A 56,513-nucleotide genomic window follows, 5' to 3' on the forward strand; every position below is an offset into this window, starting at 1 on the left:
TTGGCGGAACGGTCAATGGCAAGAAGATCGAGCTCGTGATCGCTGACGACCAGAACAAGCCCGATATCGGCGTCGCCATCGCGCTGCGCTGGGTCGACAACGAAGGTGTCGACGCCATTGTCGGCTGCTCGGCGTCGTCGATCGCGCTGGCTGTGCAGGATATCATGAAGAACCGCAAGAAGCCTTATCTTCTGGCCGGCACCGCGGGCTCGTTCTTCACCAACGACAAATGCTCGCCGATGACCACGCAATGGGTGGTTGATACCTATGCCCAGCCGAAGGCCACCGTGAAAGCCCTGCTCGCGCAGGGGATCGATAGCTGGTTTTTCCTGACGGTGGATTATGCCTTCGGCAAGGCCTGGCAGGCGGATGCGACCAAGTTCATCGAAGCGGGCGGCGGCAAGGTGGTGGGCTCGGTGCTGCATCCGCTCAACTCGTCGGATCTCTCCTCGTTCCTGCTGACGGCACAGGCCAGCGGCGCCAAGGCGATTGCGCTCGCCAATTCGGGCGCGGACTTCGCCAATGCGATCAAGCAGGCGCAGGAGTTCGGGCTGACCAAATCGCAGCTGCTTGTTCCTCTCGGCCTCATGATCAGCCAGACGCATGGAATTGGTCTCAAGGATCTTCAGAACGTGCGGCTGACAACGCCGTTCTACTGGGACATGACGCCGGAGAGCCGGGCCTTTGCCAAGCGCTATGCCGAGGCGACGAATGGTCAGCTTCTCAACGAGGGCAAGGCCGCCACCTACAGCGCCATCACGCATTATCTGAAGGCGGTCGCTGCCGCCAGTTCCGACGACGGCGACGCCGTGATGCGGCAAATGAAGAACACGCCGATCAACGATTTCGAAATGAAGAATGTCAGCATCAGGGCTGACGGCCAGGTCATGCGACCGCTCTATGTCGCGCGCATCAAGGCTCCGGCGGAATCCAAATACACCTACGACTATTACGACATCACGGGCACGATCGCGCCCGAGGATGCGTGGCGGCCGGCATCGGAGAGCGCCTGCGATCTTCTCAAGTCGCAGTGAAGGACTGGCGGCCGGGCAGGACATGTCGGCAGATATGACGAAAGCAGGAAGCGTGCGATGAGCGTGGTTGAAGCGGTATCGATGCAAGCCGTCGCGGTGGAGAACCTGACGGGTGAAGCCTATCGCGGCGCGATGCGTCGCTGGCTGCATGGCAATCTGCCCGCCAGTTTCCGCAGCGACAGCGCTGCATTCGCATCGCCCACACTTCAGCAGTCCATTGCCTGGGAGGCGGCGATGTACCGCGCCGGGCTGACGGGCATCACCTGGCCGCAGGCCTATGGTGGGCACGGCCGCTCCTTGCGAGAGCACCTAATCGCCAATCAGGAGATCGGTGCGCTCGCGATGCCCGAAAGCGTCAACTCGATCGGCAAGGAGCTTGCTGGTCCCATCATTCTCGGGGTTGGGACCGAAGAGCAGAAGCAGCGTTTCCTGCCTGCGATCCTCGACATGCGCAACATCTGGTGTCAGGGTTTTTCCGAGCCCGAAGCCGGCTCCGACCTGGCAGGGCTCCGCACCCGCGCCACCCGGGACGGTGACGCCTGGCGCATCACCGGCCAGAAGATCTGGACCAGCGGCGCATACCGGGCTCAACGCTGTCTCGTGCTCGCCCGCACCGGACCGCTGGAGGACCGCCATCGTGGCCTTGCGATGTTCGCGGTGCCGCTCGATGCGAAGGGCGTGCGGGTGCGGACCATCAAGTCGATCGATGGCCGCGAAAGCTTCTGCGAGGTGTTCTTCGACGAGGTCGAGGTGGCCCAGACCGATGCGATCGGCGCGCCCGACGAGGGCTGGGCCGCGGCGATCCGCGTGCTGGAGATCGAGCGCGCCACCAACCGCATGTATCGCGCCTGGCGCTTCGAGAACGAGCTGCGCCATCTGATTTCGGCCTGCAAGGCGGACGCCGCGCTGTCGCAGTTGGTCGACGATCATCACTACGCCGTCAGGCTCGGCGAGGTCGCGGTCGAGATCGAGGTGCTGAAAGCGCATGTCGAGACCGCCGTCGAGGCGCTCGTCAACGGTGACAAGATCGGCGCGCGGGGCAGCCTTGCGAAGCTCTATTGGAGCGAATCGCATCAGCGCTTTGCCGCGCTCGCCCTGGAGCTGCTCCAGCAGGCCATGTTGCCGCAGCTCGCGGCGATCAAGGTGGCGCGGCGGCGGTTCGAGGCGATCTATCTGCAGGCCCGCGCAGAAACGATCTACGCCGGCACGACCGAGATACAGCTCGGCATCATCGCCGATCGGATCCTCCAGCTCTCGCGAGGCAAGTGATGATCGTGGCCGGTGAAGGACTGCAGCCCGCCGAATTCGCCGCAACCGCGACGCGTGCGGTCGTCGCCTGTGCGGGGCAGGAGATGCGGGCGCAGGCGCGCAATCTCGCCGGTGACGGACTGCTCGGCATCATCGCGGACGAAGAGGTCGGGGGACTTGCCCTGCCGCTCGGCTTCGCGGTGCCAGTGATCGCGGCCGCCCATTCCGGACTGCTCGGCTTTCCGCTGCTCGAGACGCTCTTTGCCGGCCGCCTGCTCCAGCAGTCGCTGCCGCATCTCGCCACCGCGATCGTCTCGGGCGAGACGTTGGTGTCCATCGCGTGGCAGGGCGAGGCTGTCGCCGAGCGGGAAGGTGAAGCTGTCGTGTTGAGCGGCTGGGTTGCGCGAGCCCCCTGCGCGGACAAGATCGACTATCTGTTGGTCCGGATCGGCGAAGGTGCTGCGGCATTGATTGCGATCGATGCCGAAGGCGTTGTGGTGGAAGACGCGGCAGGCCTCGACCTGACTGTGCCGGAACACGCGGTGCGTCTCCAGAGGGTCCGCATCCCCATCGATTCGATCCTGCCGGCGAACACGTGGGATATGCTCAGCTCAGACGCCAACGTACTGCGTGCCGCGGCCATCCTGGGATCTGCCGAGGCCTGCCTGTCGCTGGCGCAGGAGCATGCGTCGACGCGCCGGCAGTTCGGTCACGCTCTGTCCTACAATCAAGCCATTCGTCATGCGCTGGCGCGACAGAAGCTGGGGCTGGAGAGCATTCGTCATGCGATCACGCGAAGCCTGTCCGAGGGGAGTGGTTCCGTTCAGCGCGATGCGGCGTTCCTGGCCGCGGCAACCTATGGCAGCTCGATCAGCGAAGGCGCGCTGCAGATCCATGGCGGTATGGGCTTCACGTGGGACATTCCGGTGCATCGTCATTTGCGCCGGATCCGCACGCTGCAAGCGCAGGGCGATGCCAGCGGCCTGATCAGCGCATTTGGCCGCCGTTACGTATCGGAAGTTGCTCCGTTCACTGAGGCAGGAGCATGAAGGAGATGACCATGACCGAGACCAGGGATCAGACGCTCGCGGGCCGCGTTGCACTCGTCACCGGTGCCGGAAACGGCATCGGCCGTGCGACTGCGCTCAAATTGGCCTCACGCGGCGCGATTGTCGGCGTCAATGATCTGAAGCCGGAATTCGTGAACGGCACGGTCGATGCGATCAAGGCCTCCGGCGGCGAGGCGTTGGCCGTTACGCAGGACGTGTCCAGTCGCGACGGCATGCGGCAGGCGGTGCTTGGAGTGGCGGAGCGGCAGGGACGGTTCGACATCCTCGTCAACAACGCAGCCTGGGTTCGCTACCAGTCGGTCGCCGACATCGCGCCGGAGACCGTCGAGCGCATGCTCAATATCGGCTTCAAGTCGGTGATGTGGGGTATCCAGGCGGCCGCGGAAGTCATGGATGCCGAACGTGGCGGCGCGATCGTCAACGTCGCTTCGGTGGCCGGTCTGCTGTCGGCCAAGAACAGCATCGTCTACAGCGGCATCAAGGCCGGCGTCATGGGCATCACACGCGCAGCCGCGGCGGAGCTCGGAGAGCGCAACATCCGCGTCAACGCGGTGGCGCCCTCGGCGATCCCGACCGAGGGAACCATGCGCAACCGCAACGCCGAGCTCGATGCGCGCCGGATCGCACGAACGCCACTGGGGCGGCTCGGCACGGTCGACGACATCGCCAAGGCGATCTGTTTCCTCGCCGGCGACGACAGCGGATTCATCTCGGCACAGGTGCTCACCGTCGACGGCGGGATCACCCTGACCAACATTGCCTGACGGTGCGATCGCCATGTCCAGTCTGACGCCGGAACAGCAGGTCCTGAAAGAGGCCTATATCAAGGCGCGCGGCTATTGGCGGCCCTGGACGGAAGGCCTGCTGCGCCTCGATCCCGAATTTCTTCAGACCTACGGCAAGTATGCGGGCTACGCCGCGGAGAAGGGGCCGCTGTCGCCCAAGATGCGGGAGCTGATCTACGTCGCGCTCGATGGCTCAGCGACGCATCTGTTCCGCTCAGGGCTCGCACTGCACCTCCGCCTCGCGCTTCAGGAGGGGGCGTCGGCGCGGGAGATCGTCGATGTATTCCGTCTCGCAACGGCCCAGGGGCTCGACGGCTGCAACGTCGGCGTCGGCATTCTCGCGGAAGAACTGGCAAGCGCGGGCCTGGAGGTCGATCAAGGCGAGCTCTCGGACGAGCAGAGGGTGCTGCGGGATGCCTATGTCGCGCGGTTCGGCGATTGGCCTGACTTCTGCGAGCAGTGGCTGCGACGCGATCCCGGCTATTTTGCCCGCTTGTTCGATCTCCTCGCGGGCGGAGCGGCCGGGGAGGGCCTCGACCAACGGTCGCAATGTCTGATCTCGATCGCATTGAACGCCTGCTTCACAGCGCTCAACCCGCAAGGGCTGCGTGTGCAGATCAAACGGGCCCTGCGGCTCGGCATCGGCCAGCGGGAGATGCTTCAGGTTCTCCAGATGACCGCGCATCTAGGCGTTCATGCCTGCGCCATCGGCATGCCGGTTCTGATGGAAGCCCTCGATGAGCGTTCGTCGATGGCCGGCGCAAGCGGGGAAGGGCCGGGCGAGGGAGAGCGAGCATGAAGGGATTGACGATCCGCAATCACAGGGCCTTTGCGTCCGGCACCCTGTTCCTCGCCTTTGCAATCTTCTTCTTCGTGGCGGCGCTCGGCTACCCCGCCGGCACCGCCGCGCGAATGGGGCCGGGCTATTTCCCGCGCCTGCTCGCGATCGTGCTCGCTGCCATCGGCCTCGTCGTGATTCTCAGTGCCATGAAGCCCGCCGCGGAACGGCAGCTGCTGCGCAAATGGGATTTCAAGGGGCTCGCCTGGGTGACCGGGTCCGTGGTCCTGTTCGCAGCCTTGCTGTTTCCGCTCGGTCTGGTCGGCGCCTTGTTCGTGCTGATCATGGTGTCGAGCCGGGCCAGCTCCGAGTTCACCTGGACGGGCGCGCTGGCGAATGCGGCGGTGCTCATTGCGCTGTGTCTTGCCGTCTTCGTCTACGGTCTCGGGTTGCAGCTGCCCGTCTGGCCGTCCCTTCTCACCTGAACGGGCCGATCGATGGATCTCGTCCACAATCTGGCGATCGGCTTTGCGACCGCCGCCCAGCCCGCCAACCTGCTCTACGCCTTCTTCGGATGTCTGCTCGGGACCTTGATCGGCGTGCTTCCCGGCCTCGGCCCGCTCGCAACCATCGCGATGTTGCTGCCGATCACCTATGCACTGCCGCCGGACGCCGCGCTGATCATGCTCGCCGGAATCTATTACGGCGCGCAGTACGGCGGCTCGACCACTGCCATCGTCGTCAATTTGCCCGGCGAGTCCTCCTCTGTCGTGACCACGATCGATGGCTACCAGATGGCGAAGCAGGGCCGCGCCGGCGTCGCGCTCGCCACCGCTGCCATCGGCTCGTTTTTTGCCGGATGCGTGGCCACGCTCGCGCTGGCCGCCCTTGCAGGCCCGCTGACCGCGACGGCGCTGCTGTTTGGCCCAAAGGAATTCTTCGCGCTCATGATCCTGGGGCTGATCCTCGCCTCGGTGCTGTCGAGCGGCCCGTTCATCGAGGGCATCGGCATGGTCGTGCTCGGCATGCTCCTCAGCCTCGTCGGCACCGATCTGAACAGCGGCAGCCAGCGCTTTGCCTTCGGCATTCCCCAGCTGTTCGACGGTCTAGATTTCGTGCCGTTGGCGATGGGCATCTTCGGCTTTGCCGAGATCGTCAAAAATCTCGAGCAGGACGACAAGCTGTCGCTGGTCACCCAGAAGATCACCAATCTGTTTCCGACCCGCGACGACTTCCGCCGCATGGTGCCGGCGATGCTGCGCGGTACGGCGCTGGGCACGTTGCTGGGCGTCCTGCCTGGCGGCGGTGCGGTGCTCTCGTCCTTTGCGTCCTATACGCTCGAGAAGAAGCTGTCGCGCCATCCCGAGCAGTTCGGCAAAGGGGCCATCGAAGGCGTTGCAGGGCCTGAATCGGCGAATAACGCAGGCGCGCAGACCTCGTTCATTCCGCTGCTGACGCTCGGCGTTCCCTCCAACGTCGTGATGGCCCTGATGGTCGGCGCCATGAACATCCACAACATCCACCCGGGCCCGGAGGTGATGACGAAGAACCCGACCCTGTTCTGGGGCCTCATCGTCTCGATGTGGGTCGGCAATCTGATGCTGCTGATCCTCAATCTTCCGCTCGTCGGGCTGTGGGTGAAGCTGCTCACCATTCCTTACCGATATCTGTTTCCGGCGATCATGGTGTTCTGTTCGATCGGCGTCTATTCCATCAACAGCGGAACATTCGAGGTCTACGAGGCCGCGATGTTCTGCGTGTTCGGCTACGTCCTGATCAAGCTGCAATTGCCGGCGGCGCCGCTGCTGCTGGGGCTGGTTCTGGGCCCTGCCATCGAGGAGAACTTCCGCCGTGCCATGTTACTGTCGCGCGGCGACGTCACCGTGCTGCTCACCTCGCCGCTCTCGGCGAGCCTCCTGGCCGCGGCCGCCATCGCGATTCTCCTGATCATGCTGCCCACGATCCGGGCGCGGCGCGAGGAGGCGCTGCAGGAATGAGATGAGGGCATCAGCCGGATCCACCAGCTCAACATCGCCCGTCTCGCAACCAGAATGTCGTAACGCTCGGCAATTTCCGCCGATCTGAGCAGCCCCGTCCGTCCTGTCGCGACCCCCGGACCTATCGGCATTGCGGCCATCATCAGCCGGATCATGATCTCGCTGAGATCGAGCGCACCTCACGCAGCGGCAGATGTCGTCGCAATAAAGGCCACAGCAACGAAGTGATGGCGCCGAAGCATTCCTGACGACCGCACTCCCGGCGAATCTTCCTGCGGCATTTTGACCGCACCGATCTGCAATCATCGAAAGCGCATTTGAATCGTTCCAGACATTCTCCTCCCGGTTGGCGATGATCGAGGCATTCTAAGTCGCGCGCACGCATTTGCGTTGCCGTCACGATGGCGTCTTTTTAAAGAGGCGATGCAGATCGCTGACGTTCGGATGTTGCCGCCAAGACGAAGGCAGCAAACGCGCGTGCGCGTCTGCAGAGCAACTGATTGACGGGCCATGCATGCCGGCCGAGCTCGGATACGAAGAGCTGCTCTTCGATCCATGGTCGTTGCTGGCCAAACGCGGAAGCCGCTTCACGGCGGGCTGCGCGCTATTGATGAAGGACTTTCTGGAATGCGACGTGCGGGTGGGGATAAGACGGTAGCTCGCTTTGGTGCGGCGCTGCTGGGTGGTGTGGCATGGCTGACGTGGTTCGAATCGCCTGCTCAATCCCAAACGTCCCAGGGCGGTAATTCCCTTCCGCCCGTGACTGTCGAAGCCCCGACGCAACAGTCGGTTCGCCGTGCGCCAACCAGGCGAAACGATGCGCGGGTCCGATCGACCTCACGGCGCGCCCCGCAAGCTCCGACGGTCGCAGTGCAATCGCAACCGGCTGTCGTCCCGCCATTTGCCGGCGGGCAGGTCGCTCAAGGCGCGCGACTGGGGATGCTCGGAAATACCAACACCATGAAGTCGCCGTTCAGCGTGACGAGCTACACGGACAAGCTCATTCGGGATCAGCAAGCGGCAACGGGTGCGGATGCCCTGATCCTCGATCCCTCCGTGCGAAGTTCCCATCCGGCCGGCGGTATCGTCGATTCCTTCAACATACGCGGCTTTCCGATCAACGAAGGCAATAACGGTGAGTTCGCCTTCGAGGGCCTTTACGGAATCGCGCCGACATATCGGATCTTCACGGACTACGTCGAGCGCATCGAAGTGCTCAAGGGTCCCTCGGCCGCGCTCTCGGGCATGGCGCCCAATGGCGGCGTTGGCGGCGTCATCAATGTCGTGCCCAAGCGCGCGGAAGAGGATTTGACCCGCTTGACCGCGAGCTACGGCTCGACCGCACGTTTCGGCGGTCACTGGGATGTTGCGAGGCGCTACGGCGATGGCAAGGAATGGGGCGTACGCGCCAGCGGAAGCGTCCGCGGCGGCGACACGCCCATCAATCGCCAATCCGAGACGACAGGTGTCGGATCGCTGGCGCTCGACTATCAAGGCGAACGGTTCAGGTCCTGGCTCTATCTCATCGCCCAGACCGATCGGTTCGACGCGCCGTCACGTCCCTTTCTGATGGCTCCCGGCCTGCAGGTGCCGAAGGCGCCGGACGGCAAGCTGAACGTGACCCAGCCCTGGGAATGGTCGCGCATCAACGACCAGTCCGCCTTGCTGCGGACCGAGTACGATCTCACCGAGCAGGTCACGCTGTTCGCGGATGTCGGCGGCTCCAAGACCAACGTCGAGCGGTTCTTCGGTCTTCCGACCATCGTCAGCACGAGCGGCAATACGACCTCAACGCCCCAGTACTTCGGCCTCAGCATCGATCGAACTACATATGATGGCGGTGTTCGCGCCCGCTTCGATACCGGCTTCGTCCACCATGCCGTCGCCTTCCAGGCCTCGGTCTATCACGACGCGCTGCACCGGCGGCTCACCAATGGCAGTCTGGTCACCTCGAACATCTACAGTCCGACCGTCGCGCCGACGCAGTTCGCGAACGAGATCAGCGACCGTCCCCGGCTCTCGGACAGCGAGCTTACCGGGCTCTCGATTGCCGACACCTTGTCCGTGCTCGATGAGCGCGTCCTGTTGACTTTGGGCGTCCGGCGCCAGGGCATCGAGGCGCACAACTACCTCTCCAACGTCGGGACACTGACGTCGTCCTATGACAAGAGCGCGGTCACCCCTGTGGTCGGCCTCGTCGTCCGGCCCGTGGACAATATTTCCCTGTACGCGAACTACGTCGAAGGTCTCGCCCGGGGCGACGTGGCTCCTCAGAACGCGTCCAATTTCGGCGAAGTGCTGCAGCCTTACGTCGCCAAGCAGTACGAGGCCGGCATCAAGGTGGATTTTGGCCGGATTGCAACCACCTTCAGCGCGTTCGAGATATCGAAGGCGAGCGGCGAGCTCTCCGCCGGGCGCTTCGCGGCGACAGGCGAGCAACGAGTCCGCGGGCTCGAATTCAACGTCTCCGGCGAGCTCACGCCGGATGTTCGTATCCTCGGAGGCGTTTCGCTGCTGGACGGCACCCTGACCAAGACCGCCGTCGCGGCCAATGTGGGCAACACGCCGATCGGCGTTCCGAACATACAGGCCAATATCGGCGCGGAGTGGGACCTCCCGTGGATGAGAGAGCTCACCGTGAATGGAGCCGTGATCTACACGGGCAGGCAGTTCGTCGACGCCGCGAACAAGCAGCCGATTCCCGAGTGGACGCGGCTCGACCTCGGCGCTCGCTACACCACCGCGATCAACGGCAAGAAGACGGTTTTCCGCGCAAACATCCAGAACGTGACCGGTGAGAGTTACTGGTCCAGCGTGGCTTCGTTCGGAACGTTCTTCCTGGCAGCACCGCGCACATATCTCCTGTCGATGACCGTGGACATGTGATCGTTGCGCATTTCGCTTGCGTGAAACGCAGCCCAGCATTCCGCTCCGGCGCCGTGATGCGCCGGACTAAAAAAGTCTCCATTGAATCAACGAGGTGACTTCCGTCTCGGTGGGCCCTTTCGGCCGCCAGGCCGAAAAGTGGCGCAGCTCTTGCTCTTGCCAGTATGAGGGTTCTTGATAAACGTCATACTGCGGGATCAGGTGGATGGAGCAGGCGGTGAGGCGGACTCTGCGGGCGGTCGAGCCCGGAACGGTGGTGCTGTTCGGGGGGCTGATCGCCGCCAACATCGCCGCATGGGCCTGGGCCTTCGCGCTGTTCGGCGACCGGCCGACGGTGCTTGCGACTGCGCTGCTGGCGTGGGTGTTCGGTCTGCGCCACGCCGTCGATGCCGACCACATCGCCGCCATCGACAACGTCGTGCGCAAGCTGATGCAGACGGGTGGCGCGCCGCGTAGCGTCGGCCTCTATTTTGCGCTCGGCCATTCCACCGTCGTGGTGGTCGCGACCATATTGCTCGCGCTCGGCGTGGTGAGCCTGGGCGGCGACAGTCTGCTCAAGGAGATCGGCGGCCTCATCGGCACGTCGGTGTCGGCGCTGTTCCTGCTCGTGATCGCGGCCATCAATCTCGTCATCTTCGCCGGCCTGTGGCGGACGTTTCGTGCGGCGCGGGAGCAGGGCGTTCACGACGCCGAAGGTCTTGAGACGCTGCTCGCCAACCGCGGCTTCCTCGCGCGACTGCTCGGACCGCTGTTCCGCCTGGTCACGAAACCCTGGCACATGTATCCGCTCGGCTTCCTGTTCGGGCTGGGCTTCGACACGGCGACCGAGATCGGCCTGCTCAGCATCTCAGCAACCGAAGCCGCGCGCGGCGCGTCGGTCGCCGACGTGCTGGTTTTCCCTGCACTGTTCGCGTCGGGCATGGCGCTGGTCGACACCGCCGACTCCGCGCTGATGGTGAGCGCCTATCGATGGGCCTTCGTCGATCCCTTGCGAAAGCTCTGGTACAACCTCACGATCACCGGCGCCTCCGTGGCGGTCGCGCTGTTCATCGGTGGTATCGAGGCGCTCGGGCTGATCGCCGACCGGCTCGACTTGTCCGGAGGGATGTGGACGCTGGTCGAGGGCCTCAACGAGTCGCTCGCCAATGTCGGCTTTGCCGTGATCGCGCTGTTTGCAATCGCCTGGCTCGTCTCGGTCGTGCTCTATCGCCGCATCTTTGCGGACGGCCGGCACCGGGCCGCGACGAAAGCTCTGGCATGCGCCGATGCGACCGAAGCGGCATGAGCCCTTTCGTGGCGGCGGCGCGCTGACGGCACTCTCGGCCCTGGTTCTGCTCGCGGATGACGGCCGCGCTTTCGCCCAGGGCGAAAACACCTCACGCGAGCTGCCGGCAATCCAGGTCGGCGGCGGCGAGACGGCGGGGCGCAAGAAGCCGGTCGCATCGCGCCGGGCCGGCAAGCCGTCCCCGGCCGACCACCGCATCCCCGCGTATCCGGCAGCGGCGCAAGCGTCGGATGTGCGCAGCGTCGCCTCGGGTGCAAAGGGTCAGCTTGGCATGGCCAGCGAGATCTCCGTCTCGGGCGAGGAGATCAATGCACGCCCTTTCACGCGGCCGGGCGAAGCGCTCGAAGCCGTGCCGGGTCTCATCGTGACGCAGCATTCCGGCGAGGGCAAAGCCAACCAGTATTTCCTGCGCGGCTATAATCTCGACCACGGCACAGACCTTGCCATCACCGTCGACGGCGTCCCCGTGAACATGCGCACCCACGCGCACGGCCAGGGCTATGCCGATCTCAACTGGCTGATCCCGGAAACCATCGCCGCAGTGGACGCGCGCAAGGGGCCGTACTTCGCCGACGAAGGCGATTTCGCTTCGGCCGGCAGCGTCCATATCGGTCTGATCGACCGCACCAGGGGAATAGCGCAGCTGACCGCCGGCAGCTTCGGCTATCGCCGCCTGCTCGGCATGGACTCCGCGAAGGTCGGTGACGGCTCCTTGCTCGTGGCCGGCGAGATCGGGACCTACAACGGCCCGTGGGACAACCCGGACAATGTGCGAAAGCTCAACGGCCTCGTGCGCTACAGCCAGGGCACCGCGACCGACGGCGTCTCCGTCACCGGCATGGCCTACGCCAACAAATGGAATTCGACGGACCAGGTCCCGCAGCGCGCGATCGCATCCGGCTTTCTCGATCGCTTCGGCTCGGAAGATCCAAGTGACGGCGGCAATACCAACCGTTTCGCGCTCTCGGGCCGCATCGCGCAGAGCGACGATCTCGGCTCCTGGAAAGCCAACGCCTATGTCGTGAAGAGCCAGCTCGACCTCTTCAACAATTTCACCTACTTCCTCAGCGATCCCATGCTCGGCGACCAGTTCCACCAGCACGACGATCGCCTGATGGGGGGCGCCAACATTTCGCGCACGCTGAACGGCTCGCTGGCGGGCTTGCCGATGCAGACCAGCTTTGGCCTGCAGTCGCGCTATGATGCGATCGATCTCGCGCTCACCAACACCTTCCAGCGCGGCTTCCTTGCCAACATTCGCAGCGACAAGGTCGGCGAGGGCAGCGTCGGCATCTATGCCGAAAATACGGTGCGCTGGACCGACTGGCTCAGGACGACGGTGGGATGGCGCGGCGACTATTATGCCGCCGACGTCACCTCGCGGTTCAATGCCAACAACTCCGGCCGCACCGACGCCGTACTCGGCAGCCCGAAATTCAGGATGGTGCTCGGCCCGTTCAACCAGACCGAATTCTTCTTCGGCGCCGGCTACGGCATGCACTCCAACGACGCCCGCGGCGCGACCACGACGGAGGATCCCAGCGATCCCGCGACGAGGCTGACGCCATCGCCGCTCCTGGTGCGCACCAGGGGTGCAGAGGTCGGCGTGCGCAGCAGGATCGTTCCCGGCCTCGACACCTCGCTCAGCGTCTTCATGCTGGATCAGGATTCCGAGATCCTGTTCTCCGGCGATGCCGGGGACACGTCCGCGACCCGCGCCAGCCGACGCTACGGCTTCGAATGGACCAACCACTACCGGCCGACGTCCTGGATCGACATCGATGCCGATCTCGCAATGACTCATGCACGCTTCCGCGGCTATGACAGCGAGCAGGCGGACGTCTATGCCTCGCTCGCCGGCTATCCCGAGGCGCAGATCGGCAACGCGCCCGGCAACTACATTCCGAACTCGCCGGCGATGGTGGCATCGGCAGGCGTCACGCTGGGCGAGAGGACCGGCTGGTTCGGAACCTTGCGCTGGCGCTATCTGGCGTCGAGCCCGCTGACGGAGGACAACGCATTCCGTTCCTCTGCGACCAGCATTTTCAACGGCCGCCTTGGCTATCGCGTCGACAATGGCTGGCGCCTTCAGCTCGACGTGTTGAACCTCCTCAACACGAGGGCGAACCAGATCAGCTATGCCTATGGCTCGCTGCTCAAGACCGATACGCTTTACAACCTCTGCATATCGGGGACTGCGCCAACTTCAGTCTGTCAGAACGGCGTGATGGACTACGTGCTGCACCCCGTGGAGCCGTTGACGTTCCGTCTTACCATCGCCGGGACGTTCTAGGTCGCGGCAGGCCATGGGCCGCGAGAGTCTCCGCGCGAAAAAATGGTCCCGCAACGCGCGATGCGTTGCAGGCGAGGTTTGTTGTGGTAGTGAACGGCGAGGTTGGCGACACATCGCGGCCTGAAAGCCCAGCAGGGGGACCGTCGATGAACCGTGACCTCGATCTCGCCGACTTCGAACTGCACCCGCAGCGTGGTGCGGTGCTGGCCGAGGTGCATGCCCGCCCATTCACCCGGCTGACAGCGCCGGTCACGGTGCTGCGCTTTGCCTTTCTCGGCCAGGGCGAGGTCGCCGAGGCGGACCGGCAGAGCTTCGTGGCATTCTGCATGTCGCACGGCCAGGCGCCGCCGGACGCCGGAACCAAGCATCATCAGGTGATGATCGGTGACACCCAGCTCCGCTGGGAGCAACACTCGGAGTTCAGCACCTTCACCTGGATCCTGAGCAGCCCGCAGACGCCCGCGCGCCGGTTCGGCGAGATCGGTGAAGAGTCTGCCGCGTTGATCCGGTCTCTGCGCCAATCCGGCCAATTGCTGGTCGCCGTCAAGCTCGAGGTCGAGCAGACTTCGGCGGCGCTGGAGCGTGCGCAGCAGCTGTTCGAGAGAGGCAGTCTCGCCATTGCCGCGGTCCGCAGCGGACCTGCCGTCGTGGCATCCGACTTTCGCACGGACGATCAGGGCTTCGTCCGCATTCTCGTTTGCAACGACGGCCTCTCGCCCGGCCGGCTCGGCGCCCTCGTGCAGCGTGTGCTGGAGATCGAGACCTATCGCACGCTGGCGCTGCTTGGTCTGCCCGCCGCGCTCGAGCTTGCGCCCGCTGTCGATCATATCGGTAGGCGGCTCGTCGAAGTGCTCGAGGAGATGCAGGGCGCCGAGGATCTCAAGCTCAACAACCATCTCCTGACGGAACTGACCGCATTGGCGGCTTCGCTGGAAAGGGGAGCTGCCGGCAGCTCGTTTCGGTTCGGCGCCAGCCGCGCCTACAACGACATCGTGCAGGCGCGCCTCGCCGTGATCGAAGGCGGCGAGATCGCGGGCTATCCGACCTGGTCCTCCTTCCTCGCCCGCCGCATGGCACCTGCGATGCGCACCTGCGCGACGATGGAGGACCGGCAGGCCGATCTGTCGATCAAGCTCGCGCGCGCGGCTGATCTGTTGCGCACACGCGTCGATGTCGAGCTCGAGGAGCAGAACCGCGATCTCCTGCGCTCGATGGATGAGCGCACCCGGTTGCAATTGAGGCTACAGAGCACGGTCGAAGGCTTGTCGGTGGCGGCCATCGGCTACTACGTCGTCAGCCTGTTCGGCTACCTCGCCAAGGGTGCCCATGACGGCGGCCTGCATGTCGAGCCTTCGCTGGCAACCGCGATCTTCGTGCCGGTCGCCGTGGCGGTGGTCTGGATCGTCACCCGCAATATCCGCAGGCGGCACTTGAAGCACGACGAAATGTCCGGCGCTCACGACTGAGGGCGCAAACGAGGGCCCTTGCGCTCCCGCGCCGATCCGGGATGCAGCTACGCTCATCCGGGCTCCGGGGCCGAGCCTGTGTCGCCCTCTGTCAATCCGCTTCGCTAAAAATATTCCACTTTACCGAAATTCGGTTTCGGCGTATGTGTCGTCCATCCCGGCACCCAAGAGGGTCGATCATGTGTCGTCACGCATCGCGAGCCGGGCTTGCGGTGGACGCGGCAGCGTCGGCACGAGCGGCGCGGGCAGGGCGGGTAGTCCCTGTGAGCCCGGGGCTTCGTGCGGATGAGCGGCGCTGTTCAGTTCGTCTCGCCACATTCTTTCGGCAACGTCGACAAGGCCGGGAGATAATGTGGTGACCAGCGAACGCGCGTACGGCAAAACCGTGTGGTCCTGGCCGTCGTTGCTACGGTCAAGCCTTTCGCGGAGATGCGAGCGAGCCCAACCGGGCAGACTGCATCATCCAAATTCGCGGGGCGAGGGAGGCCAGAAGGAATGGTCGGCTCCCGGGAGATCACGGCATAAGCCGTCCAACCACCGCGCAGGGAAGGCCGAGTGATCGGCACCACCTGTATGCTGCTGTGCGGTTCTTCTGCGTGTGCATTTCGCGCAGCGGACCGCGGGTGCGAGCCAGCACCCGGCCTTCCCTGCGCCCTCTTGGATGAGAGGGTCGCGAGACCAAGCAAAGCTCGGGCGAAATCAGCCGCGAGAATGCGAAGGTGTGTCTGCCGTCATGCTTGAAAGGGCAACCGGACTGCAGGAGGATACGAGGCCGGCAGTTCGACGGCGATCCGCGTTTTTCGAGTCAGGTCGAGACCCCGAACAGTCTGCGAACGGCCGGCAGCCACTCGCCGGTCATCGTGAACTCGAGCCCGAGGCGCGCGCCGCAGGCGATGGCCAACATCGTGACGGGTGCCGAAACCGCGAGCGTCGACAGCGCGCTGAGGCCCTGACCGATGGTGCAGCCCATCGACATGATGCCGCCGATGCCCATCAGCAGCGCGCCGATCATGTGACGCTTCAGCTCGCGTGCGTCGTCGCACGCTTCCCAGCGGAAGCCGCGCGCGAGCATCGCGGCGGCAAACGAGCCTGCGACGACGCCGGCAACCGAGCCGATGCCGAAATTGAGCCGCGCGCCGGAGAAGGTGGCGACGTAGAGAATGGCGTCACCAAGCGGTGCCACGAAGCTGAGCGAGGAGACCCGCACGGGGTCGAACTCGTCGTCGGCAAGCCATCCGGTGGCAAACCAGCCGAACGCAATCGCGGCGCCGACGGCAATGCCGGAGGCCAGCAGCCGCGGCGACCGGATCAGCCTGCCATCTGCAAGGGCCCAGAAGGCGAGCGCGGCGGACATCGCCACGACGAGGATCGCGCGCATCGCGCTGCCTGCGCCGAGCAGCGACGTCAAGGTCTGGGTGCTTCCCTCGGGTAGCCGCAACGACAACGGCTCGATCAGCATCAGGCGCAGCATGCCGGTGATGCCGCGCATGGTCGCGAGCGCCGACAGGCCGAGCACGAGAAAGACCACGATGGCGCGCAGATCGCCGCCGCCAACGCGCACCAGCGTACCGAAGCCGCAGGTGCCGACCAGCGCCATGCCGACGCCGAACATCAGCCCGCCGATGATCGCACCGCCAAGTCCGATCGACGCCGTGAGGTAGATCGACCGCGACAGATCGACAATGCCGAACGCGGCGAGCGCCTGGGTCGCGAGCAGGGCGACTGCCGCGGCCAGCGCGAAGGATTTCAGCCGACGAAAATCCGATCCGAAGAATGCGTCCTCGAGCATCGCCAGCGTACAGAAACGACCCGCGCGGCCGGCAACGCCGAGCACGGCACCGGCGGCAAGCCCGCATGCGAACGCTATGGTCGAAGGGCTCAGCATTCCTCCCGCTTCGTTTTTGGTTCTGCCTTGCGGGTAGTCTGCGCCGGTGGGGCGCGAAAATCCAGCGTGGAGAACTACCGGCGGCGCCGGCGAACCGGCTCGCAGAACACGTCGTAAACGGCGGTGAGAATCTTGCGGACGTCCTCGCTGGCGAGACTGTAGTAGATCGTCTTGCCGTCGCGGCGGGTCGTCACCAGCCGATCGAGCCGCAACCGCGCGAGCTGCTGGGAGACGGTCGATTGGCGCTCGCCAAGGAACTGCTCGAGCTCGGTCACGGACTTCTCGCCCTCGGCGAGGATGCAGAGCAGCAGCAATCGGGACTCGTGCGACAGCGCCTTGAGCATGTCGCTGGCCTCGCGCGCCTTCTCGATCATCTGCTCGAGTTCGGCGGAGCCCTCGATATCCTTCAGCTTTGGCAACGGCATCGCGTCAAGTTCCTCTCAGAAAATCCGCAAGATGGTCACGACCTCCCGGGTTCCGATCCCGTGTTTGACAGGATTCGGTCCAACAGGCCGAAGAAGAAGGCATCGCCGGGATAGCCGCGAATGCGCCCGATCTCACGGCCCTCTTGTACCACGACGAAGGTCGGCGTGAAGGGACCCGGATCGATTCCGGCGAGATCGGCGGGAAGGGGGCTGTTCAGGTCGACCCGGCGCAGCGGTGCGGCCCGGCCTTCGTCGGACTTGCCGTAGATCGGGGCGATCTCGGCGTTGAAGCGCGCGCACCAGGCGCAGCCGGCGCGCTCGAACATGAGGAGCTCGGCGGCGCGCGATGCCGTCGCGGGCAGCGTGAGCCCGACGGCGAGCGCGAGCAAAACGATGATTCTATTCATGCTGCGTAACCGGCCTTTGCAGACTTCCTCGTGAAGGACTTGCTTTCCAAACGTCGATCGGCGCTTTATATCATTAAATTCGTATATGTGCTAGGGATGGGGCGGAAATGACCTTGGACGTTACGCTGGGTGCGGCCTTCGTCGCGGGCCTGTTGTCGTTCCTGTCGCCCTGCATCCTGCCCCTGGTGCCGCCCTTCCTGTGCTACATGGCCGGCGTCTCGGTCACGGATCTGTCCGGCGACAGGCCGGATCTGCGGCCGCGGATCCTGATCTCCGCGCTGGCCTTCGTGGCGGGCTTTTCCCTGGTGTTCGTCGCGCTCGGCTCGACCGCCTCGATCGCGGGACGTTTCATTTCCGCGCACCTGTCGACGCTCGGCATCGTCGCCGGCGGGCTGATTATCGTCATGGGCCTGCATTTCCTGGGGCTCCTCCGGATTCCGCTGCTCTATCGCAGCGCGACCGTGCAGGTCGACAACCGCCCGGCCGGCGTGGCGGGGGCTTTCGTCATGGGCCTGGCCTTTGCGTTTGGCTGGACGCCCTGTGCCGGCCCCATCCTCGCCGCCGTCCTGCTGATGGCGGGATCGGAGGACACGACCGGACGGGGCGCACTGCTGCTCCTCGCCTATTCGGTCGGGACCGGCATTCCCTTCCTGGTCGCGGCGGCCTTCACCGGTCGCTTCATTGCCGCGCTCGGCCGTGTGCGCCGGCATCTCGGTCTGATCGAGAAGACGATGGGCGTATTCCTGGTCGCGACGGGTCTGATGTTCCTGACCGGATTGATGCCCGTGGTCTCCGAATGGCTGCTCGAGCATTTTCCTGCATTGACCAGCATCGGCTGAGGCTAGCCGTAACGGAAGTCGAGCAACTGGGCAAAGGATTGCAGTTCGATGAGGTAACGATGCACGAGGGGGCCGTCGCCCGCCATCGCGGCATGAGCGATCTCGCCGCTGCTGGCGATTGCGCCGTCGATCAGGCGGCGGAATTCACCTTGGGCGGCGATCTCGCTGTTTGCCCATTCGTTACAGCGTTGAAGCCGATCGCGGAACGCGCTCGCGGCGGCGACGGTGTCCTCGGCATTCGCCGATGCCGGCTTTTCGCCGTACCTGGTGGCGGCGATACGCAACGCCTCCATGGCGGGCGCAATCTCGAAGATGCAATCGCCGAGGTCGTACAGGCCCGCGTGACGCCTGAGCGCGTGAAAAGCCTGCCGAACCGCAAGCAACTCGCGGCCGGCGGCGACATTGTCTCCGCGGTCCAGCGCGCCCGTGATCACCGTGAGTCTCTCGCGACCTCCGTCGAGAAATCGCGTCAATTCGGCCGGCGCATAAGCGGGCGGGGGACCGGATGTGCTCGGCACAAGCCGCTTCCACCCGGCGACCGCTTCGTCCGTCTCGATCTGCGCCAGTGCGAAATTTCCAGTGCGCGCATAGCTCGCGGCGGTGCGCAGATTGGCCATGATCGGCGCCATCGCCGATGCGAAATCCGCAGGTCTATCGGCTTCCGCGCCGAGCGCGAGCGCGTTCGAGGCCAGCCATGCCAGCAGCACGATGGTGCAGCGCAAGATCGGATCTCCTTGTCACATTCGTGTATTCGAATATCATAATGAAAATGAGCAACGCGCAAGACCTTCCGAGGCACGAAACCCCGACGTCGCTTCGCACGCCAACGCGACGCGGCGTCCTCGCATTCGCTGCAGGCGCGGCGTTGGCCGGCCGCGGCGCGGCGGCGGCCGAGCCCGCCGTCGGAGAAGACGGGCTCTATCACGAGCCCTGGTTTCTGCAGAGCTTCCTCGATCTGCGCGACGATCTGGAGGGCGCTGCGGCCGGCGGCAAGCGGCTTGCCATCATGTGGGAGCTGCGCGGCTGCCCCTATTGCCGCGAGACGCATCTTGTGAACTTCGCCGATGCCGGCATCGCCAGCTATATCCGCGACAATTTCGAGGTGTTGCAGCTCAACCTGATCGGCTCGCGCAAGGTGACGGACTTCGACCGCCAGGAATTAACAGAGAAAGAGCTCGCCCAGAAATACGGGATCCGGTTCACGCCGACCTTTCAGTTCTTTCCACCATCCGCCGATGGCCTCGAAACAAAGGATGCAATGGCGCGCGAGGTGGCGCGGGCACCCGGCTATCTCAAGCCGCCGCACTTCCTGGCGATGTTTCGTTTCGTGCGGGAGCGCGCTTACGAGCGCGGCTCGTTCCGGGATTTTCTGGCCGCGAACGGCTGATGCGGAACGCCGTCGAATTCCGCTTGACGCCAGCGTTTATATGAACATATCATAATAACTGAATTTGATGGACTGTGAGTCCGTCGTGACCAAGCGGGCGTCACCCCGCGATCCGAGGGTAGGGAACATGCGGCGCTCGCTTGCAGCTGCGTTTGCACTTTGTCTGTCGGCCGGAAGCGCTCTGGCGCAAGATCCGAACAAGGAGCCGATCAGGCTCGATATCGTCAACGACTCCTTGCCGAAATCCCTGACCGGCGCGCCCGGTAATGCCGCCACCGGCAAGAAGGTGTTTCTGACGCGCACACTCGGCAACTGTCTGGCCTGCCACCAGGTCACCAGCCTGAAGTCCGAGGATTTCCACGGCGAGTTCGGTCCGTCGCTGGACGGCGTGGCCGGCCGCTACACCGAGGCGCAATTGCGCCTCATCATCGCCGACCCCAAGCGCATCTTTACCGACACCGTCATGCCGGCGTTCTTCAGGAATGATGGCCTCAGCCGGGTGCGCCCGGAGTTCGTCGGCAAGTCCATTTTGACGGCCGCGCAGGTCGAGGACGTCATCGCTTTTCTCAAGACGCTGAACTGACGGCGAGGAGGATCAGGAATGAGAGCCATCAATCGACGGCAGGCATTTGCGCTCGGGGGCGGCTTCGTCGTGCTGACGCTGATGCCCATCGCAGCCGATGCCGAGGTGACGGGCGATGCGGCGAAGTGGATCGAGGCGTTCACCGGCGGCAAGCAACCTGCCAAGGGCAAGATCGCGCTCGACCTGCCGGAGATCGCGGAGAACGGCAACACCGTGCCGCTCTCGATCAACATCGAGAGCCCGATGACGGCAGACGCCTATGTGAAAGACGTTCTGATCATCGCCGACGGCAACCCCAATGCGGGCGTGGCGACGCTGTCGTTTACGCCGCTGTCGGGCAAGGCGGAAGCTTCGATCCGGATCCGGCTTGCGACCACGCAGAACGTGATTGCGGTCGCGAAGATGAGTGACGGTTCGCTGTTCATGGAGCAGAAGACCGTCAAGGTCACCATCGGCGGCTGCGGCGGCTAGGGCTTCAGGAGAGGAACAATGGCAGACAAACCGCGCATCAAGCTTCCCAAGGAAGCGGCCAAAGGCGAGGTGATCCAGATCAAGACCCTGGTCTCGCATGTCATGGAATCCGGCCAGCGCAAGGACGCGCAGGGCAAGGCCATTCCGCGCAAGATCATCAACAAGTTCGCCTGCGAGTTCAACGGAAAGCCGGTGTTCTCCTGCGCGCTCGAGCCTGCGATCTCGGCCAATCCCTACGTCCAGTTCGACGCGCGGGTCGACGAAGCCGGCACGTTCAAGTTCTCCTGGACGGACGACGATGGCACGGTGATCACGGCTGAAGAGAAGATTGCGCTCAAGGCATGATGCGCATCGCGCATTGAGGGAGGCACGCAATGGCGCGACGATATGTTGGGTTGGCCGCTCTGGTCGCGGCCGCCGCGTCGGTTGCGACGCTCGCGGTCGCTGAGGACGCCGAGCGCAAGGGCATCGCGGCGCCGCCCGGCCACGTCTTCAAGACCATCATCTCCGGCTACGAATTTCGCAGCAAGGAGACCCGCGCGCTGCAGGACGACGATCTCGAGAATCCGGGCTTCCTCGCCGTGGAGCGCGCGGCTGACGTCTGGAAGAAGGTCGAGGGCAGCGAGGGCAAGTCCTGCATGAGCTGTCACGGCGAGGCCGAGACCAGCATGAAGGGCGTCGGCGCCGCCATGCCGAAATGGGACGACAAGCTGAAGAAGCCGGTCAATCTCGAACAGCGCATCAACATCTGCCGCAGCGATCACATGAAGGCGGAGCCCTGGAAATTCAAGTCCCGTGAGCTGACCGACATGACCACGTTCGTGCGCTACCAATCGCACGGCATGAAGGTCGCGGTGAAGACCGATGGGCCGATGTCGCCATGGTTCGAGCGCGGCAAGCAGATCTATTACACGCGCTACGGCCAGCTCGATCTGGCCTGCGAGTCCTGCCACGAGCGCAACAACGGCAAGTTCATGCGCGCGGACTTCCTGAGCCAGGGCCAGACCAACGGTTTTCCGACCTATCGGCTGCGCGACCAGCGCCTGGTGCCACTACATGAGCGGTTCGAAGGCTGCATGTTCGACGTGCGCGCCGAGCCGTTCAAGCCGCTATCGGACGAGTTCCTCGCGCTCGAGCTCTATGTGGCCTGGCGCGGCATCGGCCTTCCGGTCGAGACGCCGTCGGTGCGCAACTGAAACGTTGAGCTTGCAGGAGTGTTGCGCATGATCTCTCGCCGCGAGTTCATCCAGGTTGCCGCGGCAACGGCGGGACTTTCGACCGGTGTGGGCTCCAGCCTGACCCGTGCGTTCGCCCAGCAGCGCTTGACCGAAAGGGAATTGTTGGCCTTCGAGCCGCTCGGCAACGTCACGCTGGTGCATGTGACCGATATCCACGGCCAGCTGATGCCGCTCTATTTCCGCGAGCCCTCGACCAATCTCGGCGTGGGCGAGGCCAAGGGCCTTCCGCCGCACGTCACCGGCAAGGAGTTTCTCGCCCGGTTTGGCATCGCGCCCGGCTCGTCGGCGGCCTACGCGCTGACCTCGGAGGATTTCGAGGCGCTCGCCAAGAGCTATGGCCGGATCGGCGGCCTCGATCGTGCCGCGACCGTGATCAAGGCGATCCGTGCCGAGCGCGGCGACAAGGTCGCATTGCTCGACGGCGGCGACACCTGGCAGGGCTCATGGTCGTCACTGAAGACGCGCGGCCAGGACATGATCGACTGCATGGCACTGCTCAAGCCCGACGCCATGACCGGGCATTGGGAGTTCACCTACGGCAGCGAGCGGGTCAAGCAGGCCATCGAAGGCCTCGGCTTCCCGTTCCTCGGTCTCAACATCCGCGACACCGAATGGAACGAGGCGGCGTTCGAGGGCTCGACCATGATCGAGCGCGGCGGCGTCAAGATCGCGGTGCTCGGCCAGGCCTTCCCCTATACGCCGGTCGCCAATCCGCGCTGGATGATTCCGAACTGGTCGTTCGGCGTGCGCGAGGAGGACGTCCAGGCGCAGGTTGACAAGGCGCGCAAGGGCGGCGCGCAGCTCGTCGTGCTGCTCTCGCATAATGGCTTCGACGTCGACCGCAAGCTGGCGAGCCGCGTCAAGGGCATCGACGTCATCCTGACCGGGCACACCCACGACGCGCTGCCCGAAGCGGTGAAGGTCGGCAAGACCCTGCTGATCGCATCGGGCTCCTCCGGCAAGTTCGTCTCGCGGCTCGATCTCGACGTCCGCGACGGTGAGGTCAAAGCGTTCCGTTACAAGCTCATTCCGCTGTTCTCCGATGTGATCACGGCGGACGCCGAGATGGCCGCGAAGATCGCCGAGGTCCGCAAACCCTTCGCCTCCGATCTGGCCAAGGTGCTCGGCAAGACCGACTCGCTGCTCTACCGGCGCGGCAATTTCAACGGCACGTTCGACGATCTGATCTGCCAGGCGCTGCTGCAGGAGCGCGATGCCGAGATCGCACTCTCGCCCGGTTTCCGCTGGGGCACCAGCGTGCTGCCCGGACAGGACATCACTTTCGAGGACGTCACCAACGCGACCGCGATCACGTATCCGGCGGTTTACCGCATGGGTATGACGGGTTCGCGGTTGAAGGAGATCATCGAGGACGTCGCCGATAACCTCTTCAATGTCGACCCCTATTATCAGCAGGGCGGCGACATGGTGCGGATCGGCGGGCTTTCCTACGCGATCGACGTCACCAAGCCGCAGGGGCAGCGCATCTCCGACATGCAGGTCCTCAAGACCGGCACGCCGATCGAGCCCGCCAGGGAATATCAGGTCGCCGGCTGGGCCAGCGTCAACGAAGGAACCGAAGGGCCGCCGATCTGGGACGTCGTCGCGAATTACCTGACGCGACAGAAAATCGTTCGGCTCGAGCCCAACCGGGCCGTCAAAGTTACCGGAGCGTAAGAAGCGATGTCGAAGATGGACAGTCAATCCCGTCGCAGCTTCCTGGCCGCCGGCGCCGGCGTCGCAGCCTCGATGCTGGCAAGGCCGGCGGCCGCAGGCGGAAATCCCGCCAACCAGCCGCCCAATGTGCCGGAATGGACCACGTCGCTCGGCGAGGGCGTCGCGGTGCGCCCGTATGGTAAGCCGTCGAAATTCGAGAAGGACGTCGTCCGGCGCGACGTCGAATGGCTGACCGCCTCGCGCGAATCCTCGGTGAGTTTCACGCCGCTGCATGAGCTCGAAGGCATCATCACCCCGAACGGCCTCTGTTTCGAGCGGCATCACGGTGGCATCGCCGAGATCGATCCGGCCGATCATCGCCTGATGATCCACGGGCTGGTCGAGCGTCCGCTCATTCTCACCCTGGAGGAGTTGAAGCGCTATCCGCGCGTCAACCGCATCCACTTCATGGAATGCGCGGCGAATTCGGGCATGGAATGGCGCGGCGCCCAGCTCAATGGCTGCCAGTTCACCCACGGCATGATCCACTGCGTGCAGTACACCGGCGTCTCGCTGCGCACCCTGCTGGAGGAAGCCGGCGTCAAGGCGAGCGGCAAGTGGCTGCTGGTCGAAGGCGCCGACGCGGCGGCGATGGACCGCAGCCTGCCGATCGAGAAAGCGCTCGACGACTGCATCATCGCCTACAAGATGAACGGCGAGGCGCTCTATCCCGAGCAGGGCTATCCGATGCGGCTCGTGGTGCCGGGCTGGCAGGGCAATCTCTGGGTCAAGTGGCTGCGCCGCATCAAGGTCGGCGACCAGCCCTGGCACACTCGCGAGGAGACGTCGAAATACACGGACCTCATGCCGAACGGCAAAGCGCGCCGCTTCACCTGGTCGATGGACGCCAAGTCCGTGATCACGAGCCCGAGCCCGCAAGCGCCGATCAAGCACGGCAAAGGCTTTACCATCGTCTCGGGTCTGGCCTGGAGCGGCAACGGCAAGGTCAAGCGCGTGGACGTGTCACTCGACGGCGGCCGAAATTGGTGGCCGGCGCGGCTCGACGGGCCGGTTCTCGACAAGGCGCTGACGCGTTTTTACTACGAGTTCGACTGGAACGGTGAGCCGCTGCTGCTGCAATCGCGCGTGCAGGACGAAACCGGCTATTTGCAGCCGAGCAAGGCGGAGCTGCGCAAGATCCGCGGCGTCAACTCCATCTATCACAACAATGGCATCCAGACCTGGCATGTGCAGGCCAATGGTGAGGTCGAGAATGTCGAAGTCGCTTAAGTTCACTGCAGCCGCGCTGCTCGCATGCGCGCTGAGCGTGCCGGCGCTCGCGCAGCAGAAGGCGGAGGCCAAGAGCGGTCCACGCTATCACATCGGCCGCGCGCCGACCGCGGACGAGATCCGCGGCTGGGATATCGACGTGCGCCCGGACGGCCAGGGCCTGCCGGACGGCAAGGGCACGGCCATGCAGGGCGAAAAGCTGTTCATGGACAATTGCGCGAGCTGCCATGGCGAGTTCGGCGAGGGCAACGGCCGCTGGCCGGTGCTGGCCGGCGGCAAGGGCTCGCTGACATCGGATAATCCGGTCAAGACCGTGGGCTCGTACTGGCCCTACGCGACCACCGTGTTCGACTACGTCCGTCACGCCATGCCTTATGGCAATACGGGATCCCTGTCCGTCGATGAATATTATGCGCTGGTCGCTTACGTCCTCTATCTGAACGACGTCGTCACCGATCAGAACTTCGAGCTGAACAAGAAGACCCTTGCGACGATCAAGATGCCGAACGAGCAGGGGTTCGTGATGGACGACCGCGCCACCAGCGAGAAGTCGTTCTGGCAGAAAGACCCCTGCATGAAGAACTGCATTGCCCCGGTGAAGATCACGGGGCGCGCTGCCGCCATCGACGTGACGCCCGAGGACGGCAAGGAGAAGAAGTCGCGGGGCGTGGAGTGAAACACGGCCGGGCGAGCCGCCGCGCGCTGCTGCACGCGGCTCTCGCTGTTGGCTCGCTCATCGTAATCCATCCGGCCGTGGCCCGGGCGGCCGAACCTCACAGGCTCGCGCTGCAGATCAGCGACGACGACCCGGTCAAGATGCGCGCCGTGCTCGATGTTGCGGCCAATGTCTCGCGGCATTATTCGGGGCAGGGCGAGGACGTCGAAATCGCAGTGGTCGCCTTCAACGGCGGCCTCGACATGCTGCTTCAGGACCGCTCGCCGGTGAAGGAGCGTCTGGCGAACTTCCTGAAATCGATGCCCAATGTGAGCTTCATCGCTTGCGGCAACACGCTGGAGACGCTGGCGGCGAAGGAGGACAAGCGGCCGCCGCTGATTGAGGGCGTCAGCGTCACACAGGTCGGGGTTGCCGCGCTGATGGATTTGGCGGAGAAGAACTGGACGATTGTCCGGCCCTGAGGAGAAAGCCGCTGATGCAATGGTTGATAGGACTGGCCGTCTTGCTCGCGTTCGCAGGGTCCGCATATGCGGCCGAACAGGAGCTCGAACTGTCGGTCGACGGCCGCACCACGCTCGCGACACTGCGCACGCCAGCCGCGATGTCACCGGACACGCCGCTCGTCGTAATGACCCACGGCACGCTCGCGCACAAGGACATGGAGGTCATTCAGGGCGTTGCCAAGGCGCTTGAGCAGCGCGGCATCGCTTCGCTCGCCCATACGCTGTCGCTGGGGCTCGATCGCCGCAAAGGCATGTACGACTGTACCGCACGGCATGATTATGTCGTTGAGGATGCAGTCGCGGAGATCGGCGCCTGGGTCGCGCGGGCGAGGGGCATGTCCCGGCTCGTCTTCGCGTTCGGCCATTCGCGCGGCGGCAACCAGGTGGCGCGGTATCTTGCAGCGAACGAGATTTCGCCGGTGGCGGGTGGGGTGCTGCTGGCGCCGGTGACCGCAAAAGCCGAGGCCGATCTGCGCGCCTCCTACGCCAAGACCTATGGCAAGCCGCTCGAGCCGGTTCTGGAGCTGGCGACGAAAGCGGTTGCGGCGGGCCGGGGCGGGGAGTGGATGGACGTGCCGGGCTTCGTCTATTGCCGCAATGCCGTGGTTTCCGCGCGGGCCTTTGCGTCATTCTACGGTCCCGATGCCGGCCAGGACACGGCCGCGCTGGTGGCGCGCGTGAAGATGCCGGTGCTGGTGCTCGCCGCGACCAAGGACACCGTCGTGCCCGACGTGGCGGCCGCCTTCACGTCGCTTGCCGGTTCGAGCGGGGGCAGGGTGCATCTCGACAAGATCGAGGATGCCGATCATTTCTTCCGCGACCTGTTCGCGGAAGACGTTGCCGATCGAATCGCCGAGTTCATCAAGCAGGCACGATAGGAGGGACCATGCAGCGTCGATCCATGCTTGGCGCGAGCCTTGCCGGGCTGTTTGGTGCGTTCGCGGTGCGCCAGGCGTCCGCGGCGACGGAAACGGCCGCGCGACAGCGCGTCGTCTATCATCTGGCCGATGCCGATCGTGTCGTCTTTGTTCTGGGCATCTGCAGAACCATGTCGACGGCGTCGGTGGACCCGGCAAGGCCGACATCAGGCTGGTCGTGCACGGACCGGCGCTGCGTGCCTTCCACGCGCTCGCGGCGCAGGACCACACCGTTGCGATGATGACGAAGCTCGTCGATGCCGGCGTCGGCTTCGATGCCTGCGCCAATACGATGAAGGCGCAGGGCGTCAAGTTGGACGATCTCACGCCCGGTTTCGTGGTGGCCGAGAAGGGCGGTGTGGTGCGGCTCGTCGAGCTGCAACAGCAGGGATTTGCCTATTTGCGCCCCTGAGGCCGCTGTGTTCCGGCATCCTGCGACGTCGAGCTTTGATCTGGCTCATGGGACGCCACGACGCGATTGCTAGAATGCATGCTCGCAGCAACAGCCGAGGCGGACGTGCTGACGCCGATCATCGATCTCTTGGGGGAAGATCCGCTGTCATGGTTCGGCGGCCTCATGGTCGGAGGTCTGTTCGGGTTCTTCGCGCAGCGCAGCCGCTTCTGTCTGCGTGCCGCGGCGGTCGAATTTTCCCGAGGCGAGGGCGGGCCGCGCCTTGCCGTCTGGCTCCTGACTTTTGCCGCGGCGCTGGTGGGTACGCAAGGCCTGGTCGCGCTCGGCTGGCTCGACATATCCGAGGCGCGCCAGCTCGCGCAGCAGGGCAGCATCTCCGGCGCTCTCCTGGGCGGTGTGATGTTCGGTTGCGGGATGATTTTGGCGCGGGGCTGCGCCAGCCGGCTGCTGGTGCTCTCGGCCAATGGCAATCTCCGGGCGTTGTTGTCGGGGCTGGTGTTTGCGGTGACCGCGCAAGCCTCCTATCGCGGCCTGCTGTCGCCCGCGCGTGAATGGGTGACCAACCTGTGGCTGGTCGACGGCGGTCCGTCGCGGGACATCATGGCCATGTTCGGTGCCGGCACGCCCGAGAAGCTTGCATTCGGAGGTTTGTGGCTGATTGCGGGGCTGGCCTTCGCCTTTCGCAGCCGGTTGCCGCGCCGGCTGATCCTTGCCGCACTTGCGACCGGAACGGCCGTCGTCGCCGGCTGGCTCTTCACCTACCAGCTGTCGCAGGCTTCCTTCGCGCCGGTGACCTTGAAGAGCCTCACCTTCAGCGGGCCGTCGGCCGAGCTCTTGATGCTGGTGCTCAACAGCGCGCAGCTTCGGCTCGGCTTCGACCTCGGCATCGTCCCCGGCGTATTCCTCGGCTCGTTTCTGGCCGCGGCGCGCGCACATGAACTTAAGCTTGAGGGATTTTCGGACGGGCTCGGCATGCGGCGCTACCTGTTAGGGGCGGTGCTGATGGGGTTTGGCGCGATGCTTGCCGGCGGCTGCGCGGTCGGCGCCGGCGTGACTGGTGCCTCCGTATTCGCACTCACCGCCTGGCTCGTGCTCGGCGGCATGTGGCTGGGGGCGGGACTCACGGATCTGCTTGTCGACCGCGCCGGCGTGCCGCAGCAGACGACGGGCTTGCCGGCCGCGAGCGGCTGACATCAACATTGTCGCATTGCTAAGGACAACATCGAGCGCATTGGCGAATGCGCGTGCTTGCTTCTGAGGTACGTAGATCAGAATTTTAGTTGCGTACCTCAAAAATCGGGAGCAGGATCGCGGCAAAGAATAAGATCGGTCGGGAGGAGATGTGATGAGACTGCTCAGGAAGCTGGGACTCGCCGCTGCCGCATGCCTGCTTTTGGCCGACGCCGCAGCAGCCGATACGATCGTAAAGTGGCTGCACATCGAGGCAAATCCGGCCCAGGTGAAAATCTGGGAGGAGGTCGCGCGCGCCTATGAGGCCTCCCATCCTGGCGTCAAGGTCGAGATGCAGTTTCTCGAGAACGAAGCCTACAAGGCCAAGCTGCCGACCATCCTGCAATCCAAGGATCGCCCGAACATCATCTACAGCTGGGCCGGCGGCGTCCTGAAGACCCAGATCGAGGCAGGCGTTCTCGACGACATCACCGAACAGGTGAAGGGTTACAGCGACAGTCTCACACCGGCCGCGCTCGCCGCGTTCACCGCCAACGGCCGCGTTTATGGTCTGCCGACCGCGCTGTCGCAGGTCGGCTTCCTCTGCAACAAGGAGCTGATGGCCAAGGCGAAAGTCGATCCTGCCGGGATCAAGAGCTGGGACGATCTGCTTGCGGCGGTGAAGACGCTGAAGGCCGCCGGCGTGACCCCGATCGTGGTCGGCGGCGCCGACAAATGGCCGTTGCACTTCTACTGGACCCTTCTTGCGGTGCGCATCGGCGGCAAGCCGGCATTCGACGCTGCATTGCGCGGCGAGGACAGCGGCTTCGCCGGCGAGACCTTCCAGAAATCCGGCGAGCTGTTCAAGCAGCTCGTCGATCTCCAGCCGTTCCAGAATGGCTTCCTTGGTTTCAAGAATCCTCAGGCCGTCGGCTATTTCGGCGACGGCAAGGCGGCGATGACGCTCGCGATCAGCACGGTCTATCATTTGCAGCGCGCTCTCGCCGCCGACAAGGTCGGATTGAGCGAAGACAAGATCTGCTGGTTTGACTTCCCGGTGGTGGCCAGCGGCAAGGGCGCGCCGACCGACACGCTCGGCGGCATTACCGGCTGGCTGGTCACGAAAGGCTCGCCGAAGGAGGCGGTCGATTTCCTGAAATACTTCGTCTCGAAGGATGTGCAGACGCGGCTTGCGGCGGGTAACTTCATCATCCCGGTGGTGCAGGGCGCGGACGCTGGTCTCAACAATGCCTTCATGAAGCTGATCGCGGCCAATCTGGCGAAGTCGAACTACCACCAGAACTTCTATGACCAGAGCCTTGGTCCGTCGGTCGGCCGCGTCGTCAACGACGTCACCGCGGAGATCGCCGGTGGCAGCTTGAGCCCGCAGAATGCCGCGAAGGCGATCGAGGCGGCGTGGAAGCAGGGCAACTGAGGGTGGCGCGACGTATCGCGAATTCGCCCGCGATTGGCGTTGCGGGGACACCGTTCTCTTCGCTCGCGGTCCGCGGCCCGGCCTGGGACGGCCGCTTCACGGTCCTGATCCTGTTCCTGCCGCCGGCGCTGCTGCTGTTCACGCTGTTCGTGGTGCTGCCGATCGGCGAGGCCGCCTGGTACTCGGCCTTCAATTGGAACGGGTTCGGCAGGCCGACCAACTGGATCGGCTTCGACAATTACCGCTTCGTGCTGGAGACGCGCGCCTTCTGGCTCGCGCTGCGCAACAATGGGCTGATTATTGCGGTCTCGCTCGCGATCCAGCTTCCGCTCGCGCTGACGCTCGCCTTGATGCTCGCCGAACGCTTTCGCGGGTCGGTTGCGCTACGCATGCTGTTCTTCATGCCCTATATCCTGGCCGAGATCGCGACCGGGCTGATCTTCAGCTTCGTCTATGACGGCGACTACGGCCTCGTCGCCTCGATCTGGCGCAGCTTCGGCGCCGAGCCGCCGCATTTGCTGGCCTCGACCGATACGTCGATGCTGGCCGTGCTGATCGTGATCGTGTGGAAGTATTTTGGCTTCCACATGATGCTGTTCATCGCGGCGCTCCAGAGTCTCGACAAGAGCCTGATCGAGGCGGCGCGCATCGACGGCGCGACAAGGTTGCAAGCCCTGCGCCATGTCGTCATTCCCTTGCTCTATCCGACGATCCGCCTCTCGGTGTTTTTCGCCATTGTCGGCTCGCTGCAGCTGTTCGACCTCGTCATGCCGCTGACACGTGGGGGGCCTGCGGACTCCTCGAACACGATGGTGAGCTTCCTCTACAACAACGGCATCTCGCGCATGCGGGTCGGCTATGGCAGCGCCATCGGCGTCATCCTGTTCGCGATCTGCGTGACCTTTGCCTTTACCTACAAGCGTTGGTTCATGCGCGATGAATAGTGCGAAGATTTCCCGCAACCCGGTAAATCCTGCCGTGCTGTTCAAGGCCGTGTTCCTCGCCATCGTGGCCATCTTCGTGCTGGTGCCGCTGCTCGCGACGTTGCTCGGCGGTTTCAAATCGCTCGGCGAATTGCGCGTCAACCCGTTCGGTTTGCCGCGTCAATGGGAATGGCAGAACTACTCCGACATCCTGTTCTCCGCGCGCTACTGGCAGCTCCTGCGTAACTCGCTGATCATATCCTCGCTCGCGGTGGTGTTGACCCTGATCACCGCATCGATGGCGGCGTTCACCTTTGCCCATGTCAAGTTCTACGGCAGCTCGATGCTGCTGAGCTATCTCACGCTCGGCCTGCTGTTTCCGGCGGCGACCGCGGTGCTTCCGCTGTTCATCAAGGTGCGCGATCTCGGGCTGCTCGATACCTATTTCGGCGTTGCGTTGCCGCAGGTGGCCTTCAGCCTCGCGATGAGCGTGCTGCTGCTGCGGCGGTTCTTCAAGGACATTCCCTACGAACTGCTCGAGGCTGCGCTGGTCGACGGCTGCAGCTACATCAAGTTCTTCCGCTATGTGACGTTGCCGCTGTCGCGGCCGATCCTGGCGACCGTCGGGACCATCACCTTCGTCAACAGCTGGAACGCCTATCTGTTGCCGCTGGTGATGCTCAACACGGATGCGCTCTATCCGTGGCCGCTCGGCATCATGGTCTATCAGGGCGAGTATTCGTCCGAATGGCACCTGATCCTGGCCTTCATCACGTTGACCATCCTGCCGACGATCATTCTCTTCCTTCTGGCGCAGAAGCACATCGTTGCTGGCCTCACTGCGGGTGCGGTCAAGGGATGAATGGACCCTTACGGAGATCACAATGAGAAAAGTCGGAATTGGAATCATCGGCTGCGGTGTCATCAGCACCGCCTACCTCAAGGCGGCGCAACGCTTCCCGGTCATGGAGGTCAGGGCGCTCGCCGATATGCGCAGTGAAGTCGCGGAGCGGCAGGGTGCCGTTTTCGGGCTGCCGGCGATGCGGGTCGATCAATTACTCAAACGCGATGACGTCGAGGTCGTCATCAATCTCACGGTGCCGCTGGCACACACTGATGTCAGTCTCGCGGTGCTGAATGCCGGAAAGCATGTCCATTCCGAGAAGCCGCTCGGCATCAACGCCGCCGAAGCCCGCAAGGTGATCGATCTCGCCGCACAGAAGAACCTGCGCGTCGGCTGCGCGCCCGACACGTTCCTTGGCGGCGGGCATCAGACCGCCCGCAAGCTGATCGACGACGGTGCGATCGGCACGCCGGTGGCGGGCAGTGCCTTCTTCGGCTGCCCCGGCCATGAGCGCTGGCACCCGGCGCCGGGCTTCTATTACTTGCGCGGCGGCGGGCCGATGCTCGACATGGGGCCGTACTACATCACCGATCTCGTGCAATTGCTCGGCCCGGTCGCGAGCGTGATGGGCTCGACGGCGCGGCCGCGATCCGAGCGCCTGGTTACCAGCCAGCCGATGAACGGCACGCTGATCCCGGTCGAGGTTTCGACCCATGTCGCGGGCACGCTTGAATTCGAGAGCGGAGCGGTCATCTCGATCGCGATGAGCTTTGATGTACCGAAGCACCGGCACGCGCCGATCGAGATCTATGGCGACAAGGGCAGCCTGCAGGTGCCGGACCCGAACCGCTTCGGCGGCGAGGTGCACCTCGCCAGGACCGGCGGCGAATGGGAAACAATGCCGTGGACGCACGGCCATGTCGAAGGCGAGTTCCGCTCCATCGGGGTCGCCGACATGGCGTCCGCGATCCTGAACAACCGACCGCACCGCGCCAGCGGCGCGCTTGCGTTCCACGTGCTGGAGGTGATGGAGGCGTTCCAAACCTCCGCCGATGAAGGGCGCCGCGTCAAGATCGAGAGCAGCGTCGAGCGGCCGGCGATGCTGCCGGCGGGACGTGAAACGGGACAGGTCGACTGAGGGAATGACCATGCGCAAAGCAATGATTGTATGGGGCGGCTGGCCGGGACACGATCCGGATCTCTGCGCCTCGATGATTCGCGGCTGGCTGAGGGCGGAAGGTTTCGAGGTGCGGATCGAGACGACGACGGCGGCATTCGCCGATCCTGAGATCCACGACATGTCGCTGATCATCCCGATCTACACGATGTCGAAGATCGAGAAGGCGGAAGCGCTCAATCTCTGCGCGGCGGTGCGGAGCGGCGTCGGGCTCGCCGGCCATCATGGCGGCATGTGCGACGCGTTCCGCGATTCCGTCGACTACCAGTTCATGTGCGGCGGGCAGTGGGTCGCCCATCCCGGCAACATCATCGACTACAAGGTCGACTTGACGAAGCCGGATGACCCCATCATGAAAGGCCTGAACAGTTTCGAACATCGTTCCGAGCAATATTACATGCATGTCGACCCCGCCAACGAGGTGCTGGCGACGACGACCTTCACCGGCGAGCACGCGCCGTGGATCGAGGGCGTGGTGATGCCCGTGGTCTGGAAGAAACGCTACGGCGCGGGCAGGGTGTTCTATTCCTCGCTCGGCCACCGTGCCTACGAGCTCGACGTGCCGGAGATCCGCACACTGATGACCCGCGGCATGCTGTGGGCGGCGCGCGAATGACGGGTGGGGCGACGCAGCCGGCGATTCGCGCCACGCTCGAGGACGTCGCGCGTGCGGCCGGCGTTTCGCTTGCGACCGTCGATCGAGTCGTCAACCGGCGCGAGGGCGTGCGCGCCAAGACCGTCGCGCGTGTCGAGGCCGCGGTGGCAAAACTCGGCTATCGCGCCGACCTCGCGGCGGCGCGGCTCGCCCGTGGGCAAACATTCCGCTTCGCCTTCGTGCTGCCGACCGGCAGCAACAGCTTCATGACCAATCTGAGCGAGCAGGTCCTGCGCACCGCGGACTGGCTCGCCGGCCAGCGCGGCTTCATCGACATTCTCCATGTCGATGTGTTCGATGCGGATGTGCTCGCCGGCGCGCTGGAAACCCTGTCGCCGGCCTACCAGGGCGTTGCCGTCATCGCGCTCGATCATCCCAGGGTTCGGGCCGCGATCGACGAGCTCGTCGGACGCGGGGTCGCCGTGGTGACCCTCGTGTCGGACGCGCCAAGCTCGCGCCGCCTGCACTATGTCGGCATCGACAATCCCGCCGCAGGCCGCACTGCCGCGACGCTGATGGGGCGCTTCCTCGCCGGGCGCGAGGGGACGGTCGCGGTGATCGCGGGATCGCTGTCGCTGCGCGATCACACCGAACGGCAGTTCGGTTTCCATCAGATCCTGTCCAGCGAGTATCCAAACCTGCCCGCGCTGCCGGTCATCGAGGGCCGCGACGACAGCGATCGCACACGGGAGCTCACGGCCGCGCTGCTGGCGCGCCATGCAGATCTTCGCGGCATATACTGCTGCGGTGCCGGAAACCGCGGCATCGCCGATGCGCTCGAGGCTTCGGGCCGCGCTCGCGAAGTGGTCTGGATTACCCATGAGCTGACCCAATACACACGGCGTTTCCTGGTTCGCGGCACCCTCGATGCCGTGATCAATCAGGATCCCGGGCACGAGGCGCGCTCCGCGGCACGCATTCTGCTCGCGCACTGTTCGGGCGAGCCAATCAGCGCCGACCAGGAGCGCATCCGCATCGACATTTTTTTGCGGGACAATCTGCCGTAACGCGAGCTCATACCGCGAGCGCCGCAGCGTTGAGCCAGGCGCGGGCCGGTCAGCGAGCGAGCTTTGGGCGAGCAGAGCGCGGATAGCGGATCACGCGGAAGAGGCTGACGACTAGCCAAAAGCTGTAACTCACATCGGCTCGATGCCGATCTTCTTGATGATCCCGGCCCATTTCTTGGTTTCCGCGGTCATGAAATCCTTAAGACCTCGGGGGTCCATCATCAGGGGCTCGGCGCCCTGCTCCACCAGGAGGGTGCGCACCTTCGGATCGTTCATGGCTTCGATCATGGCGGCATAGAGCTTGTCGATAACGGCGGTGCCCGTGCCCGCGGGCGCGAGCAGGGCAAGCCACGCCGCGCTCTCGTAATCCTTCAGGCCAGCCTCGGCCGCGGTCGGCACGTCCGGCAGCGCCGTCATGCGTTTGTCGCTGGCAACCGCGAGCGGGCGCGCGTCGCCGCTCCTGATCAGACCGATGACGTTCGGCAAGAGCTGGAAGCCCAGTGGGACTTGGCCCGCGATGAAGTCCGGCGTGTAAGCGGCGATGTTGCGGTAAGGAACGTGGGTTATCTCTGTGCCCGTGAGCTGCTCGAAATAGGCGGCCGCGAGGTGCTGCGACGAGCCGACTCCGACCGTCCCGTAGTTCAGCTCCCGCGGGCGCGCCTTGGTGTACTCGATCAGCTCGCGCAGCGATTTTGGCGGCAGCCTCGAATTGATCACAATGACGTTCGGCAGCGTGGCAAACAGCCCGATCGGGGCAAGATCCTTCAGCGGATCGTAGGGCAGCTCCTTGTACAATGATCGGTTCGCGGCTAGTGGGCCGGAGGTGCTCATCAGCAGCGTGTAGCCGTCCGGGGCGGCATGTGCAGCGGCCGCGGTACCGATATTGCCGCCGGCTCCAGGGCGATTGTCGACCACGAAGGCCTGTCCCAATGACGCCGACATGCGGTTAAGCAGGATGCGCGTGATGACGTCGCTGGCGCTGCCGCCTGCGAAGGGCACGAGCACCTGGATCGGACGCGCCGGGTAGTCTTGCGCTTGCGCAGGACGCAGCCCGGTGGCGGAGAGGGCTGCGCCCAGGCCGAGCGAGAGCAAAGACCTGCGGTCAGGGTGAAATCCTTCAACGTGCGGCGCTGTGCCGTCCGTGATCTTGCTGTGACCGAACCTTGCCATCTCGGACTGAATCTCCCGACCGTGTCTTGTTCTGCAAGCCTTGGGAGCGTCCGTGACAAGAATGTCCGGGAGGAGCGCCAGGCCGCGATTTTCTGCGCCTGGACCGTAGTTAGCGGCTTGACGTGACCGTCATGCCGGCTCGTCTCGAAACTTACCAACCCGTCTCATTTTGCAACGGGCGCGACATCTTGTCCGAATGAGCGTTCGGAATTCAGGAAATCATCTTCCCAGCCTTGCGACGCCGCTTGCGGGATGACGAGGCTGCGCCGCCGGAGCCAGGTTCAGCCAACTCCTTTGCCACCGCCGCGGCCTGCGCCAGATCGTGGCTGATGACGTCCAGCACGGCCTTGGCCGCAACCGAGACCGCTCGCCGCGGGTGATGCACCCAGGCGATCGAGCGAACGATCCGTTGCGCGTCGAAACGATGGGCTCGAATGGTTCCGCTTGCCAGTGATTGCCGGAGCGCGATGGTCGGCAGCACGGTCGCGAAGTCGGTGGTCGCGATCACGTCGCAGAGGGCGGGCAGCGTGTCGAGCTCCAGGCGCGGCCGCAGGTCGATGCCGAGGGCTGCGGCGTGCTCATCGAGGATCAGCCGCAGTCCGTGGCGCTTCGATGGTAGCACCAGATCGAAATTCGCGATGTGGTCGAAGCGCAGTTTTGCGGGCGGCTTGATCGGGCCGTCCTTGCGGCAGGCGAACACCATTTCCTCGTCCATGATGTGATGCGCGGCGAGCGGCGTCCTTCGGCGCGGCACGTTGATCAGCGCGAAATCGAGCTGGCCGCTGTTGACCCAGTCGACCAGCGTTTCGGTGTAGCCTTCGCACGCGGAGAGGATGATCTCGGGATAGCGGCGCGCGACGGTCGCCGACGAGCTTGCCATGGTGCTCTGCGCGACCGAGGTGATGAGGCCGACCGAGACGCGGCCCGAAATCCGCCCGCCGATCTGGGCCATCTCCTGGCGCGCATACTCGGCATCGCGCACGATCGGCGCCGTCAGCCGCACCAGCGCCTCGCCGGCGCTGGTCAGCGTCATGCCCTGGACGCTGCGGTCGAACAGCTTTTGGCCGAGCTCGGCCTCGAGCTTGGCGATCTGCATGCTGAGCGCCGGCTGTACGATGTTGAGCCGGCGCGCGGCCCGCGTGACGTTCTTTTCATCGGCCAGGCACAGGAAATATTGCATCTGCCTGAGTTCCACGAGGCCAGTCCTTCGTTCGCCAACTCGCTCGCGATCCATCATCTCTGATGATGAACGATATAATCAATCATTATTTGTCGTGATGATCGAGATTGCCTAGTTTTGCAGCCGGCCACGCCACCTCGAGGGTACGTGCCCACGGGAGCGAAATCAGACATATGCAGCACGCAGCGCCCAAGCGGATGATCATCGGCATTTCCGGCGCCTCGGGCGTCACCTATGGCGTGCGCCTGCTGCAACTCCTGCGCAATGCCGGCGTCGAGACGCATCTGGTGATGTCGAAGACCGCCGAGCAGACCTTCGCCTACGAGACCGACCTGAAGATCGCGGAGGTGAGGGAGCTCGCCAATGTCAGCCATGCGATCGACGACATGGCTTCGGCAATCTCGAGCGGCTCGTTCCGTACCGCCGGCATGATCGTGGCGCCGTGCTCGATGCGCTCGATGTCCGAGATCGCCTCGGGCGTCACCACGACGCTTTTGACCCGCGCCGCCGATGTCGTGCTCAAGGAGCGCCGGTGCCTGGTGCTGATGGTGCGCGAGACCCCGCTGCACACCGGGCATCTCAGGACGATGACGGCGCTATCAGAGATGGGCGCGATCATCGCGCCACCTGTGCCCGCCTTCTACGCAAAACCCGAGAATCTCGACGACATGGTCGAGCACACCGTCGGCCGGGTGCTCGACCTTTTCGATATCGATATCGGCGTGGTGCGCCGCTGGGGCGAGGACGAAGCGCTCAAGCGCCGCTCGCCGTCGCTGCGCAAGATCGCGCCCTGACCCGAACGGCCGAGGAAAGATACGTCATGCGAATGCAAAATTCGGCGAAGAGCACGAACGCACCGGCCGATCTGCGTGCCTGGCTCGCTTACCTCGCCGAGCGCGGTAAGCTCGCGATTGCGCGCGAGGGCATTGCGCTGACCGATGAGCTCGCCGCCATCGCCAAGCGGCTGGAGCGCGACAGCGCGGTGCTGTTCCCGCGCCCCGACGGGCACGAGATCCCCGTCATCGCCAACCTGTTTGCCGGCCGTGATTGGGTCGCCGATTCCATCGGCGTCACCGAGGACCAGTTGCTGCCACGATTCCTTGCTGCCGCAAGCAATCCTCTGCCGACCCGCGAGGTTCCCGACGGTCCGGTGCAAGAGGTCGTTCACGACGACGTCGATCTGCTCCGACAGCTTCCAGTGCCGAAGCACAATGAACGCGATAGCGGTCCCTATATCACGGCCGGCCTGCTGATCGCCCGCAATCCGAGGACCGGCGTTCAGAACGTTTCGATTCATCGTTGTCAGGTCAGCAGTAGGAATCGTATCGGCGTTCTGCTGCTGCCGCGGCACACTTTCTCTTACTATCGTCTCGCGGAGGAGCTGGGCCAGGCGCTGGAGATCGCTATCGTCATCGGCGCGCATCCGGCGCTGCTGCTGGCTTCGCAGGCGATTGCTGCGCTTGACGAGGACGAGATGGCGATTGCGGGCGCGCTGCTCGGCTCGCCCGTGGACGTCGTCAAATGTCGCACCAATTCGGTTCGCGTTCCCGCCCATGCGGAGATCGTGATTGAAGGACGAATCCTGCAAGGCGTACGCGAGCCGGAGGGACCGTTCGGTGAATTCCCGCAATATTACGGCCCGCGCGCCAATCGCGAGGTGATCGAAGTCGATGCCATCACACATCGCGCCAAGCCGATCTTCCATACCATCGTCGGCGGCGGCTTCGAGCACCTGATTCTCGGCGGCGTGCCGCGCGAAGCGACGCTGCTCCAGCATCTGCGCCGCAGCTTCCCGACCGTGCTCGATGTTCGCCTCACGCGCGGCGGTACCTGCCGCTATCATCTCGCGATCAAGATGGACAAGACCAATGAGGGCGAGCCGAAGAACGTCATGATGTGCGCCTTCGGCGCGCATTACGACATCAAGCAGGTGGTTGTGGTCGACAAGGACGTCGATATCTCTTCCTCCGAGGAGATCGAATGGGCGGTGGCGACGCGCTTCCAGGCCGACCGCGATCTCATGGTCGTCGCCGGCGCGCTCGGCTCGAAACTTGATCCGACCACGGATGACGGTATCGGCGCCAAGATGGGCCTCGACGCGACCGCGCCGGTCAGGGCGTCCGAGCTCGCCTTCAAGCGCATCCGCGTCAAGGGCGAGGAGGACGTCGACTTGACGACAGCCCTGCAGGCCGATCCGGGCGCTGCGGTCGCGCGCCTTCTTGCGGAGGCGCGGATGTGAACGGGTTGCCGCCCGGAAGCGGCTTGCGTCCGTTTGCGCCGTTGGAATTTGTAGCTGGGGCGGCCTATAGTGCCGCACCAGCAAGGCAACCATTTTGCGGCGCAACGCCGGGAGGAAGAAACTGATGTCGACGGCCCTGCGCATCGCTCATGGCGCTTTCGGCAGGGTCGCTCTGCTCGACATGGACCGTTCGCTGGTCCGCCACGCTCATCATCACTGCCACGTCCTGCTCAAGGTCGAGGGCGCCGACACCCAGTTTCTGGTCGGCGACCAGGTCACCCCGCTCACGGACACCGCGGCCGTTCTGGTCGACGGCTGGAAGCCGCATGCCTATGTGCATGACGTCAATCGCCCGCGCACGCTCATCATGGCGCTCTATATCGAGCCGGAATGGCTGAAGGAGTTCCGGCCCGGATGGGCCGCGAGTGGCGCGCCGGGCTTTTTCGAGCGGCCCTCGGGCGAAGTCTCGCCACGCATTCGGCAACTCACGCTGCATCTTGCGGCCGAAATGATGGCGAATCCCGATGCGGTGCGAACCCACGAGCAGACCCTTTCGGACCTCATGATCACGGTGATCGAGCGCTTCACGCCCTGGCGCAGCTTTCCGACCTCGATCCGCGGCATGAGCGCCGTGAGCTGCGACTGGCGGATCCGCCGCGCGATGGACGCGATGCGCGTGAACGATTCCTACGCCAACGTCGATCAGTTCGTGAAGGGCGCGGGCCTGTCGCGCGCGCAGTTCTTCCGCCTGTTCGAGACCTCGCTCGGCGTTTCGCCAAAGCTTTACCTCAACGTCGTCCGCATGGAGCGGGCGCTCGACGCGGTGATGCGCGAGGACACGCCGCTCGGCGAGCTCAGCGAGCGCTTTGGTTTTCCGGAGCCTGCGCATTTCACGCGCTTCTTCCGCGATCATGCCGGTGTCAGCCCGCGCGAGTTTCGCAACGTCTCGCGCCTCGCGGGCTGATATTGCGCTGCACGCTCTCGAATGAGACGATTTGGTAAGTCGTGAGAGCGGGCGGTATGGCCCTCGCGCCTCCTGTCCTGACAAACGTCGCCGTCGCGTCAGAGAACGCGTCGGGAGGTATGCCGGGACATGGTGCAGGCCGCGGTTCAATCCGCAAATTCGGTTGATCAGGGTGGCGACAAGCCGTGGGTCGGGCGTTCAATCGAGCGCGTCGAGGATGCCGCGCTGCTCAGCGGTCGCGGCCGCTTCATCGACGATCTCGGCGTCCAGCCCGGCACGCTGCATGCGACGATCCTGCGCTCGCCGCACGCCCACGCCGATATTGTTTCGATCGACGTTGAAGCGGCCAGGCGGCTGCCGGGCGTTGCCGCGGTCCTGACCGGCGAGCAGATCAAGGCGGTCACCACAAGTCTCGTCGTCGGCGTGAAGGCGCCGGTCGAGTGCTGGCCGATCGCGGTCGAGCGTGTGCGCTATGTCGGCGAACCGGTCGCCGTGATCGTGGCGACTGATCGTGCCCGTGCTGAAGATGCAGCCGAACTCATCAATGTCGCGTATCGCCCGCGAACGGCCACAGTCGACCCGCTCGGGGCGATAGCACCGGGTGCACCGGTCCTGCACGACGGTTTTCCCGGCAATCTCGCCAGCGACCGCGCGTTCCGCTACGGCGATCCTGAAAAAGCGTTTGCGGATGCGCCGCATCGCTTCTCCATCGACATCCGCTATCCCCGCAACTCCTGCACGCCGATCGAGACTTATGGCGTCGTCGCCTCGCATGATGCCGGCGAGGATGCCTTTGAGGTTCTCGCGAATTTTCAGGGGCCGTTCAGCATTCACACCGTGATTGCGCGTGCACTGAAGGTGCCGGGCAATCGGCTGCGACTGCGTACGCCGCCGGATTCCGGCGGCAGCTTTGGCGTCAAGCAGGGCGTGTTTCCGTACATCGTTCTGATCGCGGCTGCTGCGCGCGTCACGGGCCGGCCGGTGAAGTGGATCGAGGATCGGCTCGAGCATCTCACCGCGTCGGTGTCAGCGACCAACCGCGCGACGACATTGGCCGCGGCGGTTGCGGCCGACGGCAAGATTCTCGCGCTCGACTGGGACCAGGTCGAGGATTGCGGCGCGCATCTGCGCGCGCCCGAGCCCGCCACGCTCTACCGCATGCACGGCAACATGACGGGGGCCTACGACATCAACCACGTCAGGATTCGCAACCGCGTCGTGGTCACCAACAAGACACCGACCGGCCTCAACCGCGGCTTTGGCGGGCCGCAGGTCTATTTCGCGCTGGAACGCCTGGTGCAGCGCATCGCGATCGGGCTCGGTCTCGATCCGCTCGATGTCATCAAGCGCAATCTGATCGAGGCAGGTGCCTTTCCCTATCGTACCGCAACCGGCGCGTTGCTCGATTCCGGCAACTACCAGGACGCGATCGCGCGCGCGGTCGAGCAGGGCAGGCTTGCGGAACTGAAGGCGCGGCGCGACGCGGCGCGGGCAGAGGGGCGTCTCTACGGGATCGGTTTCACGGCGGTGGTGGAGCCCAGCGTCTCCAATATGGGTTACATCACAACGGTGCTAACTGCCGCCGAGCGTCGCAAGGCCGGGCCGAAGAACGGGGCGCAGGCGACCGCCACTGTCGGCCTCGATCCGGTCGGCAGCGTCACCGTTCACGTCGCCTCCGTGCCGCAGGGGCAGGGCCATCGCACCGTGCTGTCGCAGGTGGTCGCCGACGTCTTCGGCCTTGAGCCGAAAGACATCCGCGTCAACACCGAGATCGACACTGCCAAGGACGCCTGGTCGATCGCGTCGGGCAACTATGCCAGCCGTTTTGCTGCGGCGGTGGCGGGCACCGCCAAGATCGCGGCCGAGCGCGTCGCCGGCCGTCTCGCCCGTATTGCTGCCAGTCAGCTCAACGTCGAGGCCGCGGACATCGAGTTCGCGAAAGGTTTCGTGGCCTCAAAACACAATCCGGAGAACCGGATCTCGTTCTCGCGTGTCGCAGCGCTCAGTCATTGGTCGCCGGGATCGCTGCCTGACGATGCCGGCCAGACCATTCGTGAGACCGTGTTCTGGACACCGCCGGAGCTGACGCCGCCCGGCGAGGACGACCGCATCAACTCCTCGCTGTGCCATGGCTTCATCTTCGACTTCTGCGGCGTCGAGATCGACCGCATTACTCTGCAGACGCGGATCGACCGCTACGTCACCATGCACGATTGCGGCACCATCCTCCATCCCGGCATGGTCAATGGCCAGATCCGTGGCGGCTTCACCCAGGCGCTCGGTGCCGCGCTCTACGAGGAATATGCCTACGCCGAGGACGGCAGTTTCCTCACGGGAACGCTCGCGGACTATTTGCTGCCGACCACCACCGAGGTGCCGGAGCCCGAGATCTTCCACATGGAGACGCCATCGCCGTTCACGCCACTCGGCGCGAAAGGCGTCGGCGAAGGCAATTGCATGTCGACGCCGGTCTGCCTCGCCAACGCGGTCGCGGATGCGCTCGGCGTTGCCGATATCACGTTGCCTCTGGTGCCTGCCCGGCTTGCCGAGCTGGTGCGCGGCGCCGAGCCGCCGCCTCCCGCGGATGGCGTGGCCGCGGCGCCTGCGCGCGAAGCAGATCGGCGGCTCCGCGGCGAAGGGCAGGCCTCGGTGAGGGGGACGCCCGAGCAGGTCTGGGCCATGCTGCTCGATCCCGCCACGCTCCAATCGATCATTCCCGGCTGCCAGCGCGTCGACAAGATCACCGAGACGCATTTCCGCGCGGATGTCACGCTCGGCATCGGACCCGTCACCGGGCGCTATCGCGCCGACGTGGAGCTGTTCGATCTCGATCCGCCGTGCGCGGTCACCTTGCGCGGCGGCGCCACCGGCGCGCTCGGCTTCGGCAGCGCTGAGGGGCGCGTCACACTCGCGCCCGACGGCAGCGGCGGGACGAAGCTGACCTACAGCTATGACGCCGCGATCGGCGGCAAGATCGCAAGCATCGGCGGCCGGCTGCTCGACGGCGCGACGCGGGTGATCATCGGCCAGTTCTTCGCAGCGCTCGCCCGCAGGGCCGGCGGTGGTGGTGCGTCGGGCGGCTTCTCGCTGTTGGCTCTGCCGGCGAAGGTCGCCGGCCTGTTCGGGGGACGCCGATGAAGCCGCCCGCATTTGACTATCTCCGCGCCGAGACCGTCGGCGAAGTCCTCGACGGGCTGGCGCAACAAGGCGGCGATGCCCGTGTGCTCGCCGGCGGACAGTCACTGATGGCGATGCTCAACATGCGCCTCGCCAAGCCGAAGCTTCTGATCGACATCATGCGGATCCGGGAGCTCTGCAAGATCGAGCGGACAGCCGATGCCGTCGTCATCGGTGCCAGCGTGCGCCAGGCCGATCTGCTGGCCTGGCCGGATCTGGCCGAGGCATTGCCGCTGGTGGCGCTGGCGCTGCCCTGCGTCGGTCACATGCAGACCCGCAGCCGCGGCACCATCTGCGGCTCGCTCGCGCATGCCGATCCCAGCGCCGAGATGCCGCTCGCGCTGGTCGCGCTCGGCGGCGAGGTGCTTTTGCGCAGTGCCAGGCGCCGTCGCCGCGTCGCGGCCAAGGATTTCTTCGCCGGCATGATGCTGACGGCGCGCAGCGACGACGAGTTGATCGAAGGCATCTCGCTTCCGGTCATCAATGGATCTCGCTTCGCGTTCTGCGAGGTCGCACGCCGGCACGGCGATTTTGCCATCGTGGCCTGCGCCGCGATGAAGACGCCATCCGGCGTCCGCCTCGCGGTCGGTGGCGTTGCGGACGTCCCGACCGCGCGGGACTGGCCGCGACTCGAGGGCAGCGCGGTCGACGATGCCCTCAACGCCTTTGCCTACGAGCTCGGCGCCCGCGACGACGTCCATGCCACCGCGCGCTATCGCCGCGACCTCGTGCGCATGATCGGCCGCGATCTGATCGGCGAGGTGCTGCAATGACCCGTCTCAAATCCGACGCCCGCCATCCCATCCACGTCTCACTGAATGGCGAGCCCGTTGCGGGGGAAGCCGAACCTCGGACGCTGCTGTCCGACTTCCTGCGGCACCAGTTGGGCGCCACCGGCACCCATGTCGGCTGCGAGCACGGCGTCTGCGGCGCCTGCACGGTCGTCGTCGACGGCATGCTGACCCGTTCCTGCCTCACCCTGGCAGCGCAGGTCGACGGCTGCGAGATCAAGACGGTTGAAGGGCTTGCACCCGCGGCCGATCGCCTCGGCGTGCTGCAACAGGCCTTCCGCCGCAACCACGCGCTCCAGTGCGGCTTCTGCACCGCCGGCATCCTGATGTCGCTCGATCATTATCTCGCCAGGAACCCGGCGCCGACCGAGGCGGAGATTCGCGATCTTCTCAGCGGGCATCTGTGCCGCTGCACCGGATACACGCCGATCATCCAGGCGGCCCTCGAAGCCGCCGCCCAGCTCGCTTCATCGAAAAAAGAGACGTCAGATGCTTGATCTCGCCAGCAGCTTCATGGCCAGCGCCGCGCGCGATCCGCGCGCCATCGCGCTGGTCGACGGCGATCTCCGCCTGACCTACCGGCAATGGTACGACCAGATCTCTGCTTTGGTCGCATCCTTCGGCCGCCTGGGCCTCAAGCCCGGCGACCACGTCGTCACGCTGCTGCAAAACCGCTGGGAGGCCGCGACGCTGCATTGGGCCTGCCAGTTCGCAGGACTCGTAATCACCCCGATCAACTGGCGCGCCAAGGCCGACGAGCTGGACTTCTGCATCGAGAACGCCGAAGCCCGCGCGGTTTTCTACCAGGATGTTTCTGCCGAGGCGGTGCGGGGTTCGGCGCTCGCTGGCCGGCTGCTACGCGTGTCGGTCGATCCGGGCACAGGCGAGGCGGTCGGCTTTGCCGATCTGATCAGGGGCAGCGCGCCCGACGCCGAGCCGTGCGTCGGCCCTGATGCCTGGTCGATCATGCTCTACACGTCGGGCACGACCTCGCGGCCGAAGGGCGTGCCCCGGCGTCATCGCGCCGAGCGTGCCGCGGCGATCGCCCACGTCGCGCAAAATCTCTACGGCCGCGGCGAGCGCACGCTCGGCGTGATGCCGCTCTACCACACCATGGGCGTCCGCTCGTTGCTCGCGATGTCGCTGATCGGCGGCAGCTTCATCTGCCTGCCGCGCTATGACAGCCGCCAGGCGCTGGAGCTGATCGAGCGGGAAGGGATCACCAATCTCTATCTGGTGCCGACGCTCTATCACGATCTCGTCCACCACGAGGCCTTTGCCCGGACCGACGTCTCCAGCGTGCGCAAGCTCGGCTTTGCCGGCGCCTCGATGACGGATGGCCTGCTGAAGAAGCTGAACGAGGCCTTCAGGCCGGAGCTGTTCGTCAATCATTACGGCAGCTCCGAGATCTACACCTTCACAATCGATCAGAACGCTACGGCAAAACCCGGCTCGGCGGGCAAGGCCGGGCTTAACCAGCACGTCAAGGTCGTGCGCATCGGCGCGCGTTCGGTGGCGGAGCTTGCCGCGGTGGGCGAGGAGGGTGAGATCATTGCCACGCTCGCCGGCGACGAGGCCTTTGAGGGCTACTGGCGTCGTCCCGAGGCCGACGCAAAGTCGCTGCGCGAGGGCTGGTATTTCACCGGCGACACCGGCTTTATCGATCCGGACGGCGACCTGTTCGTCACGGGCCGCGTCGACGACATGATCATCACCGGCGGCGAGAACGTCTCGCCGGTCGAGATCGAGAGCTGCCTGTCGCTGCACCCGGCCGTCGACGAGGTCGCGGTGGTTGGCGTCGCCGACGAAAAATGGGGCAAGGTCGTCGCCGCCTTCGTCAAGCGCAATCGCAACGTTTCCGAGATCGAGCTGGAGAAGTTCTGCCGCACCTCGGGCCTCGCCAATTTCAAGCGGCCGCGTCGCTACGTCTTCGTCGACGCGATTCCGAAATCGCCGGTCGGCAAGCTGCTGCGGCGCCTGCTCGTCGCCGGAGAATACGAGACCGAGCGCCGGCCGCCATCGGACGCCGCTTGATCGTCACGCATCAACAGAAGGAAGCGAAAATGCCGTCACCCTATACTTTTGCCGATCCTCGGCTCGCCAAGCTCGATGGGTTCAAGGTCGAGATCGATGAGGCGCATGAGCGCGCGGACATCATCCTGGGACGTCCGCCCTACAACGTCGTGGCGATGCCGCAGCGTGACCAGCTCCGGCTGACCTTCGAGACTCTCGACGAGGATCCGCGCGTGCGCATCATCGTGCTGCGCGGAGAGGGCGAGCATTTCTCGAGCGGCGGCAATATCGGAGGCTTCATGGAAGCGAGCCCCGAGCACGTCTCCAAGCTCGCCTGGAACATCGCCGCGCCGGCGCGTTGCGCGAAGCCTGTCATCGTCGCCAATCGCGGCTATTGTTTCGGCGTTGGCTTCGAGCTGTCGCTGGCCTGCGATTTCCGTATCGCCTCGGAGACCACGCAGTACGCGCTGCCCGAGCAGAAGCTCGGACAGATCCCGGGCTCCGGCGGGTCGGCACGGCTGCAGAAGATGGTCGGCATCACCCGCACCAAGGACATCGTGATGCGCTCCAAGCGCATCTCGGCGAGGCAGGCGCTGGAGTGGGGCATCGCCACCGAATGCGTGCCCGATTCCGAACTGGAGAAGGCGACCGACAAGCTCGTCGACGAGCTCCGCAGCTTCTCGCCGCTGGCGCAGCGCACCGCCAAGAAACTCCTGAACGACACCGAGGATTCGACGCTCGCCATCGCCATCGAGCTCGAAGGCCATTGCTACAGCCGTCTGCGCCAGTCGGAAGATTTCAGGGAAGGCGTCGAGGCCTTCAACGCCAAGCGTCCGCCGAAATTCGCCGGTCGCTGATACGCGACGCAACAAGCTGCCGCGGTTCGCAATGGCGCGGATCGCGGCCCTATTCAAACGGGGAGGGTAAAACAAAATGGCTGAGATGGATATGCCGGTCGCCGGTGCACGGGCATCGACCGATAACAAGCAGATGGTCAATGCGATCATCGCGTCAGTGCTCGGATGGGCGCTCGACCTGTTCGATTTGTTCATTCTGCTCTATGTGGCGCCGGTGGTTGGCGCGCTGTTCTTCCCGTCGAGCAATGCGGCGCTGTCGCTCGCCGCGGTCTACGGTTCATTCGCCGTTACGCTGCTGATGCGACCGCTCGGTTCGGCGGTGTTCGGGCACTACGCCGACGTGCACGGCCGCAAGCAGGCGATGCTGATCGCCATCATCGGCGTCGGCATCAGCACGGCCGCGTTCGGCTTGCTGCCGACCATTGCGCAGGTCGGCGTGATCGCTCCCATCGTGTTCCTGATCCTACGCCTGGTGCAGGGCGTGTTCGTCGGTGGTGTCGTAGCCTCGACCCACACGATCGGTACGGAATCGGTGCCGCCGCATTGGCGCGGAGCGATGTCGGGCCTGGTCGGCGGCGGCGGCGCCGGCATTGGCGCGCTGCTGGCGTCCTTCATCTTCCTGATCACATCCTCGGTATTTCCCGGAGATGCCTTTGCCGTCTGGGGCTGGCGCTTCATGTTCTTCTCGGGGCTGCTGAGCTCGCTGCTCGGCTGGTTCATCTTCCGTAATCTTGAAGAATCTCCCTACTTCAAGGAGCTCAAGCGCCAGCAGGGCAACAAGCAGGCGAAGGTCTCGAAGGCGCCAGTCAAGGACGTATTGTCCCGCGAGTATCGCGGCGTCCTGCTGATCAACCTGCTCATTACCTTCGGCGGCGGCGCCGGCTATTATCTGACCTCGGGGTACCTGCCGAGCTTCCTGAAAGTCATCAACGCGGTTCCGAACCAGACCTCCTCGCTGATCCTGATGGGCGCCAGCGTCTCGGCGTTCTTCGCCGCGGTGCTGGTCGGCGCGCTGAGCGATCTCATCGGCCGCAAGAAGACGTTCCTGCTGATCGGGGTCCTGGCGGCGGTGCTGTTGCCGCTGTGCTATCTGAACCTCGCCGTGACCAAGGACACCACGCAGATCACGCTTCTTGCGCTTGCCATCGCGTTCATCGGCAATGCCGGCTATGCGCCCGTGCTGATCTTTCTGAACGAGCGGTTCCCCACGGCGCTCCGCGCCAGCGGCACCGGCCTGTCCTGGAATATCGGCTTTGCGCTGGGTGGTATGATGCCGACGTTCGTTTCGCTGGTAAGCGGCAGCCCCGCGGAGATTCCGATGTCGCTGGCCTACTTCGCAGTCGGCGTGTTCGTGATCTATTTGATCGGCGCGATCGTGATCCCCGAAACCAAGGGCAACTTCCGCTGAGCTGGATCGGCGCGGCTGCACTTGCGGCCGCGCCAGCCACTACCCCGCAAGAAACCCGCCATCCACCGCGACCACCGTTCCGGTCGCGTATTGCGAGGCCGGCATGCAGAGGAAGGCGACGGCACCGGCGATGTCCTCGGGCTGGCCCCAGCGCTTGAACGCGGTGCGGTCGGCGATGCGCTGATAATGGGCGCGGTCGGTGCGGCCGGCGGCATTGATCGCGGTTTCGACATAGCCGGGCGCAACGGCGTTGACGCGGATGCCGTCTTCGGCCCACGCCAGGGCCAGCGCCTTGGTCAGCATCACGACGCCGCCCTTGCTGGCGCAATAGGCGGGAATCCGCGGCAGAGCCAGGGTTGCATTCATCGAGGCGATGTTGACGATCGATCCTTTCATCTTCGCCAGCTGCGAGCGGAACGCCATGCAGGTCCGGAACGTGCCCGTGAGATTAACGTCGAGCACTTTGATGAAGGTCTCGATTTCGTATTCCTTGTCCCGCGCCAGGATGCCGGCGCAATTGATCAGCGCATCGACGCGTTGGTGCTGCCCGGCGAGTGACCCGACGGCTTCATCGATCGTGACATCGAGCGTCGTGAGAGCAAGTCCGGCGCGCGGCTTGAGCAGGGAGCGTGCGAGATCGGCGTCATTGACGCCTGTGGCGGTCACCGTCGCCCCGAGGTCGCAGAACTGGTTGCTGATCGCGGCGCCGATGTCGCCGGCGCCGCCGATCACGACGGCATGAAAACCGGGGGTGAGAGAAAAGCTGGCACTCATCGGAGGATCTCATTTCGGGATTGCGGGAGGCGGAGCTGTCGATTCCCGGACCACCAGCGAGAAGTCGATCTCGCGATGCATGATGGTCTGCTCACCGGCGAGGCTGCGCACCAGATATTCTCCGGCCCGCTGCCAAGTCTCGTCGGTTGGGACGTGGATCGTCGTCAGGCTCGGTCGCAAATGGCGGCTCCAGTCGAGGTCGTCGAAGCCGACGACCGACAGATCACGCGGCACCGAAAAGCCGCTGCGCTCCGCTTCCAACAGGACGCCATAGGCAATGACGTCGTTGCCGCAGACCACGGCCGTCGGGCGATTCTTGAGGTTGAGGAGATGGCGGGCCGCCTCGCGCGCGTCGTCCAGGGTATAGGGCACCTCGACATGCCATTCCGGAGGCAGCTCCAGGCCGTTCTCCGCGAGCGCGCGGCGAAAGCCGGCGACGCGGGCGCCGGCGCGGTCGTTGTTGCGCTGAAGCGCGGAAACGATTCCGATCCGGCGGTGGCCGAGCTCGATGACATGCCCGGCCGCCCGATGGGCGGCGGCCTCGTTGTTCGTGCCGACGCAAGGGTAGGGCCGGTCGGGCTGATAGATCCCGACATTGATGAAAGGCACCGCATTGTCCGCGAGTAGCTTGCGCAACCCCTCGTGATGGCAGTCGCCCCGCAGCACGAGGCCATCGACGCCGCGGCCGATCAGGTTGCGGGCCTGTTGCAGCTCGACGTCGAGATCGTATCCGCTCGTGGTGAGAAACAACATGTAACCCACCGAGGAGAGGTATTTTTGCAGCGAGGCGATGCCGCGCGCGAACATCGTGTTGTCGATCGTCGGCACGATCGCGCCAAGCGTACGCGATCGCCGCGATGACAGAATGCGGGCCGGCGCATGCGGGATGTAACCGACGGCTTCGATTGCCTGCGCGATGCGCGCGCGCAGGGACGGGCTCACCGCATCGGGATTGTTGAGCGCACGCGAGACCGATGCCGTCGACACGCCGGCTCGTGCCGCGACGGCGCGGATGCCTTGCTTCGTCAATTTGGCGGACGGTGCGTTCATAATGTAACGTTACAATATCGTCCCACGAGCGAGGTAAGCAGAATAATTGCGATAATGCCGCACAAAGGATCGATTGTCTATCGCTTGACAGAGGTGCGTTGGCGCTTAGGATGTAACCGTTTTCAGAAAGTGCCGACAGCATAATGCGGCCAGCGGGAGGAGAGTTCGATGAAAGTCAGCATGCTCGCGACGCGCGTCGCGTTGCCCGTTCTTGCGATTGCCGCCGTCAGCGCGCAGGCGCGCGCAGCCGATTTCGACTGGATGAAGTTCAAGGGCAAGACCGTCACCTTTCTCGCCAACAACAATCCGGTTTCGCAGGCGCTGCTCACCTATAAGGCCGATTTCGAGAAGCTGACCGGCATGACCCTCAAGGTCGACGGCTATCAGGAACAGCAGATGCGCCAGCGTCTGGTCACCGTCATGAACGCGAACAGCGACGAGGTAGATGTGTTCATGACGCTGCCCTCGCGCGAAGGCGAGCAATTCGCCGCTGCCGGCTGGTACGGCGATCTCACCGCGATGGCCAAGAACGAGGTCGCCAAGGACTACGATCCGGCGGGGTTGAGCCAGGCCTTGCTGAAGGCCGCGACGTTCGGCGGCAAGCTGACCAGCATGCCAATGAACATCGAGGGCCCGATTTTCTATTACCGAACCGATATCTTCAAGAAGTGCGGCCTCGAGGCGCCGAAGACCATCAAGGACGTCGAGGCCGCCGCCGAGAAGATCAAGACCTGCGACAGCACGGTGACGCCGTTCGTCTCGCGTGGCCTCAAGCCTGCGATCGCCTACACCTTCAGCAACATGCTGCACAATATCGGCGGCACGTATATCGCGAGCGGCAAGTCGAGCCTGTGCTCGGCCAAGGGCAAGGAGGCGCTTGACACCTATAGCCGGTTGCTGCGCGACTTCGGACCGCCCGGCGTCGTCAATTATAGCTTCCAGCAGATTTCGGCGCTGTATCGCGGCGGCCGCGCGGCGATGGCGTTCGAATCCTCGAATGAATTGCGCACGGTGATGGAAGGCGGCGCGCGCCTGAAGGACACCGGCCTGTTGCCGTTCCCGGCGGGCGAGGCCGGCCAGGTGCCGACCACGATCGGCTGGGGCATGGCGGTGTCCTCGCACAGCAAGCAGCCCGATGCGGCCTGGTACTTCGTGCAGTGGGCGACGAGCCCCGAGGTGCAGAAGAAGATGGCTCTGCAGGGCATTGCCCCGCCGCGTCCGTCCGTCGCCAAGGACCCCGAATATCGCAAATGGATCGACGAGGAGCCGGTGCGCAAGGAATGGCAGGCCGCGCTCGATGTGCTCGCCACCAAGGGCTCGTCCGAAGTCGGCTATCCCATCGTCGCCAATCCGCAATCGCGCGAGTTCATTGGTCAGGCGGTGCAGGATTTGATCCTGAAGCAGAAGACCGTCGATCAGGCTTGTGCGGACGCCGACAAGGCGCTGGACGCGCTGATCGCGCTGAACTGACCGCCTGGTGCCGGCTGGTGTCCGCGCCGGCCGGCACCTAACTCGATCGAGGACAGGAATACATGTCTGATACGGCTGCGACACTCACGCAGGACCGGCAGAAGCTGGAAATGGCGGCGCTCTCGGCACCGGCCGTGATTTTCACGGTCGCGATGATCGCATTTCCGGTCGTCTATACGATCTGGCTCGGCTTCCAGACTTTCTCCTCGACCGGCAAGCAGTCCTTTGCCGGCCTTGCCAATTACACCAAGCTGATTTCCGACGTCGAGTTCTGGCATGGGTTGTGGATCACCATTGCATTGTTCGTGCTCTCGCTGGTGCTGCAGCTCGTCTTCGGCGTCTGGCTTGCGTTGGTGCTATTTCATGCCAAGCGCCTTCCTGGGATCGTGCGCTCGCTGTTCATCTCGCCCTTCATGATGCCGCCGGTGGTCGCCGGAATGATGTGGCTCGTGATCCTCGATCCGTCGCTGGGCGCGGCCAATTACATCCTGCAATCGCTCGGCTTACCGCCATCGGACTGGCTGGCGTCGCCGACATGGGTCATTCCGACGGTCGCGCTGATCGATAGCTGGCAATGGACGCCGTACGTCGCCCTGATCGTGCTTGGCGGCCTGCAATCTCTGCCGCCGAGCGTCTACGAGGCCGCGCAGATCGATGGCGCATCTGCGTTCAAGACCTTCCAGCGCATCACGCTGCCGCTGCTTCTGCCGACCATCGTCACTGCAGCCATCCTGCGCAGCGTCGATCTCCTGCGCTTCTTCGACATCATCTACATCACGACCCAGGGCGGCCCCGGCAACGCCTCGAATACGCTCAATATCTACGGCTTTCGGGTCGGCTTCGAGTTTTTCAACATCGGCTATGCCAGCGCGTTGATGCTGACGCTGACCGCGATCGTGTTCGGCGCCGTGCTCGCCTTCAACCGCCTGCGCGGCGCGGTGGCGTGGTGATTTCATGACCGACGCAGTCAACACCGACCGCTGGATACGCTGGCTCAACCTGGTGCAGCTCGTGCTGGCCGGCGTTATCATCATGACGCCAACGGTCTGGATGGTGCTGTCCTCCTTCAAGCCGTCCTTCGAGGTGACGGCCTATCCGCCGACACTGATCTTCACGCCGACGCTGGACAATTATGTCGAGCTGACCAAGACGACGCCGTTCCTGAGCTACGCCCTCAACAGCCTGATCGTGACCGTCGGCTCGACGGCGCTCGGACTCCTGTTCGGAATCCCGGCCGCGTTCGCCGTCTCCTGGACGCGAATTTCGTGGCCGGCGATCCTGACGCTCGCGGCGCGCATGGCGCCGGGGACGCTGTTCCTGCTGCCGTGGTACGTCATGTTCCGGCAGGTCGGCATGATCGGGTCGTACACGGCGCTGATCCTCAGCCACGCGGTGATCACGCTCCCGATCGTGATCTGGGTGCTGCTGCCGTCGTTCGATGCCATTCCACGCAGCGTGTTCGAGGCGGCACAGGTCGACGGTTGCAGCGTCACGCGCATCCTCTGGCGCATCGCGCTGCCGCTGGTGGCGTCCGGCATCGCCGTCTCGGCCATACTCGCCTTCGTATTCTCGTGGAACTACTTCCTGTTTGCGCTGGTGCTCTCCAATGGCGACACCAAGACGCTGATCGCGGCCGCCTTCAATTTCATCGGCGAAGGCTCGACGCAATGGGGCGCCCTGATGGCCGCGGCGACGCTGATCGCATTGCCGCCGCTGGTGCTGGCGGCTCTGGTTCAGCGTTGGCTGGTGTCCGGGCTGACGCTCGGCGCGGTGAAAGGTTAGGTATCTGATGAACGAAATGCCTCGTCCGAACGCGATCATGCAGGCGGCGGTGTTCCATGGTCACGAACGCATCACCATCGAGCCGGTGCGGATGCCCGACGTCGGGGCAGGCGAGGTGCTGGTGCGGGTCTCGCGCACCGCGCTGTGCGGCTCCGACTTCAAGCTCTGGCACAAGGGCGCCGAGTTCACCGCCGGTCACGAGATTTTTGGCGCGGTCGAGCAGCCCGGCCACCGCCTGCATGGCGGCCGCTGCGCCGTCTATATCCCGCTGCACTGCGACCACTGTGCGGCCTGCAAACGCGGCGACACCCAGATGTGCCTGGAGGTCTCGAGCCTGATCGGCTGGAACAGGCCGGGCGGCTACGCCGAATACGTGCCGGTGCCGGAGAATTGCCTGCTGTTGGTGCCCGACGATATCGAAGACAGCCTCGCGCCGCTCTTGCTCGACACCATCGGCACCTCCGGCCACGCCGTCCGGTTCGTCAGTCGTGTCGTGCCGCCGGACGAGGCAGGTGCGGTCCTCGTGATGGGAGCGGGGCCTGTCGGTCTCGGCGTCGTGCTGGCACTCCGCAGTCTCGGCTATGATGACATCCATGTGGCCGATCCGAACGCCGCACGCTTGAATATCGCCCGATCGTTCGGCGCGAAACCGCATCCGGTTGGCGACACATCGAAACGGTTCGCCCTCATCATGGAATGCTCCGGCGCGCATGCGGCACGCAACCTCGGCATCGAGCTCGTCCTGCCGCGCGGGGCGCTGGTGCTGGTCGGCGAGAACGCCGCGCCCTGGACCATCGAGGAAGGCAAGGTGTTCCGCCGCAAGGACTTCTACATGATCCGCACGTTCTACTTCCCGGTCTCGGATTTCGAGCCGAATGTCGAACTGCTGCGCCGGTACAAGGACGAATACCGCGTCCTCGTCGACGGCGAGTTCGGCCTGTCCGCTTTGCCTGAGAATTTCGCCCGCTTCGCCAAGGGCGAGTTGATCAAGCCTGTACTGGCGCTGGACTAAGCGATCATGGCCTCGATCTCGATCCGCAACCTTACCAAACGCTACGGCAATTTCACTGTGATCCCCGATCTCAATCTGGAGATCGCGGACCACGAATTCGTGGTTTTCGTCGGCCCGTCCGGTTGCGGCAAGTCGACCTTGCTCCGGATCATCGCAGGTCTCGAGCCCATTTCCTCCGGCGACCTCTACATCGGCGACACGCGCGTCAACGGCGTGCAGGCGGCGCAGCGCGACATCGCGATGGTGTTCCAGGATTACGCGCTCTATCCGCACATGCGGGTTTACGACAACATGTCCTTTGCGCTGGAGCTGCGGGGAACGCCGAAGGCGGAGATCGACGCGCGGGTGAAGCGCGCGGCGGCGCTGCTGCATATCGAGCCGTATCTCGACCGCAAGCCGAAGGAGCTCTCCGGCGGCCAGCGCCAGCGTGTCGCCATGGGACGTGCGATCGTGCGCAATCCAAAAGCCTTCCTGTTCGATGAGCCGCTCTCAAATCTCGACGCCAAGCTGCGCGGGCAGGTGCGCGCAGAGATCAAGGCGCTGTCGCAGGAACTCAAGACCACCATGGTCTTCGTGACGCATGACCAGATCGAGGCCATGACCATGGCCGACCGCATCGTGGTGCTTCAGAGCGGCACGATCCAGCAATACGACACGCCCGAGGCGGTCTACGAGCGGCCGGCCAACCAGTTCGTCGCCGGCTTCATCGGTTCGCCAGCCATGAATTTCTTCCCGGTCGAATGGCGACAGGAGCGTGCGATCCTTTCGCAAGGCGGAACGGTGGTGCCGTTGGGCGAGGAGACGGCAAACGGGTTGCGGCATGCCGGCAGCGCTGTGCTTGGCATTCGCCCCGAACATTTTGCCGTTGCCACCGATGCTGCCGACGGCATTACAGTGAATGTCAAGCTCGTTGAGCCGCTCGGCTCGGACACGCTGATCCATTTCGATCTCGCCGGCGCGGCATCCATCGCGCGGGTCGATCCGTCGCTACGACCGAAGGTCGGCGATCGCATCAATCTGCGACCGCAGCCCGGCAAGACGCATCTGTTCGATGCCGCAAATGGACAGGTCGTGCGGTGAGCGCATTGGTCAACATCGGCGATCTCTCGACGCTGGCGGACGTCGCGTCCAAGGCGAGGCCCGTGCACGTGATCTGTCTCGGGTTGTCCGCGCTCGACAAGGTCTGGCGCGTCGACCGGCCGTTCTCGGGTGGAAGCGAGAAGATCAAGGCCGTCGAGTACGGCACGCTCGGCGGCGGCATGGCCGCCAATGCGAGCGTTGCGGTCGCAAAGCTCGGCGCATCCGTCGCGTTCTGGGGGCGGGCAGGGAATGATGCTGCCGGGCACGAGATGAAGTCGGCTTTCACCGCGGAAGGCGTCGACATCGAGAATTTCCGGCTGTTTGCGGACGGCCGCTCGTCCGTCTCCGGTGTCATCGTCGACAATTCCGGCGAACGGCAGATCGTCAATTTCCGCGGTCTCTATCCGGAAGCAGCCGACTGGCTGCCGCTGGAGACCGTTGCCCGCGCATCCTCGGTGCTGGCGGATCCGCGCTGGGTCGAGGGGGCCGCGACGTTGTTCCGCGAAGCCCGCGCGCGCGGAATCCCGACGGTGCTCGACGGCGACATGGCCGATGCCGAGGTGTTCGAGCGGCTGTTGCCCCTGACCGACCACGCAATCTTCTCCGAGCCCGCGATCACGGCTTTTGGCGGCTCGGCCAAGGATGAAACCCTCGCCGCGCTCTCCCGCTTCGGGTGTCGCATCATCGCCGTCACGCGCGGTGAGGAGGGCGTGAGCTGGTACGAGAACGGCCGTCTGCACCGACAGGCGGCCTTCGCGGTCGATGTGGTCGACACCACCGGCGCCGGCGACGTCTTCCATGGCG

Annotated in this window: 53 protein-coding genes and 1 pseudogene (2 of these 54 only partly in view); 46 read left to right on the plus strand and 8 right to left on the minus strand. The window is 64.7% G+C overall.

The features are described 5' to 3' along the window. The 12 genes from A3AS_RS0102495 to A3AS_RS0102545 form a co-directional block, all read left to right on the plus strand. Positions 1-1,034, plus strand: partial view of an ABC transporter substrate-binding protein gene (locus A3AS_RS0102495; protein ID WP_026201584.1) — the 3' portion only. Its footprint begins 184 nt before the window's first position; 1,034 of the gene's 1,218 nt are visible here — the last part of the coding sequence; its start codon lies beyond the left edge, outside the window; it ends in the stop codon at positions 1,032-1,034. 57 nt (positions 1,035-1,091) lie between these two features. Further along, positions 1,092-2,303 carry an acyl-CoA dehydrogenase gene (locus A3AS_RS0102500; protein ID WP_018316032.1) on the plus strand — a complete coding sequence of 404 codons (1,212 nt, stop codon included), beginning with the start codon at positions 1,092-1,094 and terminating at the stop codon, positions 2,301-2,303. 83 nt (positions 2,304-2,386) lie between these two features. Next, entirely contained in the window at positions 2,387-3,331 is a 945-nt protein-coding gene (locus tag A3AS_RS0102505; RefSeq protein ID WP_245283129.1) for an acyl-CoA dehydrogenase family protein, read from the plus strand. Between the two features lie 11 nt (positions 3,332-3,342). Continuing rightward, on the plus strand, positions 3,343-4,116 hold the full coding sequence (locus tag A3AS_RS0102510; RefSeq protein ID WP_026201585.1) for an SDR family NAD(P)-dependent oxidoreductase: 774 nt from the start codon (positions 3,343-3,345) through the stop codon (positions 4,114-4,116). 13 nt (positions 4,117-4,129) lie between these two features. Next, the gene (locus A3AS_RS0102515; RefSeq protein WP_018316035.1) at positions 4,130-4,936 is read left to right on the plus strand and encodes a carboxymuconolactone decarboxylase family protein; all 807 of its coding nucleotides are present in this window, start codon (positions 4,130-4,132) and stop codon (positions 4,934-4,936) included. Further along, positions 4,933-5,400: a tripartite tricarboxylate transporter TctB family protein gene (locus A3AS_RS0102520; RefSeq protein ID WP_018316036.1), complete on the plus strand. Its 468-nt coding sequence runs from the start codon at positions 4,933-4,935 to the stop codon at positions 5,398-5,400. The genes A3AS_RS0102515 and A3AS_RS0102520 overlap by 4 nt, the downstream gene beginning before the upstream one ends. 12 nt (positions 5,401-5,412) lie before the next feature. Beyond that, complete coding sequence (locus A3AS_RS0102525) at positions 5,413-6,912, plus strand: tripartite tricarboxylate transporter permease (RefSeq protein WP_018316037.1); 1,500 nt, start codon at positions 5,413-5,415, stop codon at positions 6,910-6,912. A 514-nt stretch (positions 6,913-7,426) separates the two neighbouring features. Continuing rightward, a complete protein-coding gene (locus tag A3AS_RS48770) occupies positions 7,427-7,570 on the plus strand; it encodes a hypothetical protein (RefSeq protein WP_157644191.1) in 144 nt (47 codons plus the stop codon). 281 nt (positions 7,571-7,851) lie between these two features. Then, positions 7,852-9,798 (plus strand): TonB-dependent siderophore receptor, encoded by a 1,947-nt coding sequence (locus tag A3AS_RS0102530; RefSeq protein WP_084674780.1) that lies wholly within the window; start codon positions 7,852-7,854, stop codon positions 9,796-9,798. Between the two features lie 205 nt (positions 9,799-10,003). After that, positions 10,004-11,083 carry a HoxN/HupN/NixA family nickel/cobalt transporter gene (locus A3AS_RS0102535; protein WP_018316038.1) on the plus strand — a complete coding sequence of 360 codons (1,080 nt, stop codon included), beginning with the start codon at positions 10,004-10,006 and terminating at the stop codon, positions 11,081-11,083. Then, complete coding sequence (locus tag A3AS_RS0102540) at positions 11,064-13,376, plus strand: TonB-dependent receptor (protein WP_020508602.1); 2,313 nt, start codon at positions 11,064-11,066, stop codon at positions 13,374-13,376. Before A3AS_RS0102535 ends, A3AS_RS0102540 begins: the two co-directional genes overlap by 20 nt. A gap of 146 nt (positions 13,377-13,522) precedes the next feature. After that, positions 13,523-14,842, plus strand: coding sequence for a DUF3422 domain-containing protein (locus A3AS_RS0102545; protein ID WP_018316040.1), 1,320 nt, complete (start codon positions 13,523-13,525; stop codon positions 14,840-14,842). An 805-nt stretch (positions 14,843-15,647) separates the two neighbouring features. Here the strand turns inward: A3AS_RS0102545 and A3AS_RS0102550 are convergent. The 3 genes from A3AS_RS0102550 to A3AS_RS0102560 all read right to left on the minus strand — a co-directional run bounded on the left by A3AS_RS0102550 (position 15,648) and on the right by A3AS_RS0102560 (position 17,559). After that, positions 15,648-16,727, minus strand: a complete 1,080-nt coding sequence (locus tag A3AS_RS0102550; RefSeq protein WP_018316041.1) for a YeeE/YedE family protein — start codon at positions 16,725-16,727, stop codon at positions 15,648-15,650. A gap of 74 nt (positions 16,728-16,801) precedes the next feature. Then, complete coding sequence (locus A3AS_RS0102555; RefSeq protein WP_018316042.1) at positions 16,802-17,152, minus strand: metalloregulator ArsR/SmtB family transcription factor; 351 nt, start codon at positions 17,150-17,152, stop codon at positions 16,802-16,804. A gap of 35 nt (positions 17,153-17,187) precedes the next feature. Next, on the minus strand, positions 17,188-17,559 hold the full coding sequence (locus tag A3AS_RS0102560; protein ID WP_018316043.1) for a regulatory protein SoxS: 372 nt from the start codon (positions 17,557-17,559) through the stop codon (positions 17,188-17,190). Positions 17,560-17,666: 107 nt separating this feature from the next. Here A3AS_RS0102560 and A3AS_RS0102565 point away from each other — a divergent pair, with 107 nt between their 5' ends. Then, positions 17,667-18,398, plus strand: coding sequence for a cytochrome c biogenesis CcdA family protein (locus tag A3AS_RS0102565; protein ID WP_018316044.1), 732 nt, complete (start codon positions 17,667-17,669; stop codon positions 18,396-18,398). A 2-nt stretch (positions 18,399-18,400) separates the two neighbouring features. Here the strand turns inward: A3AS_RS0102565 and A3AS_RS0102570 are convergent, their stop codons facing one another. Then, positions 18,401-19,015, minus strand: a complete 615-nt coding sequence (locus tag A3AS_RS0102570) for a hypothetical protein (RefSeq protein ID WP_245283131.1) — start codon at positions 19,013-19,015, stop codon at positions 18,401-18,403. Positions 19,016-19,167: 152 nt separating this feature from the next. On the opposite strand from A3AS_RS0102570, the gene A3AS_RS0102575 reads away from it, so the two are divergent. From A3AS_RS0102575 to A3AS_RS0102660, 18 genes and pseudogenes are all read left to right on the plus strand, one after another. Continuing rightward, positions 19,168-19,785: a thioredoxin family protein gene (locus tag A3AS_RS0102575; protein ID WP_085963934.1), complete on the plus strand. Its 618-nt coding sequence runs from the start codon at positions 19,168-19,170 to the stop codon at positions 19,783-19,785. A 127-nt stretch (positions 19,786-19,912) separates the two neighbouring features. Continuing rightward, a complete protein-coding gene (soxX, locus tag A3AS_RS0102580; RefSeq protein ID WP_026201590.1) occupies positions 19,913-20,368 on the plus strand; it encodes a sulfur oxidation c-type cytochrome SoxX in 456 nt (151 codons plus the stop codon). Positions 20,369-20,386: 18 nt separating this feature from the next. After that, the gene (gene soxY, locus A3AS_RS0102585; RefSeq protein ID WP_018316048.1) at positions 20,387-20,839 is read left to right on the plus strand and encodes a thiosulfate oxidation carrier protein SoxY; all 453 of its coding nucleotides are present in this window, start codon (positions 20,387-20,389) and stop codon (positions 20,837-20,839) included. 18 nt (positions 20,840-20,857) lie between these two features. Continuing rightward, complete coding sequence (gene soxZ, locus A3AS_RS0102590) at positions 20,858-21,184, plus strand: thiosulfate oxidation carrier complex protein SoxZ (protein ID WP_018316049.1); 327 nt, start codon at positions 20,858-20,860, stop codon at positions 21,182-21,184. 29 nt (positions 21,185-21,213) lie between these two features. Beyond that, on the plus strand, positions 21,214-22,035 hold the full coding sequence (gene soxA / locus A3AS_RS0102595; protein ID WP_018316050.1) for a sulfur oxidation c-type cytochrome SoxA: 822 nt from the start codon (positions 21,214-21,216) through the stop codon (positions 22,033-22,035). Positions 22,036-22,062: 27 nt separating this feature from the next. Beyond that, a complete protein-coding gene (gene soxB, locus A3AS_RS0102600) occupies positions 22,063-23,754 on the plus strand; it encodes a thiosulfohydrolase SoxB (RefSeq protein ID WP_018316051.1) in 1,692 nt (563 codons plus the stop codon). Positions 23,755-23,760: 6 nt separating this feature from the next. Beyond that, positions 23,761-25,023 carry a sulfite dehydrogenase gene (soxC, locus tag A3AS_RS0102605; protein WP_018316052.1) on the plus strand — a complete coding sequence of 421 codons (1,263 nt, stop codon included), beginning with the start codon at positions 23,761-23,763 and terminating at the stop codon, positions 25,021-25,023. Continuing rightward, entirely contained in the window at positions 25,007-25,699 is a 693-nt protein-coding gene (locus tag A3AS_RS0102610) for a c-type cytochrome (protein ID WP_026201591.1), read from the plus strand. Before soxC ends, A3AS_RS0102610 begins: the two co-directional genes overlap by 17 nt. Beyond that, positions 25,696-26,160: a DsrE family protein gene (locus A3AS_RS0102615; RefSeq protein WP_018316054.1), complete on the plus strand. Its 465-nt coding sequence runs from the start codon at positions 25,696-25,698 to the stop codon at positions 26,158-26,160. The genes A3AS_RS0102610 and A3AS_RS0102615 overlap by 4 nt, the downstream gene beginning before the upstream one ends. Positions 26,161-26,174: 14 nt before the next feature. Further along, positions 26,175-27,080: an alpha/beta hydrolase gene (locus A3AS_RS0102620; RefSeq protein ID WP_018316055.1), complete on the plus strand. Its 906-nt coding sequence runs from the start codon at positions 26,175-26,177 to the stop codon at positions 27,078-27,080. Positions 27,081-27,088: 8 nt separating this feature from the next. Beyond that, positions 27,089-27,531: pseudogene (locus A3AS_RS0102625) on the plus strand (DsrE family protein). Between the two features lie 105 nt (positions 27,532-27,636). Continuing rightward, positions 27,637-28,722, plus strand: coding sequence for a YeeE/YedE family protein (locus A3AS_RS0102630; RefSeq protein ID WP_049814771.1), 1,086 nt, complete (start codon positions 27,637-27,639; stop codon positions 28,720-28,722). Positions 28,723-28,876: 154 nt separating this feature from the next. Further along, positions 28,877-30,136: an extracellular solute-binding protein gene (locus A3AS_RS0102635; RefSeq protein ID WP_018316057.1), complete on the plus strand. Its 1,260-nt coding sequence runs from the start codon at positions 28,877-28,879 to the stop codon at positions 30,134-30,136. Positions 30,137-30,138: 2 nt separating this feature from the next. After that, entirely contained in the window at positions 30,139-31,080 is a 942-nt protein-coding gene (locus A3AS_RS0102640) for a carbohydrate ABC transporter permease (protein WP_018316058.1), read from the plus strand. After that, entirely contained in the window at positions 31,073-31,921 is an 849-nt protein-coding gene (locus A3AS_RS0102645) for a carbohydrate ABC transporter permease (RefSeq protein ID WP_018316059.1), read from the plus strand. Before A3AS_RS0102640 ends, A3AS_RS0102645 begins: the two co-directional genes overlap by 8 nt. Positions 31,922-31,943: 22 nt before the next feature. Then, positions 31,944-33,041 carry a Gfo/Idh/MocA family protein gene (locus tag A3AS_RS0102650; RefSeq protein WP_018316060.1) on the plus strand — a complete coding sequence of 366 codons (1,098 nt, stop codon included), beginning with the start codon at positions 31,944-31,946 and terminating at the stop codon, positions 33,039-33,041. Positions 33,042-33,051: 10 nt separating this feature from the next. Further along, a complete protein-coding gene (locus A3AS_RS0102655; RefSeq protein WP_026201593.1) occupies positions 33,052-33,696 on the plus strand; it encodes a ThuA domain-containing protein in 645 nt (214 codons plus the stop codon). Then, positions 33,693-34,742 (plus strand): LacI family DNA-binding transcriptional regulator, encoded by a 1,050-nt coding sequence (locus A3AS_RS0102660; protein WP_026201594.1) that lies wholly within the window; start codon positions 33,693-33,695, stop codon positions 34,740-34,742. Before A3AS_RS0102655 ends, A3AS_RS0102660 begins: the two co-directional genes overlap by 4 nt. A 129-nt stretch (positions 34,743-34,871) precedes the next feature. Here A3AS_RS0102660 and A3AS_RS0102665 read toward each other — a convergent pair whose 3' ends face one another. Both A3AS_RS0102665 and A3AS_RS0102670 read right to left on the minus strand, forming a co-directional pair. Beyond that, entirely contained in the window at positions 34,872-35,912 is a 1,041-nt protein-coding gene (locus A3AS_RS0102665) for a tripartite tricarboxylate transporter substrate binding protein (RefSeq protein WP_018316063.1), read from the minus strand. 211 nt (positions 35,913-36,123) lie between these two features. Continuing rightward, positions 36,124-37,092 (minus strand): LysR family transcriptional regulator, encoded by a 969-nt coding sequence (locus A3AS_RS0102670; RefSeq protein WP_049814772.1) that lies wholly within the window; start codon positions 37,090-37,092, stop codon positions 36,124-36,126. 173 nt (positions 37,093-37,265) lie between these two features. Here A3AS_RS0102670 and A3AS_RS0102675 point away from each other — a divergent pair, with 173 nt between their 5' ends. From A3AS_RS0102675 to A3AS_RS0102715, 9 genes are all read left to right on the plus strand, one after another. Then, positions 37,266-37,886 (plus strand): UbiX family flavin prenyltransferase, encoded by a 621-nt coding sequence (locus A3AS_RS0102675; protein WP_018316065.1) that lies wholly within the window; start codon positions 37,266-37,268, stop codon positions 37,884-37,886. Positions 37,887-37,912: 26 nt separating this feature from the next. Continuing rightward, positions 37,913-39,331 carry a UbiD family decarboxylase gene (locus A3AS_RS0102680; protein ID WP_018316066.1) on the plus strand — a complete coding sequence of 473 codons (1,419 nt, stop codon included), beginning with the start codon at positions 37,913-37,915 and terminating at the stop codon, positions 39,329-39,331. A gap of 124 nt (positions 39,332-39,455) precedes the next feature. Beyond that, entirely contained in the window at positions 39,456-40,295 is an 840-nt protein-coding gene (locus A3AS_RS0102685; RefSeq protein WP_018316067.1) for a helix-turn-helix transcriptional regulator, read from the plus strand. A gap of 129 nt (positions 40,296-40,424) precedes the next feature. Next, entirely contained in the window at positions 40,425-43,433 is a 3,009-nt protein-coding gene (locus tag A3AS_RS0102690; protein WP_026201595.1) for a molybdopterin cofactor-binding domain-containing protein, read from the plus strand. Continuing rightward, positions 43,430-44,245 (plus strand): xanthine dehydrogenase family protein subunit M, encoded by an 816-nt coding sequence (locus A3AS_RS0102695; protein WP_026201596.1) that lies wholly within the window; start codon positions 43,430-43,432, stop codon positions 44,243-44,245. The genes A3AS_RS0102690 and A3AS_RS0102695 overlap by 4 nt, the downstream gene beginning before the upstream one ends. Further along, complete coding sequence (locus tag A3AS_RS0102700; protein ID WP_018316145.1) at positions 44,242-44,760, plus strand: (2Fe-2S)-binding protein; 519 nt, start codon at positions 44,242-44,244, stop codon at positions 44,758-44,760. The genes A3AS_RS0102695 and A3AS_RS0102700 overlap by 4 nt, the downstream gene beginning before the upstream one ends. Further along, positions 44,753-46,297 (plus strand): AMP-binding protein, encoded by a 1,545-nt coding sequence (locus A3AS_RS0102705; protein WP_018316068.1) that lies wholly within the window; start codon positions 44,753-44,755, stop codon positions 46,295-46,297. Before A3AS_RS0102700 ends, A3AS_RS0102705 begins: the two co-directional genes overlap by 8 nt. Positions 46,298-46,326: 29 nt before the next feature. Then, on the plus strand, positions 46,327-47,133 hold the full coding sequence (locus A3AS_RS0102710; protein ID WP_026201597.1) for an enoyl-CoA hydratase/isomerase family protein: 807 nt from the start codon (positions 46,327-46,329) through the stop codon (positions 47,131-47,133). Between the two features lie 76 nt (positions 47,134-47,209). Continuing rightward, positions 47,210-48,541, plus strand: a complete 1,332-nt coding sequence (locus tag A3AS_RS0102715; RefSeq protein WP_018316070.1) for an MFS transporter — start codon at positions 47,210-47,212, stop codon at positions 48,539-48,541. A 39-nt stretch (positions 48,542-48,580) separates the two neighbouring features. On the opposite strand, the gene A3AS_RS0102720 is transcribed toward A3AS_RS0102715, so the two are convergent. After that, complete coding sequence (locus A3AS_RS0102720; protein WP_018316071.1) at positions 48,581-49,315, minus strand: SDR family NAD(P)-dependent oxidoreductase; 735 nt, start codon at positions 49,313-49,315, stop codon at positions 48,581-48,583. Between the two features lie 9 nt (positions 49,316-49,324). Then, positions 49,325-50,365: a LacI family DNA-binding transcriptional regulator gene (locus tag A3AS_RS0102725; RefSeq protein WP_018316072.1), complete on the minus strand. Its 1,041-nt coding sequence runs from the start codon at positions 50,363-50,365 to the stop codon at positions 49,325-49,327. A 168-nt stretch (positions 50,366-50,533) separates the two neighbouring features. Between A3AS_RS0102725 and A3AS_RS0102730 the strand changes: the two genes are divergently transcribed. The 6 genes from A3AS_RS0102730 to A3AS_RS0102755 all read left to right on the plus strand — a co-directional run. Next, entirely contained in the window at positions 50,534-51,835 is a 1,302-nt protein-coding gene (locus A3AS_RS0102730) for a sugar ABC transporter substrate-binding protein (protein WP_018316073.1), read from the plus strand. Between the two features lie 62 nt (positions 51,836-51,897). Then, positions 51,898-52,785: a carbohydrate ABC transporter permease gene (locus A3AS_RS0102735; protein ID WP_049814758.1), complete on the plus strand. Its 888-nt coding sequence runs from the start codon at positions 51,898-51,900 to the stop codon at positions 52,783-52,785. A gap of 4 nt (positions 52,786-52,789) precedes the next feature. After that, a complete protein-coding gene (locus A3AS_RS0102740; protein WP_018316074.1) occupies positions 52,790-53,617 on the plus strand; it encodes a carbohydrate ABC transporter permease in 828 nt (275 codons plus the stop codon). A gap of 7 nt (positions 53,618-53,624) precedes the next feature. Further along, positions 53,625-54,629, plus strand: a complete 1,005-nt coding sequence (locus A3AS_RS0102745) for a zinc-binding dehydrogenase (protein ID WP_018316075.1) — start codon at positions 53,625-53,627, stop codon at positions 54,627-54,629. Between the two features lie 6 nt (positions 54,630-54,635). Next, the gene (locus tag A3AS_RS0102750) at positions 54,636-55,709 is read left to right on the plus strand and encodes an ABC transporter ATP-binding protein (RefSeq protein WP_018316076.1); all 1,074 of its coding nucleotides are present in this window, start codon (positions 54,636-54,638) and stop codon (positions 55,707-55,709) included. Further along, positions 55,706-56,513, plus strand: partial view of a sugar kinase gene (locus A3AS_RS0102755; RefSeq protein WP_018316077.1) — the 5' portion only. Its footprint extends 152 nt past the window's final position; only the first 808 of its 960 coding nucleotides appear in the window; its start codon is at positions 55,706-55,708; its stop codon lies off the right edge, out of view. The genes A3AS_RS0102750 and A3AS_RS0102755 overlap by 4 nt, the downstream gene beginning before the upstream one ends.

The organism is Bradyrhizobium sp. WSM2793 (assembly GCF_000379585.1).
GTDB lineage: Bacteria > Pseudomonadota > Alphaproteobacteria > Rhizobiales > Xanthobacteraceae > Bradyrhizobium.

What these genes read in the sequence shown, in the direction of transcription:
- A3AS_RS0102500 (WP_018316032.1), top strand. Translation starts at nt 1,092, where the DNA reads ATGAGCGTGGTTGAAGCGGTATCGATGCAAGCCGTCGCGGTGGAGAAC.
- A3AS_RS0102505 (WP_245283129.1), top strand. Translation starts at nt 2,387, where the DNA reads ATGCGGGCGCAGGCGCGCAATCTCGCCGGTGACGGACTGCTCGGCATC.
- A3AS_RS0102510 (WP_026201585.1), top strand. Translation starts at nt 3,343, where the DNA reads ATGACCGAGACCAGGGATCAGACGCTCGCGGGCCGCGTTGCACTCGTC.
- A3AS_RS0102515 (WP_018316035.1), top strand. Translation starts at nt 4,130, where the DNA reads ATGTCCAGTCTGACGCCGGAACAGCAGGTCCTGAAAGAGGCCTATATC.
- A3AS_RS0102520 (WP_018316036.1), top strand. Translation starts at nt 4,933, where the DNA reads ATGAAGGGATTGACGATCCGCAATCACAGGGCCTTTGCGTCCGGCACC.
- A3AS_RS0102525 (WP_018316037.1), top strand. Translation starts at nt 5,413, where the DNA reads ATGGATCTCGTCCACAATCTGGCGATCGGCTTTGCGACCGCCGCCCAG.
- A3AS_RS48770 (WP_157644191.1), top strand. Translation starts at nt 7,427, where the DNA reads ATGCCGGCCGAGCTCGGATACGAAGAGCTGCTCTTCGATCCATGGTCG.
- A3AS_RS0102530 (WP_084674780.1), top strand. Translation starts at nt 7,852, where the DNA reads ATGCTCGGAAATACCAACACCATGAAGTCGCCGTTCAGCGTGACGAGC.
- A3AS_RS0102535 (WP_018316038.1), top strand. Translation starts at nt 10,004, where the DNA reads ATGGAGCAGGCGGTGAGGCGGACTCTGCGGGCGGTCGAGCCCGGAACG.
- A3AS_RS0102540 (WP_020508602.1), top strand. Translation starts at nt 11,064, where the DNA reads ATGCGACCGAAGCGGCATGAGCCCTTTCGTGGCGGCGGCGCGCTGACG.
- A3AS_RS0102545 (WP_018316040.1), top strand. Translation starts at nt 13,523, where the DNA reads ATGAACCGTGACCTCGATCTCGCCGACTTCGAACTGCACCCGCAGCGT.
- A3AS_RS0102550 (WP_018316041.1), bottom strand. Translation starts at nt 16,727, where the DNA reads ATGCTGAGCCCTTCGACCATAGCGTTCGCATGCGGGCTTGCCGCCGGT.
- A3AS_RS0102555 (WP_018316042.1), bottom strand. Translation starts at nt 17,152, where the DNA reads ATGCCGTTGCCAAAGCTGAAGGATATCGAGGGCTCCGCCGAACTCGAG.
- A3AS_RS0102560 (WP_018316043.1), bottom strand. Translation starts at nt 17,559, where the DNA reads ATGAATAGAATCATCGTTTTGCTCGCGCTCGCCGTCGGGCTCACGCTG.
- A3AS_RS0102565 (WP_018316044.1), top strand. Translation starts at nt 17,667, where the DNA reads ATGACCTTGGACGTTACGCTGGGTGCGGCCTTCGTCGCGGGCCTGTTG.
- A3AS_RS0102570 (WP_245283131.1), bottom strand. Translation starts at nt 19,015, where the DNA reads ATGGCCAATCTGCGCACCGCCGCGAGCTATGCGCGCACTGGAAATTTC.
- A3AS_RS0102575 (WP_085963934.1), top strand. Translation starts at nt 19,168, where the DNA reads ATGAGCAACGCGCAAGACCTTCCGAGGCACGAAACCCCGACGTCGCTT.
- soxX (WP_026201590.1), top strand. Translation starts at nt 19,913, where the DNA reads ATGCGGCGCTCGCTTGCAGCTGCGTTTGCACTTTGTCTGTCGGCCGGA.
- soxY (WP_018316048.1), top strand. Translation starts at nt 20,387, where the DNA reads ATGAGAGCCATCAATCGACGGCAGGCATTTGCGCTCGGGGGCGGCTTC.
- soxZ (WP_018316049.1), top strand. Translation starts at nt 20,858, where the DNA reads ATGGCAGACAAACCGCGCATCAAGCTTCCCAAGGAAGCGGCCAAAGGC.
- soxA (WP_018316050.1), top strand. Translation starts at nt 21,214, where the DNA reads ATGGCGCGACGATATGTTGGGTTGGCCGCTCTGGTCGCGGCCGCCGCG.
- soxB (WP_018316051.1), top strand. Translation starts at nt 22,063, where the DNA reads ATGATCTCTCGCCGCGAGTTCATCCAGGTTGCCGCGGCAACGGCGGGA.
- soxC (WP_018316052.1), top strand. Translation starts at nt 23,761, where the DNA reads ATGTCGAAGATGGACAGTCAATCCCGTCGCAGCTTCCTGGCCGCCGGC.
- A3AS_RS0102610 (WP_026201591.1), top strand. Translation starts at nt 25,007, where the DNA reads ATGTCGAAGTCGCTTAAGTTCACTGCAGCCGCGCTGCTCGCATGCGCG.
- A3AS_RS0102620 (WP_018316055.1), top strand. Translation starts at nt 26,175, where the DNA reads ATGCAATGGTTGATAGGACTGGCCGTCTTGCTCGCGTTCGCAGGGTCC.
- A3AS_RS0102635 (WP_018316057.1), top strand. Translation starts at nt 28,877, where the DNA reads ATGAGACTGCTCAGGAAGCTGGGACTCGCCGCTGCCGCATGCCTGCTT.
- A3AS_RS0102645 (WP_018316059.1), top strand. Translation starts at nt 31,073, where the DNA reads ATGAATAGTGCGAAGATTTCCCGCAACCCGGTAAATCCTGCCGTGCTG.
- A3AS_RS0102650 (WP_018316060.1), top strand. Translation starts at nt 31,944, where the DNA reads ATGAGAAAAGTCGGAATTGGAATCATCGGCTGCGGTGTCATCAGCACC.
- A3AS_RS0102655 (WP_026201593.1), top strand. Translation starts at nt 33,052, where the DNA reads ATGCGCAAAGCAATGATTGTATGGGGCGGCTGGCCGGGACACGATCCG.
- A3AS_RS0102660 (WP_026201594.1), top strand. Translation starts at nt 33,693, where the DNA reads ATGACGGGTGGGGCGACGCAGCCGGCGATTCGCGCCACGCTCGAGGAC.
- A3AS_RS0102665 (WP_018316063.1), bottom strand. Translation starts at nt 35,912, where the DNA reads ATGGCAAGGTTCGGTCACAGCAAGATCACGGACGGCACAGCGCCGCAC.
- A3AS_RS0102670 (WP_049814772.1), bottom strand. Translation starts at nt 37,092, where the DNA reads ATGCAATATTTCCTGTGCCTGGCCGATGAAAAGAACGTCACGCGGGCC.
- A3AS_RS0102675 (WP_018316065.1), top strand. Translation starts at nt 37,266, where the DNA reads ATGCAGCACGCAGCGCCCAAGCGGATGATCATCGGCATTTCCGGCGCC.
- A3AS_RS0102680 (WP_018316066.1), top strand. Translation starts at nt 37,913, where the DNA reads ATGCGAATGCAAAATTCGGCGAAGAGCACGAACGCACCGGCCGATCTG.
- A3AS_RS0102685 (WP_018316067.1), top strand. Translation starts at nt 39,456, where the DNA reads ATGTCGACGGCCCTGCGCATCGCTCATGGCGCTTTCGGCAGGGTCGCT.
- A3AS_RS0102690 (WP_026201595.1), top strand. Translation starts at nt 40,425, where the DNA reads ATGGTGCAGGCCGCGGTTCAATCCGCAAATTCGGTTGATCAGGGTGGC.
- A3AS_RS0102695 (WP_026201596.1), top strand. Translation starts at nt 43,430, where the DNA reads ATGAAGCCGCCCGCATTTGACTATCTCCGCGCCGAGACCGTCGGCGAA.
- A3AS_RS0102700 (WP_018316145.1), top strand. Translation starts at nt 44,242, where the DNA reads ATGACCCGTCTCAAATCCGACGCCCGCCATCCCATCCACGTCTCACTG.
- A3AS_RS0102705 (WP_018316068.1), top strand. Translation starts at nt 44,753, where the DNA reads ATGCTTGATCTCGCCAGCAGCTTCATGGCCAGCGCCGCGCGCGATCCG.
- A3AS_RS0102710 (WP_026201597.1), top strand. Translation starts at nt 46,327, where the DNA reads ATGCCGTCACCCTATACTTTTGCCGATCCTCGGCTCGCCAAGCTCGAT.
- A3AS_RS0102715 (WP_018316070.1), top strand. Translation starts at nt 47,210, where the DNA reads ATGGCTGAGATGGATATGCCGGTCGCCGGTGCACGGGCATCGACCGAT.
- A3AS_RS0102720 (WP_018316071.1), bottom strand. Translation starts at nt 49,315, where the DNA reads ATGAGTGCCAGCTTTTCTCTCACCCCCGGTTTTCATGCCGTCGTGATC.
- A3AS_RS0102725 (WP_018316072.1), bottom strand. Translation starts at nt 50,365, where the DNA reads ATGAACGCACCGTCCGCCAAATTGACGAAGCAAGGCATCCGCGCCGTC.
- A3AS_RS0102730 (WP_018316073.1), top strand. Translation starts at nt 50,534, where the DNA reads ATGAAAGTCAGCATGCTCGCGACGCGCGTCGCGTTGCCCGTTCTTGCG.
- A3AS_RS0102735 (WP_049814758.1), top strand. Translation starts at nt 51,898, where the DNA reads ATGTCTGATACGGCTGCGACACTCACGCAGGACCGGCAGAAGCTGGAA.
- A3AS_RS0102740 (WP_018316074.1), top strand. Translation starts at nt 52,790, where the DNA reads ATGACCGACGCAGTCAACACCGACCGCTGGATACGCTGGCTCAACCTG.
- A3AS_RS0102745 (WP_018316075.1), top strand. Translation starts at nt 53,625, where the DNA reads ATGAACGAAATGCCTCGTCCGAACGCGATCATGCAGGCGGCGGTGTTC.
- A3AS_RS0102750 (WP_018316076.1), top strand. Translation starts at nt 54,636, where the DNA reads ATGGCCTCGATCTCGATCCGCAACCTTACCAAACGCTACGGCAATTTC.